The 52,344-nt window shown below is 37.6% G+C and carries 35 protein-coding genes and 1 riboswitch (1 of these 36 running past the window's edge); of the genes, 23 read left to right on the top strand and 12 right to left on the bottom strand.

The annotated features are described in order from the left end of the window. Window positions 1-1,028: 1,028 nt before the first annotated feature. From IEV57_RS09985 to IEV57_RS09940, 10 genes are all read right to left on the bottom strand, one after another. Window positions 1,029-1,265, bottom strand: a complete 237-nt coding sequence (locus tag IEV57_RS09985) for a hypothetical protein (protein WP_188442260.1) — start codon at window positions 1,263-1,265, stop codon at window positions 1,029-1,031. An 808-nt stretch (window positions 1,266-2,073) separates the two neighbouring features. After that, window positions 2,074-3,120 carry a HesA/MoeB/ThiF family protein gene (moeB, locus tag IEV57_RS09980; RefSeq protein WP_188442258.1) on the bottom strand — a complete coding sequence of 349 codons (1,047 nt, stop codon included), beginning with the start codon at window positions 3,118-3,120 and terminating at the stop codon, window positions 2,074-2,076. Continuing rightward, a complete protein-coding gene (gene thiH / locus IEV57_RS09975; RefSeq protein ID WP_188442256.1) occupies window positions 3,120-4,247 on the bottom strand; it encodes a 2-iminoacetate synthase ThiH in 1,128 nt (375 codons plus the stop codon). The genes moeB and thiH overlap by 1 nt, the downstream gene beginning before the upstream one ends. Then, window positions 4,240-5,007 carry a thiazole synthase gene (locus IEV57_RS09970; protein ID WP_188442254.1) on the bottom strand — a complete coding sequence of 256 codons (768 nt, stop codon included), beginning with the start codon at window positions 5,005-5,007 and terminating at the stop codon, window positions 4,240-4,242. Before IEV57_RS09970 ends, thiH begins: the two co-directional genes overlap by 8 nt. Window positions 5,008-5,281: 274 nt before the next feature. Continuing rightward, entirely contained in the window at window positions 5,282-5,932 is a 651-nt protein-coding gene (locus tag IEV57_RS09965; RefSeq protein WP_229744342.1) for a thiamine phosphate synthase, read from the bottom strand. A 2-nt stretch (window positions 5,933-5,934) separates the two neighbouring features. Continuing rightward, on the bottom strand, window positions 5,935-6,540 hold the full coding sequence (locus tag IEV57_RS09960) for a thiamine phosphate synthase (protein ID WP_188442252.1): 606 nt from the start codon (window positions 6,538-6,540) through the stop codon (window positions 5,935-5,937). Window position 6,541: 1 nt separating this feature from the next. Next, window positions 6,542-8,422 carry a phosphomethylpyrimidine synthase ThiC gene (gene thiC, locus IEV57_RS09955; RefSeq protein ID WP_188442250.1) on the bottom strand — a complete coding sequence of 627 codons (1,881 nt, stop codon included), beginning with the start codon at window positions 8,420-8,422 and terminating at the stop codon, window positions 6,542-6,544. Between the two features lie 12 nt (window positions 8,423-8,434). After that, window positions 8,435-8,638 (bottom strand): sulfur carrier protein ThiS, encoded by a 204-nt coding sequence (gene thiS, locus IEV57_RS09950; protein WP_188442247.1) that lies wholly within the window; start codon window positions 8,636-8,638, stop codon window positions 8,435-8,437. Window positions 8,639-8,730: 92 nt separating this feature from the next. Next, window positions 8,731-8,823, bottom strand: a riboswitch (TPP riboswitch). Window positions 8,824-8,938: 115 nt separating this feature from the next. Further along, entirely contained in the window at window positions 8,939-9,574 is a 636-nt protein-coding gene (locus IEV57_RS09945; RefSeq protein ID WP_188442246.1) for a hypothetical protein, read from the bottom strand. A 231-nt stretch (window positions 9,575-9,805) separates the two neighbouring features. After that, window positions 9,806-10,114 (bottom strand): hypothetical protein, encoded by a 309-nt coding sequence (locus tag IEV57_RS09940; protein WP_188442244.1) that lies wholly within the window; start codon window positions 10,112-10,114, stop codon window positions 9,806-9,808. 578 nt (window positions 10,115-10,692) lie between these two features. On the opposite strand from IEV57_RS09940, the gene IEV57_RS09935 reads away from it, so the two are divergent. From IEV57_RS09935 to IEV57_RS09895, 9 genes are all read left to right on the top strand, one after another. Beyond that, entirely contained in the window at window positions 10,693-12,348 is a 1,656-nt protein-coding gene (locus tag IEV57_RS09935) for a tetratricopeptide repeat protein (protein WP_188442241.1), read from the top strand. Window positions 12,349-12,543: 195 nt separating this feature from the next. Continuing rightward, entirely contained in the window at window positions 12,544-13,626 is a 1,083-nt protein-coding gene (locus tag IEV57_RS09930; protein ID WP_188442239.1) for a phytase, read from the top strand. A gap of 11 nt (window positions 13,627-13,637) precedes the next feature. Further along, window positions 13,638-16,406, top strand: a complete 2,769-nt coding sequence (locus tag IEV57_RS09925; RefSeq protein WP_188442237.1) for a TonB-dependent receptor — start codon at window positions 13,638-13,640, stop codon at window positions 16,404-16,406. 73 nt (window positions 16,407-16,479) lie between these two features. Beyond that, window positions 16,480-17,793, top strand: coding sequence for a purple acid phosphatase family protein (locus IEV57_RS09920; protein ID WP_188442235.1), 1,314 nt, complete (start codon window positions 16,480-16,482; stop codon window positions 17,791-17,793). An 8-nt stretch (window positions 17,794-17,801) separates the two neighbouring features. Beyond that, window positions 17,802-18,560: a hypothetical protein gene (locus IEV57_RS09915; RefSeq protein ID WP_188442234.1), complete on the top strand. Its 759-nt coding sequence runs from the start codon at window positions 17,802-17,804 to the stop codon at window positions 18,558-18,560. 286 nt (window positions 18,561-18,846) lie between these two features. Further along, a complete protein-coding gene (locus IEV57_RS09910; RefSeq protein WP_188442232.1) occupies window positions 18,847-20,637 on the top strand; it encodes an alpha-amylase family glycosyl hydrolase in 1,791 nt (596 codons plus the stop codon). Window positions 20,638-20,831: 194 nt separating this feature from the next. Beyond that, a complete protein-coding gene (locus tag IEV57_RS09905; protein WP_188442225.1) occupies window positions 20,832-21,311 on the top strand; it encodes a hypothetical protein in 480 nt (159 codons plus the stop codon). A 20-nt stretch (window positions 21,312-21,331) separates the two neighbouring features. Then, window positions 21,332-22,468, top strand: coding sequence for a sensor histidine kinase (locus IEV57_RS09900; RefSeq protein WP_188442223.1), 1,137 nt, complete (start codon window positions 21,332-21,334; stop codon window positions 22,466-22,468). After that, window positions 22,465-22,890, top strand: coding sequence for a response regulator (locus IEV57_RS09895; protein ID WP_229744340.1), 426 nt, complete (start codon window positions 22,465-22,467; stop codon window positions 22,888-22,890). Before IEV57_RS09900 ends, IEV57_RS09895 begins: the two co-directional genes overlap by 4 nt. Before the next feature lie 26 nt (window positions 22,891-22,916). On the opposite strand, the gene IEV57_RS09890 is transcribed toward IEV57_RS09895, so the two are convergent. After that, the gene (locus IEV57_RS09890) at window positions 22,917-23,906 is read right to left on the bottom strand and encodes an endonuclease/exonuclease/phosphatase family protein (RefSeq protein WP_188442220.1); all 990 of its coding nucleotides are present in this window, start codon (window positions 23,904-23,906) and stop codon (window positions 22,917-22,919) included. A 278-nt stretch (window positions 23,907-24,184) separates the two neighbouring features. Then, entirely contained in the window at window positions 24,185-25,192 is a 1,008-nt protein-coding gene (locus IEV57_RS09885) for a glycoside hydrolase family 43 protein (RefSeq protein WP_188442218.1), read from the bottom strand. A 424-nt stretch (window positions 25,193-25,616) separates the two neighbouring features. Between IEV57_RS09885 and IEV57_RS09880 the strand changes: the two genes are divergently transcribed. From IEV57_RS09880 to IEV57_RS09815, 14 genes are all read left to right on the top strand, one after another. After that, a complete protein-coding gene (locus tag IEV57_RS09880; RefSeq protein ID WP_188442216.1) occupies window positions 25,617-27,569 on the top strand; it encodes a sialate O-acetylesterase in 1,953 nt (650 codons plus the stop codon). A 1,161-nt stretch (window positions 27,570-28,730) separates the two neighbouring features. Further along, window positions 28,731-32,075, top strand: a complete 3,345-nt coding sequence (locus IEV57_RS09875) for a SusC/RagA family TonB-linked outer membrane protein (RefSeq protein ID WP_229744325.1) — start codon at window positions 28,731-28,733, stop codon at window positions 32,073-32,075. 11 nt (window positions 32,076-32,086) lie between these two features. Further along, window positions 32,087-34,000, top strand: coding sequence for a RagB/SusD family nutrient uptake outer membrane protein (locus IEV57_RS09870; RefSeq protein ID WP_188442212.1), 1,914 nt, complete (start codon window positions 32,087-32,089; stop codon window positions 33,998-34,000). 35 nt (window positions 34,001-34,035) lie between these two features. Further along, window positions 34,036-37,065 carry a SusC/RagA family TonB-linked outer membrane protein gene (locus IEV57_RS09865; protein ID WP_188442210.1) on the top strand — a complete coding sequence of 1,010 codons (3,030 nt, stop codon included), beginning with the start codon at window positions 34,036-34,038 and terminating at the stop codon, window positions 37,063-37,065. 11 nt (window positions 37,066-37,076) lie between these two features. Beyond that, window positions 37,077-38,852, top strand: coding sequence for a RagB/SusD family nutrient uptake outer membrane protein (locus IEV57_RS09860; RefSeq protein WP_188442208.1), 1,776 nt, complete (start codon window positions 37,077-37,079; stop codon window positions 38,850-38,852). A 49-nt stretch (window positions 38,853-38,901) separates the two neighbouring features. Continuing rightward, window positions 38,902-39,933, top strand: a complete 1,032-nt coding sequence (locus IEV57_RS09855) for a DUF5627 domain-containing protein (RefSeq protein ID WP_188442206.1) — start codon at window positions 38,902-38,904, stop codon at window positions 39,931-39,933. Between the two features lie 28 nt (window positions 39,934-39,961). Beyond that, window positions 39,962-42,082 (top strand): endo-1,4-beta-xylanase, encoded by a 2,121-nt coding sequence (locus IEV57_RS09850; RefSeq protein ID WP_188442204.1) that lies wholly within the window; start codon window positions 39,962-39,964, stop codon window positions 42,080-42,082. 299 nt (window positions 42,083-42,381) lie between these two features. Beyond that, window positions 42,382-43,533 (top strand): endo-1,4-beta-xylanase, encoded by a 1,152-nt coding sequence (locus IEV57_RS09845; protein ID WP_188442202.1) that lies wholly within the window; start codon window positions 42,382-42,384, stop codon window positions 43,531-43,533. 97 nt (window positions 43,534-43,630) lie between these two features. Beyond that, window positions 43,631-45,193: a glycoside hydrolase family 43 protein gene (locus IEV57_RS09840; RefSeq protein ID WP_188442199.1), complete on the top strand. Its 1,563-nt coding sequence runs from the start codon at window positions 43,631-43,633 to the stop codon at window positions 45,191-45,193. A 3-nt stretch (window positions 45,194-45,196) separates the two neighbouring features. Beyond that, window positions 45,197-46,603 carry a family 43 glycosylhydrolase gene (locus tag IEV57_RS09835; RefSeq protein WP_229744324.1) on the top strand — a complete coding sequence of 469 codons (1,407 nt, stop codon included), beginning with the start codon at window positions 45,197-45,199 and terminating at the stop codon, window positions 46,601-46,603. Window positions 46,604-46,666: 63 nt separating this feature from the next. Continuing rightward, window positions 46,667-49,138 (top strand): glycoside hydrolase family 95 protein, encoded by a 2,472-nt coding sequence (locus tag IEV57_RS09830; RefSeq protein WP_188442197.1) that lies wholly within the window; start codon window positions 46,667-46,669, stop codon window positions 49,136-49,138. 15 nt (window positions 49,139-49,153) lie between these two features. Continuing rightward, the gene (locus IEV57_RS09825) at window positions 49,154-49,993 is read left to right on the top strand and encodes a sialate O-acetylesterase (protein ID WP_188442195.1); all 840 of its coding nucleotides are present in this window, start codon (window positions 49,154-49,156) and stop codon (window positions 49,991-49,993) included. A gap of 43 nt (window positions 49,994-50,036) precedes the next feature. Beyond that, a complete protein-coding gene (locus IEV57_RS09820) occupies window positions 50,037-51,656 on the top strand; it encodes a glycoside hydrolase (RefSeq protein ID WP_188442193.1) in 1,620 nt (539 codons plus the stop codon). Between the two features lie 40 nt (window positions 51,657-51,696). After that, window positions 51,697-52,344: the beginning of a glycoside hydrolase family 43 protein gene (locus IEV57_RS09815; RefSeq protein ID WP_229744319.1), read on the top strand. Its footprint extends 1,131 nt past the window's final position; only the first 648 of its 1,779 coding nucleotides appear in the window; it begins with the start codon at window positions 51,697-51,699; its stop codon lies off the right edge, out of view.

Here is a 52,344-nt window from a genome sequence, read left to right as displayed (position 1 = left end):
GCCTTCCCGCAATGCTGCGGGACAAGTCGTACATGCCTGCCTCACTTTAGGGAGGGCTACGAGGTATAGAGCCCCCCTGAGCCTGCCCCGAAGTATTTCGGGGGGCTACTTTCCTTGACTAGATTTTCGAGAGTAGTTTTGATTGAATTTAAAATGTCTTTATTACTGATATAATTACTGACTCCAGGCTTCTCAAAGGACGGCTTTTGCTAAGGCTAGATTAAATATATTAACCGTCAATTCCCCTCAAACCGTCTGATGCGGGCTGGACGACGGAGATCCGGGCCGGCGATGGCCTTGAGCGCGGATAGGATATCTCCGTCTTGACTTTTTTGTTACTTTTTGTGTCAAGACAAAAAGTAAGAGGTTTAAATATAAAATACTCTGACATTTTCTCTCGCAACTAAAAATCAACCCTTCACCCTGATTGCTTCAAGTCTCCTGACTTGGACCCGAGTGTCATAAACTAATAAACGCTTCCTTTCCCTCTCTAAATTCACTAATCCTCCTATCGTCCCGAGAGAAACCTCTTCTTTCTAAGATATCCACCGCCGGGACTCTGGGTCACGTGTGCACTTTTCCACCCTGCACTGCGGCGCATTAGGGTAGGAGTGACTATAAGTATTTTCTAGCGCCTTGTACAGGGCTATTCAAAGTTCAGCCCTTTCAGGGCTAATTCCCTTGACTACAATTTCTTACATCTCATCTTGTTGCCTCTAGCGATCTCTGTACCTCCGTTGAACTTTGCAAGTTTACATCAATGTAGAGATGCCTGCCTACCCAAAGGGATTAATTTCCTGCTACAAGGGATAGTTTACTTAATTTTAGGAATGCCTGCCTTCCTTTGGGTAGAATCTCTAAATACCAATTCCATTTGTGTCAATCCATAGCGCTTCAGCGCCAGAAATTAATAATCCCCATAAATCAAATTTCAATTCATCAGTTCCTAACCCTCTTCCAAATCCCTTAAATCTCAATTCGTTCAATTTTTACCTGCAGTAGGCAGGCGCGATCATCCTTTTTCCAATTCAACATTCAGCGTTCGACATTTTTTCCCTTTCCCCTTTTTCCATTTCCCTTTTTTCCTCCTTCATCCTTTCCCACCTTTCTCCTTTAACCTTTTCCCTTTCTCCTCTCTTTAAATATCCTCTGTGCCTCCTCTGTGCCACTCGGTGTAATAAAAAAACTTTGCTCTTTCCTCCTTTCTCCTCTTTTAACCCAATTAACCAATTCACCTTTTTTCTAATTCCTCCTTCCTCCTTCACCCTTCACCCTTCATCCTTTCTTTAACCTTTTCCCTTTTCCCTTTCCCCTTTCCCCTTTTCCCTTTTTTCTTTCTCTTTTCTTCAATCTCTCTAATGCTGCAACAAAAAAGAGTTTGAAATAACAAAAAAAGTTCCTTATTCTCCCCACGGCTAGTCAAGTAAACTAAGTTCAATTGTGGTTAAAATCCGAGTTTTTACCTCACTTTTTGAGGGATTTCTTCAATTTCACTATATTAAAATAATACAATTCAATATAAAATAATCATATTTATTTCCAAAAATACCCCATTTTCTCCCGTCTTCCTCCCGTCCGTGTTCCGACCGTGTCCCGTATCCCTCCCGACCATTCGCCGACTTTTGGCGAAAAACCAAGAAAACATATAATTATTCCAAGATTGTACTTTTCTAAGTCATAAAAATTGGAATCAGTGCAATTTGAGGAAAAGGGGAGGGGTGAAGAGCTTGTATTTATTACACAAATATGAGAAGATACATTTCAGCAAAAAGTCTTTTTTGCAAAGGCTTTTCTCTAGTGGGCTAAATCTTTATGGCTTTTATTGTTGGCTTTTTAGTTCGTTTATTAATAGTTTCAATTCTTATTTACTCTGTAAAACAGTTTGATATTTACTCGCAAAAATCCGTTAACTATTTTCAGGTAAAGTGTATTCCACTACCGTTTCACTCTTCTCTTTACAAACTACTATTCCAATTGCTATTGAAAGCCTCAATTTCAAAACAGGTGAGTACCATGGTTTGGTTAACAGAACGAACCACTTTACTTCTTGCTGATTCTAGCAAAATCACTAGCTTAATTAAAAGCTAACCCTCCTGATAGATTGAATATCTCACCAGTGTAATGTTCCCTCAAATAGTTAACAGCTGATTTACTTCGTATTCCACTTTGGCAGCAAACCACAAGTTTCTTATCTTTTGGAAGTTCCTTGATTCGTGTTGCTAATTGAGCCAATGGAATATTGATTCCTCCTATATTTTTGGAACTGAATTCCTTTTCTTCTCTAACATCTAAGATTATAATTCCATCTGAATCAGCTTCAATCGCTGACTGTAGTGTAGCGTAATCCATTTCAGGATAATCAATGACTTTGTTAGCAGGACGAGTGATGATATTCTCTCGATTTCTTTTTTGGATTTTGAAAACTGAGCTTTGATTTGTCAATGTATTGATGACCATGAGCTTTCCAGAGAGCGTTTCTCCAAGTCCACAAATCACTTTTATTGCCTCATTGGCCATATACATTCCGATAAGTCCTGGCAAAATTCCAATAACCCCGATTTCTGAGCAGTTTGGAACTTCATCAGAAGGTGGAGGCTCAGGAAATAAATCTCGGTATTGAGGACCGTCTTGGTAGTTGAAAACAGAAATCTGTCCCTCAAATTTCAAGATGGATCCAAAAATCAATGGGATTCCTATTTCAGCACATGTGTCATTGACCAGATATCTCGTAAAGAAATTGTCCGAGCCATCGATGACCAAATCATAACCTTCAAAGATTCCTTTGGCATTTTCATTATTCAGCCTGACATCATAGACTTTGGTTTTGACATAAGGGTTGAGTTCTGTTAGTCTTTTTGCAGCTGTATCTGCTTTAGCTTTGCCAATGTCGGTAGAATTATAAAGGATTTGTCTGTGCAAGTTGCTTAAGGCAACCCTGTCATTATCGACGATCCCCAATTGGCCAACTCCGCCTGCAGTCAGGTATTGGAGAATGGGACAACCCAATCCACCTGCACCAATCACCAAAATTTTGGCATTTCTCAATTTTTCTTGACTAGCCAAGCCAAATTCAGGCAACATGATTTGCCTGCTGTAGCGATTCATTTCCAATTCTTCCATCAGTAATTTGCTTTTGGATTTAAGGCACTGTCCCAATCTTTCCAAACAGGTTCATAACCTTGAGACTTGATCAATTGCGCGATCTCTTCGGGGCTTCTTTCGTCTGAAATCTCAAATTGCTCCAAAGCTTCAGGTTCTACTGCATAGCCGCCTGGGTTGGTTTTCGATCCTGCGCTCATGGAGGTGATTCCAAGCTTGAGAACATTGTTTCTGAATGTTTCGGATTCTCTAGTCGAAAGAGAAAGTTCAATTTCTTCGTTGAAAATACGATAGGCACAGATCAATTGTACCAGTTCTCTATCATTCATGGCAACTTTAGGTTCCAATCCGCCAGAGAATGGTCTGAGTCTAGGAAAGGAAATGCTGTATTTGCTTTGCCAGTAGGTTTTTTCCAAATAAGACAAATGTAATGCTGTAAAAAAGGAATCAGTTCTCCAATCTTCCAAACCTATAAGCACACCAAGTCCCATTTTATGGATACCAGCTTTGCCAAGTCTATCAGGCGTTTCTAGTCGGTAATCGAAATTTGATTTTTTCCCTTTTGGATGATGTTTTTTATAATCTTCCCGATGGTAAGTCTCTTGATAGACCAATACCGCATGTAGCCCATAAGGAATCAACGCTTCATATTCATCTTGTTCTAAGGGTTGTACTTCCAAGGAAACATTGGAAAAATGCGGACTGACCAACTCCATGGCTTTTTTAAAATAGTCCACATGAACGGTTTGATTTGCCTCACCAGTTACCAATAGGACATGATCATACCCCATTTTCTTGATCGTTTCCACTTCTTGGAGTATTTCCTTATCGCTCAGTGTTTTTCTACGGACCTTATTGTCAAAGCTAAAACCACAATAAGTGCAGATGTTGTTGCACTCATTGGAGAGGTAAAGTGGGACATAAAGTTGCATAGTCTTCCCAAACCTTTTTTGGCTGATCTGCTGACTCAGTTGGGCCATTTCCTCCAAAAATGGTTCGGCTGCAGGGGAGATCAGTGCTTTGAAATCTTCCAGATTTCTTTTGGGTGATCGCAAGGCATGGAGTACATCAGCTGCTGTTTTGCTGTAGATACCCTGCTTTACATCGTCCCAAGAGTAGGTGTTGAATAAATCTTTGAAACTAGACATCGAGGAAGGAAGTTAGTGGGCTACTTGCTACTGCGCCTGTATGTTTTGGTGCCAACCTGGCCTCAAATGCCATACGGCCAGCTTCTACAGCCATTTTAAATGCCAATCCCATGGCAACAGGATCGGGAGATACGGCAATGGCAGTGTTGACCAAAACGGCATCTGCACCAATCTCCATAGCTTTGGCTGCATCTGATGGAGCGCCAATTCCCGCATCTACTATGACAGGAACATGGCTTTGCTCAATGATGATTTCAAGAAAATCAATTGTTTTCAGACCCTTGTTGCTGCCAATAGGAGAGCCCAGTGGCATCACCGCAGCAGTACCGGCTTCTTCCAATCTTTTGCATAAGACTGGGTCAGCGTGGATGTATGGAAGTACGATGAATCCCAACTTTGCCAATGCTTCTGTAGCGATCAATGTCTCTATCGGATCAGGCATCAAATACTTCGGATCGGGATGGATTTCAAGTTTGATCAAATTGGTTTCCAATGCTTCCCTTGCCAATTGTGCTGCGAAAATCGCTTCTTTGGCATTTCTGACTCCGGAAGTATTGGGAAGGAGCTTGATGTGGGGGTGATTAAGTTTGGTCAATAGATCATCTTGAACTTGGTTTTTGAAATCCACCCTTTTCAAAGCGACTGTAACCAGCTCGGAGCCTGATGCTAGGAGGGATTTTTCCATGACTTCGGACGAACTATATTTTCCAGTCCCTGTGAAAAGATGGGAATTGAATGTTGTGTTGCCTATTTTTAACATGTTTTTTTATTTTTTGTATCCAAATCAGTTCTTCAAATCAAATTTGAGTCTGAATATGAAGGATATTAATGTGTCGATTATGGGAAAAATCCCTCGCCTTTAGTTTTTTACTTTGTGAACTTGGTGCTTTTACTTGGTGAGGTTTGTGGTAAAAATATAACCATAAAGATCACCAAGTTCTTCACTATGAACACGAAGTCTCGGATGCACTTTTGTAGGCTTTAGACGAAACCAAGCAGATCTAAATGCTCCATCTGTCAGTACTGCAATAGCTTTAAATTGGGATAGTAGAGTTCGAAAACTGATGGTTTATTTCCTCTATCTTTTGCCTTGGATCTATGGCATGATTGATCTCTCCAGATATGGCGACTCCATGGATTCCTGTTTTTAAAAGCTCTGGCAAATCCTCAGCGGTAATCCCACCGACTGCGATAACAGGAATATTTAATCTCAACTGTTTCATTTCATCCAAGATCTTTTGGTAACCATCAATACCCAGTATAGGACTTAGCTTTTCCTTGGTTTGGGTAAATCTATATGGACCTACACCAATGTAATCAGGGTCTGATTTCAGGTGCATTTTTATGTCTTCGATGGTGTTTGCAGTCGCTCCAATGATTTTGTTTTCTCCTAAAATCAACCTTGCTTCGGCAACAGACATGTCATTCAAACCTATATGAACACCGTCGGCATTTATTTCCTTTGCGATTTTCACATAATCATTGATGATCAGGATGGCTTGATGTTTATCACAGAGTCGCTTGGCTTCTCTTGCGATGGAAATAACTTCCTGTTCAGACTTATTTTTTAATCTCAACTGAATCCATTTGCATCCTGCTTCAAGCACATTTTCTATGGCTTCCAAGTGGGAGTTGAAAGGTTTTTCTTGGGAGATGTATTGAAGTTTGTGTATGTTTTTGATCATGGTTATGAGGCTTTACTTGTTTTTAATAACTTTTTAAGAATATCAACTCTTTGATTTTCTTCGATATTCCAAATGGCACCCAATACCGCAGCCCCATCAAAATTCATGGATTTTATCAAGTCTATATTTCCCAGGTGAATCCCTCCCAAAGCAATCACTTCGGGTGAGTTTTTTGGTTTTTCCAAAACGAAATCTGCCGAAACCGAACTTTTATACCCCTCTTTGGAAATACTGTCAAACACAGGACTGAAGAAAGTATAATCGAAATGGCTCAATTCATTTAGTGCAGAAATGTCATGAATGGAAGTGCTGATTTTCATTTCTCTTTCCTTGATTTTTATCAATTCCGAAATTGGGGTTTTGTTCCTTTCAGTTTCTGTGAAGTGCAATCTCTTCAATCCAAATTCAGCAGCTAAATCATGATGCTGGTGAATTGCGATCCGGTCATGATATTTTGGATCAATATGGGAGATCAGCTGATGCATCGATTCCAAATCGCTATTGGGTTTGCGGAGATGGAATATCCCCAAACCTGCTTCAAAGAGTCGATTGATATTTTCGGCTTCATTTGAAACAGGCCTGGGAGATGAAATGACAATCAGTTCCAAGTTACAGGTAGATTTCGTTTCCTTTTTCCGCAAATTCTTTGGCTTTTTCTTCCATTCCTTTTTCCAAAGCTTCGGTTTCTTCTAGGTCGTTTTCAGCCGCATATTTTCTGACATCTTGGGTGATCTTCATGGAGCAGAAATTTGGACCACACATGGAGCAGAAATGGGCGATCTTAGCACCTTCAGCAGGAAGTGTTTCATCATGGAATGATTTGGCTGTATCTGGATCGAGTGAAAGGTTGAACTGATCTTCCCATCGGAATTCAAACCTTGCCTTGCTCAATGCATTGTCTCTATATTGAGCTCCAGGATGTCCTTTTGCCAAATCTGCTGCATGGGCTGCTATTTTGTAGGTGATAACACCATCTTTGACGTCTTTTTTGTTTGGTAATCCCAAGTGTTCTTTTGGAGTCACATAGCAAAGCATAGCCGTACCGTACCAACCAATCATGGCTGCCCCAATGGCTGAAGTGATGTGGTCATAGCCTGGGGCGATGTCTGTCGTCAATGGACCCAAAGTATAGAATGGTGCTTCTCCACAATGGGCAAGTTGCTTGTCCATATTTTCTTTGATCAGGTGCATCGGCACATGTCCGGGCCCTTCGATGATCGTTTGGATATCATGTTTCCAAGCTATTTTGGTGAGTTCTCCCAAGGTTTCGAGTTCCCCAAACTGGGCTGCGTCATTAGCATCAGCAATACTTCCAGGCCTCAAGCCATCTCCCAAAGAGAAAGTGACATTGTAGGCTTTCATGATTTCACAGATCTCTTCGAAATGTGTATAGAGGAAGTTTTCTTTGTGGTGGGAAAGACACCATTTGGCCATGATAGAACCTCCTCGGGATACGATGCCCGTCATTCTTTTTGCTGTAAGCGGAACATACCTGAGCAAAACTCCCGCATGGATAGTGAAATAATCGACACCTTGTTCTGCTTGCTCAATCAAAGTATCTCTGAACAATTCCCAAGTAAGGTCTTCGGCTTTGCCATTTACTTTTTCTAAAGCCTGATAGATAGGGACAGTGCCGATTGGTACAGGGGAATTTCTGATTACCCATTCACGGGTTTCGTGGATATTTTTTCCTGTGGAAAGATCCATGATTGTATCAGCACCCCATCTGCATGCCCAAACAGCCTTTTCAACCTCTTCCTCAATGTTGGAGCTCACTGCGGAGTTTCCAATGTTGGCATTGATCTTTACTAAGAAATTTCGTCCGATGATCATCGGTTCTACTTCCGGGTGATTGATATTTGCAGGGATTACTGCACGACCCAAAGCGATTTCCTGTCTGACAAATTCAGGGGTGATAAAGCTTTTCGGTGTGTTTGCCCCAAAGCTGTTGCCATCATGCTGGTGGAGTAGGCAATTGTTTCCAATGTCATTTTTTCCCAATTCCGCAATCCTCTGGTTTTCCCGGATCGCAACATATTCCATTTCCGGAGTGATGATTCCCTGTTTGGCATAGTGCATCTGTGAGACGTTTTTACCCGGCAATGCTTTCAAAGGCTTGTTCAGATTAGGGAATCGAATCGGATTTAGAGTGTCGTCATTTTTTCTTTTTTTACCATATTCAGAACTGATATCCGAAAGGTACTCGACATCGTTTCTTTGGAGTATCCATTTTTCGAAATTCCTAGGCAAGCCTTTTTCGAGGTTTACTTGATAGGAAGGATCGGTGTATGGTCCGCTGGTGTCATAGACTGTTACTGCGGGGTTTTTGGTAGCAGGTAGGCCTTTGATGTGTGGTTGTGTGTCGTGCAACGAAATCTCACGCATGGGAACTTTGATCGCATGCAGTTCACCATCCAAATAGACTTTTGTGGAAGCTGGAAATGGGCTGGTGGAAATAGTTTGGTTGTTTGGTGTTTGTTCTGTTTTCATTTGCTTATGGTTTTAACCTCCTTGTGTAGCTTTGATAAGGATGATCGTATCACCAGAAGCAATGAAAGTATTCTCCCACTCTAATTTTGGTATCACAGATTGATTGACAGCAACGGCAATGCCTTCAGGTTTTTGCTGAACATGGTCTTGAAGTAACTGTGTGATAGAGCAAGTGTCCGAAATTTGGAGCGGTTCATTGTTTACGGTAATATCCATCCTTGCAATTGTTTGATTGAACATATAACTTCAGGAGTGGCCCGTAACAACGGATCAAAAAAAACGAAAATGCCATTCATCGACGGATAAATGGGCAGTTCTTCACTTTTCCCTTCGGCAGTACTAACTGCATCAGGTTCGTAGGGTATGATCTCAGTCCGTGTAGGACACCCCTAAAGTTGTCCCAAACCTATTGAAAACAAATTGGAATAGCAAGTGAGGAAAGGGAAAAGTGATTGTTAAGATTCCCAGGTTTAGCTTGATAAAATTACTTTTCTTTCAGGCTTTTTAATTTGTTGTTCATTGAAAACATCTTGTATTGTATTGCTCGATGATTTCTTGAATTGTGTTGAAATATCTTTGTTCAATTCCACTACTTAGTTCTACACATTCTGAAAAGTATCTGCTAAGTGTTTTTCTTTTCAATCCAAAAACTCCCTGTGTTGCTCTAATTAAAAATTGATCTTGTTCTTTTTTTAAGAGATCCATAGACATGGGGGTAGATTCTCCTTGTTCCCACCATTCTAACAGATAATGACTCAAATTCCCACCTTTTACTAACCTTAAGAAATGTTGTTTTCCTGATTTTTGATTGATTGTATAGATGGGATTGTCGAGAGTGAATTTATTTGAAGATTGGCTAAGCCAAAAGCTTTCATAAATCAAACCATCAACCCTAAAAGCCAAGATGTCTTTTCTATTAATTTTACGACTTTTTTGATTGGTATCTGTATATCGAATCTTTTTGAGATACCGAGGACTGAATCTCTTTTCATCAACATGAGTGACTTTGCCTCGTAAGGTATCACCCGAAATCAAAACGATGTAATCAATATCTTTTGTAGTTTGAGCTAAAGATAGGGATTGAATAAAAGTGAACAAAAAAGCAATTAAGGCAAATTTTCTTCGAGTATTTGTGTAATGATTCTTTTTCACAATTTGTAAATAATTACTTTAATCGTTTTACGAGTAAGAATTGAAAAGAGTTAAGAATCAAAGTTTAGACTTTTAATTTTTTATGCAATCAAAGACATTGTCACTCTTCTAGTATGTATTTAGAATCTATTATCTTCTACGTAGAAATTTTTTTATAATCATCTCTAGTATCCGATTTTCTTAATCGTTTTAAATTGGAATACTCAATAATTTACTTTTTTCTCAGGAGTTTTATTCATTTCTGTTCTTTCTAAGCTTCTTTTTGGTCTTTTTGTCGAAATACATGCCATCGGTATGCATATCAGAAATGGTACGTTTTATTGTACTTTTATACCTCTCTTTGACATCTTCTGAAATATCATCGTCATCAAAAAATGAACTCAATACATTGAATAATGCTGCTCGAGTAGGCCCTGTGGATTTCTCAAATTCATATTCATCCTCTTCCATTTTGATAAATTCTTTGATAGAAGTTGTAATGAATATTACGAACGCTATGACTACGAGCGATGTGAGAATAATTATATCTAAATTTTCCATATCACCTTTTCATGTTAAATATGATCAAAAACCCTAAAATTGTAGGGCACCACAAGCCTATAAAAATCGCTTTAAGGGGTTCTTTTTGAATAAGAAAATAATATTCTGATACGCCAATCAGAATTACAACCAATAGCATTAGAACTATCTCGGATTTTTTAAACTTCTTCATGAATTTTATTAATTAGATATGAGTATTAAGATGGTAAAAGCAGAAATTTCTCTGCATTTATGCGAAGCCAGCTGATGACTAAAATGATTCTGTTCCTTCAGGAATTGTAAGGATCAGTTAACATAACTCAATTCTTATCAGATAGTTTGAAGGTGTGCTTTGCCAAGCTTGGAGATAGTGGATTAAAATGTTCCACTATTTAAAATAGTTTTTGATTTCAAGGTGCCTTTCTGCACAATCCAATACCCATTCTTTTAACCTAAGAATCTCATTTTAGAAAAACCTTTGGTAAGCAAATCATTGAAATAGGTGTATTGCCTTTTATACCAGTAGTAAATTAACTAAACTTAATACAAAATACATTTTTTGGTAACACCTAGAAAGTATATAATTACCAATTTTGAAAATGAATTCTAGGGTCTTTTTATTCTTTTTTTGTTTTTTAAAGTCCATTTATGGATTTGGTTATCAGCAAACTGATAATGCTACATCATCAATATTACAAATTGATTCATTGATCAATCGAGCAGAAAAATTTCAATATACCCATCCAGATTCTAGTTATTATTTTGCAACGCAAGCATTAGAAATCGCTAAAGCTAATTCATTCAATTTACAAGAGGCTGCATGTTTGCAATTTTTAGGCGAAATTCTATTTCAGCAAGGAATATATTCTGAGGCTGCGGAAAAGTGGAGAAAGTCATCGTTCATTTTCCAAAAAGAAGATAATTATGAAGGGTTGATTGATAATTATAATTTCTTAGGAAAGCTATATTCTAAAACCAAATCGCCTAATCTTTCACTTGAGGCCCATAAAAAGGCATATGAATTGGCAAGAGATAGCGATAATAGGAGAGGACAAGCAATCTCTCTGGGTTGGATAGGCGGATATCACGAAAAAAACGGTGATTATGCTTTGGCACTTGATTGTCAATGGAGCGCGCTTAAAATTCTTCAAGCTGATGGATTGGACGAGCTATCTGCCGATATTAAGGAGAATCTAGGGAGTATTTATGAAGATACTGAGGACTTTGATTCTGCTTTCTATTATTTCAAAAAGGCTTACTCCCTGAATCTTCAATCTGGAGATAGTCTAAAGTTGATCAATAATATCAACAATCTGGGTGACATTTATCGAAAAAAAGGGCTGTTAGATACAGCACTATTTCTTTCCAATCAAGCTCTAGAATTGAGTCGACGGTTGCAAGATAATTATCAGTTGAGCAGCGCTTACAGGGATATGTCAAAAGTATATCAAGAAAAGAGAGATTTCTATATGGCCTTTACTTACTTAGACAGCAGCAGATTGACATATGAAGATATTTTTAGTAGCGAAGCTGCAAGGCAGATGGCATTAATGGAAGCACTTTATGAAGTTGAATCAAAAGATCAAGAAATTATAAAACTTCAACATATTCACTTAGTTGACACGAGAGTTAAAATATTATTAGTCATTTTAGTTCTAGTCATCGTTGGGCTAAGTTTGCTGTTTTACAGTAGGCATAAGCTTAAGACGGAAGCCGAAAATGCACATATAAAGTATGAAAAAGAAGCTGCAGATACTAAACAAAGGTTGATAGAAATTGAATTAAGGAATATTCAGCTGAAGGAAGAAAAGATGATCCAAGATATGCAGTCTAATTCTAAAGCACTAGCGGCAGAAACGCTTCATGTCATAGATAAGAATAGACTCATGGAGGAGATTAGAGAAAAATTAAAAACCACCTTAGTAGATGATTCTAAAGAGCAGAAAAAAAAGATTAGGAATCTTATTAAAATGATTGATAACAATTTTGTACGAGATACCGATTGGGATGATTTCAGAAATAATTTTGAAAAAGTGCATGAAACCTTCTATAAAAATATTCAATCTCTCTCTGATGATTTATCACCTGCGGATCTAAGACTGGCAACATTGATGAAGCTTAATCTTAGCTCAAAAGACATCGCCTCCACCTTGAATATTTCTGCGGAAAGTCTAAGAATATCAAGGTATAGGCTTAAGAAAAAACTTAATCTAAAAAAGCAGGAAAGTTTACAGAATTTTATCCTCAGTTTATAAGAAACAATTTATTAATCTATTTTTAACATAATTTAAATAATTGAATATCAATTTTTTAAGTACATTTTTTTAAAATCTTGTTGTCGTTTTGTTAACGTTTTTTTTACCCTATGTTGCTCTTTTGATAACATGTTTTTCTCGGTTTTCAGCTTGTCCTGCTACTACCTTTGACCAAACAAAAAGCACTTAAAGACAATGTTAAAAAATTCAATTTTCTGCTTTACAGCCTTAGCGATTTTATCGGGTTGTCAACAAAGCCAAACATCTGAAGAGGTAATTCAAGATACCGAAGTCGTCAAGCCTATCTTTATTACTGATACGCTCAAACACGATTCAGATGATCCTGCTATCTGGATCAATCCCACAGATCCATCAAAAAGTTTGATTATAGGAACAGACAAAGACATCGACGGAGCTCTTTATGTATTCAATCTGGAAGGTAAAACTATTGACTCTTTGGTAGTCAGAAATCTAAAGAGGCCAAATAATGTCGACGTAGGATATGGATTTCAAGTAGGGGATCAAAAAGTAGATTTTGCTGTAACAGGAGAAAGATTTACTTCTAAATTAAGATTTTACAGCTTGCCAGATATGAAGGAAATCGTTGAAGGAGGTATTGAAATTTACCTGGGAGAAACGGGAGAGGAGTATAGAGATCTGATGGGAGTGGCGGTGTATCACAATCCTACAAGTGGAAAGCATTATGTAATTGCTGGAAGAAAAAATGGCCCAACTGATGGTACATACTTATGGCAATATGAAATGATTTCCTCTCCGGAGGGATTGAAATTAGAGCTAGTTAGAAAATTCGGTCAATACAGCGGTAAGAAAGAAATTGAAGCTATTGCTGTAGACCATCAATTAGGATATATCTATTATTCTGATGAAGGTGTAGGAGTAAGAAAATACTACGCAGATCCAGAAAAAGGGAATGAAGAATTGGCACTTTTTGCCCAAGAGGGTTTCACACAAGATCACGAAGGAATCTCTATTTATCAACTTGATGAAAAGACTGGATACATTTTAGTTTCAGACCAAGAAGTAAATCAGTTTCACGTATTTCCAAGGGAAGGGAATTCTTCTAATCCCCATCAACATGAGTTGATTACCATCATTAAAACTTCATCCTTATCAAGTGATGGCTCGGAAGTGACAAGTGTGCCTTTGAATGAAACATTCAAAAAGGGTCTCTTCGTCGCCATGTCAGATGATAAAACATTTCAATTATATCGCTGGGAAGATTTGGCCGGTGATATTCTCAAGTCAAAAAATAACTAACACTAACCAATATGAAAAAACAATTACTAATTCTAGTAGCCCTATTTTCAATGGGTTTATTAAGCTTTCAAGCTGCTGCACAAGGAGTCTTGAGAGGCAAAGTGGTAGATTCACAGAATCTTTCTTTACCAGGAGCCAACGTGGTACTAAAAGGGACCTCTATTGGATCCGTGACAAATCAAAATGGCGAATTTTCAATTTTAAATCTTGACGCAGGTTCTTACGAAGTCCTTGTGACTTATTTAGGCTATTCGTCTGTTACCCAAAATGTCATCGTTAAGGATGAACAGACGGTTTCAGTGAATTTTAAACTAAGTGAAGCATCTATTGATGGCGTCGAATTTGTAGTTTTTGGAGATAGATTGAAGGGTCAAGCTAAAGCCCTAAATCAACAAAAGAATAATGCTAACATTACGAATATCGTCTCTTCTGATCAAATAGGCCGATTTCCAGATGCAAATATCGGAGATGCGCTAAAGCGTATTCCTGGGATTACCATGCAAAATGATCAGGGTGAAGCAAGAAATATCATCATCCGTGGTATGGCTCCACAATTGAATTCTGTGACTTTGAATGGGGAGCGACTTCCATCGGCAGAGGGGGATAATCGTACTGTTCAGATGGATTTGATTCCTTCAGATATGATTCAGACCATTGAGGTAAATAAAGCAGTCCTCCCAAATATGGACGCTGATGCAATTGGTGGGTCAGTTAACTTAGTGACAAGACAAGCTCCAAATGGACTAAGAATCTCTGGAACAGCAGGGTCTGGAGTTAATTTGCTTTCTAATAAACCAATTTGGACAGGTGGTGTCGTAGTTGGTGACCGCTTTGCTAATGGGAAATTAGGCGTGATCTTCTCGGGTTCTTACAATGATCATAATTTCGGATCGGACAATGTGGAGGCAGTTTGGTATAACTCGGATAATGGAGTGACTTTAGAAGAGTTTGATATTAGAAAATATGTTGTTCAACGAATCAGGAGATCAACTTCATTGGCTTTAGACTACGAAATCAATAGTAACCATACGCTATTCTTGTCAGGGATGTATAATCACAGAGATGACTGGGAAAACAGGTTTAGAATGAGAGTAAGTCAATTAGATAGAGCTTTTGACGACGGTAACTTTACAGAGACTTCTCCAAATATCTTTGCTACTAGAGGGAGAGTTGAAGTTCAAACTAAAGGGGGACTAGACAGTGACCGGGTGAAAGGTACGCGTTTAGAAGATCAGCGAGTATACAATTCTACACTTGGTGGTAGCCACCTTTTCAATAAATTGAAAATGGATTGGAGCGTCACTTATGCAAAAGCTTCTGAAGAAAGACCGAATGAACGCTATATTTCTTATAGGTCATCAAATAGAAACGTGACTGTAGATCTTGCTAATCCCGAAAAACCTTTAGCGATTTTGAGTAATCCAGCTGATTATTTAGGTTTAGAGTTTAGATCGATTCAAGAGCAATACAGCTATACTTTTGATCAAGATTTGAATGCGAAATTAGATTTCAAATTACCTTACAATGAAAAAGGTATTCTCCAGTTTGGCCTAAGATATAGAGGAAAAGACAAAGAAAGATCAAACAATTTCTTTGAATACGAACCATTAGATGAAGATGCCTTTGGAGCTACAGTTGGAGCTGTTCCAAATAGAGATTATTCAGATCCTAATTATCTTGCTGGTTCACAATATGCAGCAGGAACTTTTGCTACTCCTGAATTTATTGGTAATTTAAACCTAAAAAACAGTGCCCAATTTGAGGAAACAGATGTCTTAGAAGAGTATGTGCCTGGAAACTATGTTGCTAATGAATCAATCGTTGGTGCTTATGTGATGGCTGATCATCAGTTTTCTAGTAAGTTCTCCGCAATTGCAGGTCTGAGATTAGAAACTACCTCCATTGATTACACAGGAAATATTTTTGATGTGGATAATGAGCAATTCTCTTCAACTATGGGAAACCAAAGTTATTCCAATTTTATGCCTGGTTTGCACCTCAAGTATGATTTAGACCCGAATAGCATTGTTCGTTTCGCTTGGACTAATACAATAGCAAGACCAAACTACTATGATTTGGTACCCTATGCATTCTTCAGTCCTGAGGATGAAGAGTTGGAAAGAGGAAATCCAAATCTAAGACCAACGACTGCAATGAACTTTGATTTGATGGCAGAGCGCTATTATGATAATGTAGGCTTAATTTCTTTTGGAGGATTTTACAAGGATATAGACAACTTTGTCTACACCATTACAACTCAAGGGTTTTCAGATCCTCAGTTTGGTTCTGGTTTACAGTTTTCAAGACCTGAAAATGGAGGAACTGCCTCTGTCTACGGATTCGAAACTTCCTTTCAAAGACAGATTTGGAAGAACTTTGGTATCTATTTGAATTATACATTCACCAAATCCACTACAACTGGAATTGAAGGACGTGAAAACGATGAACTACAACTGCCTGGAACGGCTCAAAATATGTTCAACGCATCTCTATCATATGAGAATAAAAAGTTTGTCGCTCGAGTTTCACTTAACTTCGCATCGGATTATTTAGACGAATTAGGAGGAGAGAGTTTTGAAGATAGATATTATGATAAGCAAACTTTCCTAGATGTTAATGCTTCTTATGCATTCTCTCCAAAATTGAGGGTTTTCTTTGAAGGAAATAACCTAACCAATCAGCCATTGAGATACTATCAAGGAATTCGATCTCGTACGATGCAAATGGAATATTACAATGCACGACTAAACTTCGGTTTGAAGTTTGACCTTTTTAATTAATGTAATTATTATCTTTATACCAGCTTCCAAAGTATTTGGAAGCTGTTTTTTTATTCAATGACCTCCTCTTAAAATGAAAATACTTAGATCAATTGCCATAGCTTTATTCCTTTCTTTTTCTTTGTTTTTCACCTCCTGTAATTCAAAAAAAGAAAAGCAACAAGTAGAAATTAATCAAGAAGAACTTTCACCTCGACATTTGAGAGTTATCTGGACTGAAAATCCTTCTGAATATGCTGTTGTATCTTGGACTACTTTGTTTGAGCATGGCAAAAATCATACGGTATATTATGATACTGTAAGTAGAGGAGGAGACAAAATGAATTATGCATTTCAAGTTTTAGCTTCAAAAAACGGTGCTATTTCTATGGTCGATGAAGACTTTACAGAAGGAGTATACCCAGGATATTACCATCATGCAGATTTGAGAGGTCTCCAAGCAGCCACTGATTATTATTTTATTGTAGAATCTGATGGGCTTGTTTCAGAAGAGTTTTATTTCAAATCTGCTCCAAATGACGATAGAGAATTTTCTTTGCTATGGGGCGGTGACTCTAGACTGGGTGGCGAAAGCCCAAGATATGCAGGAAGAACTCCCCATGTAGATAGGCAGGGGATGAATAGAAGAATCAAAGCATTGCTAGATGAAGATCCAAATATCATGGGTTTTATCCATGGTGCAGATTATGGAACTACAGCTGATTGGAGACATTTGTATTGGTGGTTTGAGGATCATGAAATTGTGATTGGTGAAGGCAATAGACTTTTACCTTTAATTATTTCAAGAGGAAATCATGATATGCAAATTGGATTTGAAGAAAATTTTTGGCTTGGAGATATTCAAAGAGAGCGTGGGTTTGATTATTATTTTTCCACGCAAATGGGTACACAGACTGCAATTCTTACATTAAATACTGAAATAAGCGTTGCTGGAGACCAACGAGATTGGCTAGAAGAGAATCTGGCTAAATTACGGAAAGAAAATAGATGGTTGCTAGTGAACTATCACAGACCCGCTTATCCGGTAGTCAAAGATTTTGAAAATGCAACTTTCAAAAGAGTAAGAGAAACTTGGGTACCTTATTTCGAAAAATACAATGTAGATCTTGCCCTGGAATCTGATGGACATATTTTAAAAAGAACTGTTCCAATCAGAAATAACAAGTATGACGAGACGGGAATTATCTATATCGGTGAAGGTGGATTGGGAGTTCCTCAGCGAGTAGCAGATAGTACAAGGTGGTTTATCCAACCCCCAGGTTTTGCCATGAGTGCAAATAACGTCCACAAACTCACATTTTCCCCAGAAAAAATAGCTATTCAAGCATTTGGTATGGATGGAGATACTTTAGATCAATTTGAAGTGAAACCACGGATATTGAATTGAAGTACCGAATGAAAATCAACTCAGTTCATACAATCCTTTGGTTTTTAAAAATAGCCTTGCTACTTCAATCTGTAGGGATATTCTTATATTTATTGGGTGGAAGTGCTATAGAGACCATGTTGTTTATGGAAATGAGCTTTGAACAAGCAAATTCAAAGCTTGTAGAAAAGATTATAGCATGGATATTTTTAACTCTTGGAGTAGTTACCTTTTTTAAACCATACAAGATTTTATTGATCATTATTTCGCTTGGCACCTTAGGATTAGCCTTTATCATCAAAACTCAAGCTGGGAGTCCATATACAGAATGGAGTATCCCAGCTCATTTCATCAGGATAATTTTACCCCTAGGAATCCTTTTTCTAAATAGTAAGAGAAATCACCTTAAAGCAACATACTGGCTACTTTTAATAGGTCTCGCTGTTACTTTCATTACACATGGCTTGGAAGCTTGGACTTTACATCCAAGATTTATTGACTATCTCTTAATTTCATCTGAAAATACATTAGGGATAAGAATGAAACAATCCACAGCAGAATTGATTCTAAAAATCATAGGTTCTATAGATATCTTGGCTGTACTGATTGCATTCTTGTTTCCAAGAAATGCTATTTTTTACTGGATGGCGGCTTGGGGATTTATTACAGCTTTTGCTAGAGTGACAGAACTCGGTTGGTTATTATATCCAGAAGTATTGATAAGAGCAGCACATTTTTTGGTTCCGATTAGTTTGATCTTGATTAAAAATAGAAAAAATTTGAATTGAGTTTGATCTAATGTTTTAAGGGATTTTAAATTCTATGATCATCCGCTTTCAATCCAGTAACCAATGAAAATAATGTCTATATCATATTTCTAGCTGCCGAGGACTGTTGACTATGGAATTTCAATTTTTTATTTAGAACAATAATATAGTCCGAATTTTTAATCCATCTTCTTTGGCTTAGTAGTTGCACAAGTACTTTTATTCTATTGTTTTTTAAAGTTGGTTTTTTAGTATTTGCCTGACCAGCAATCAGCATATTTTATTTTATATTTTAGAAATACAGAAAATGGATAACGCGAAAAATTCAGGAATGGGTGCCATTCTTGCGTCAAATGGGGTGACTTTTAGAGTTTGGGCTCCCAATGCAGAAAAAGTTTTTGTTTATGGCAATTTCAATCAATGGAGTGACTCTAAAAATCCATTAGAACATGAAGAAAATGGGTTTTGGTCCTGTCACGTAAATGAAGCTGCTGAGGGAGATGAGTACAAATTCATCATTCAAAACAATGGCAATCTGATCAATCGAAATGATCCATATGCGCTCAAAATGACCCATAGTGATGGCAATAGTGTGGTCTATAATCTTTGGAAGGATTGGGAGGATCATCAATTCCGACCTTCACCTATCAATGAAACGGTTATCTATGAATTGCATGTAGGTACTTTTAACCGCGAAGGTAAATCCGAGGGAGAAATTGGAGATTTTTACTCCGCTGCTGAAAAGCTAGACTACCTCAAAGAGCTAGGGATAAATACAATAGAACTTATGCCTATTGCCGAGTTTTCTGGAGATTTATCTTGGGGTTATAATCCATGTAATCCCTTTTCAGTAGAAACTTCCTATGGAGGGCCAGATGGCCTAAAGCATTTTATATTTGAAGCTCATATTCGTGGCATTGGTGTCATCATTGATGTTGTGTACAATCATTTCGGGCCTTCTGACTTGAATCTTTGGCAGTTTGACGGCTGGGAGGAGAATGGAATGGGAGGGATTTATTTTTATAATGACCATCGTGCCAGTACACCTTGGGGAGATACTAGGCCAGATTATGGTCGATCTGAAGTGCGCAATTATTTAAGAGACAATGCCATGATGTGGCTCGAGGCCTATCAATTTGATGGGCTAAGATTTGATGCTACAGCAATTATTCGCCTTCTTGATGATCAAATTGATGGGACAATTTTGGAGGCAGGGGTAGATTTTTTAAAGAATCTCAATCAAGAAATCAAAGAGAAATTTCCTTACAAATTATTGATAGCCGAGGACCTTAAATATGATTCATCAGTAACGGCTGAATTATCAAATCATGGTTTTGGATTTGATTGTCAGTGGGGGGTTGGTTTTTCAAAGGTTTTGAGAGATGTATTGACCATTAGCGATGATTCAAACAGAAACGTATTCTCAGTAGAAGAGCTACTTTTGAGTAAGTTTAATAATGATGTTTTTGAAAAAGTCATTTATACTGAATCCCATGATGAAGTTGCGGACATTGAATCCAAAAGACTGCCTGAAGAGATTCAGCCTGGGAATGCTGATGGTGAATATGCCAAGAAGAAATCTACTCTTGGAGCGATTATAGTTTTTACTGCCCCTGGAATACCTATGATTTTTCAAGGTCAAGAATTCCTTACTTATGAGCGTTTTCATGATGCCAAACCCTTGGATTGGCAAAGGGCAGGTCAGTTTGCTGGTATTGTAAAATTGTATCGCGACTTGATTCATTTAAGGAAATCATCGGAAGGTTTTGCTCGTGGGCTGAATGGTCAAGGAATAGAAATTATACATAGAGATGATGAAAATCTGGTTTTAGTTTATACTAGATTTCATCAAGATGATCCCGCTAATCCAGCTTTGATTATTTTAAATTTTTCTGTAGAAACAAAACTGAGCTATCACTTTGGGATCAATCATGGTGGAAGTTGGAACGTGATTTTTAACAGTGGTTGGTCAGGGTACGATGAGGTTTTTTCTGAAGTAGAAATTGATGAAGTAAACGCTGAAGGAGGTTTCAATGGCAAGCAGCATAGTTTGAAAATTGATATTCCTTCTTATGGTGGCTTGATTTTAAGTCGTTGAAATTAAAATAAGATGCTACATTTATTTTTGTACCCCTAGTTCTAACATGTTGTTTTTCTATAATAAGAAGTCTTTTTTACTTTAAACCATGTGTTTTTCAAAATATTATAATTCTTTATTTGATAGTGGTTAGGATTTCTTTCAGTTTAGCGGTAGATGACCTATATTTAACTAAATCAAATATCGATTTTCATATGGAGCAACTGAAAGACTTTATAAGTAATCTGTTTTCAGCGGATGATTGGCCACCAAGATGGGTATGCGGAGATTGGTCTGCATTTCACGGATGGTTGTATATTACAAGTGATATCGTTATTTGGCTTGCCTATTTTGTGATTCCTGCGATTATCATTTTTTTTATTCAAAAGCGACATAATCTGCCTTTTTTACCCGTTTTCTGGCTTTTTGGGGCATTTATAATTCTTTGTGGAAGTACACATCTTATCGATGCTTTGATGTTTTGGTGGCCGGGATATCGGCTAAGTGCCTTGATTAGATTATTGACAGCTTTGGTGAGTATGGCTACTGCTTTCGTATTGATAAGGGATTTGCCAAAGTTGATAGAGATGAAACCTCAAGACGAGCTAAAAACCTATCAAATGGAAAAGCAATTGAAAATGTATGAAGCTGAAATTAGTGAATTGAAAGAGCGATTGAATAGCAATACGAAATAATGGTTACAAATCGCAAGTCAATGATGTTGATTCAAAATATCGCTTTATTTTTTATTGCGACTCTTATTACGTTTGTCATTTTTATAATTGACTTGAATACTAACAACACATTGGCAGTAGCAAGTTTGTATACTGTTGTGATTTTATACAGCTGGCTTTTGCCAGGGAAATATGCGAGTATTTATGCTGCCTTAACCTGTACCGGATTAACATTTTTCGCAGTCATAAAGACCGCAGAAATGAATATCGATCCAACCAATTTATCACAAATGAATATGGTTATATCGATAGTTGCAATATGGACGAGTGTGACACTTGTTTTTATAGCCAAAAGTAGTTTTGCGAGTCTTGAAAGTATCAATAATCAGCTTTCTGAAAGTTCAGCAGCTTTATTGGAAAAGGTAAAAGAGTTAGATGTACACCAAGAACAATTATCAAAAAACAAAATTCTTCTTGAAAATCTAAACAAAGAATTATTGATCAAAAATCAAGAACTAGAACGCTTTACAAGTATAGCAAGTCATGATCTACAAGAACCACTTCGTACAATTGGGAATATGGTCCAGCTTATTTCCAAAAAGTATCATGATAACTTTGATGCTCAAGGAAAGAAAATTTTAGATTACGTCACAACTGCAACTGAAAGAATGACAATTATGATCAAGGGACTTCTCAGTTTTAGCAGAATTGGAAATAAGCGCAAAATAGAAACAGTAGCTTGTCAAACATTAGTAGAAGATATCGTTCTAGATTTTGATGCCACGTTGAAAGCAGTAAATGGTAAAGTTATTTTTGATTCACTACCAACAGTGAATGGAAATCCAGTAGAATTACGCTTGTTATTTCAGAATCTGATAAGTAATGGTTTGAAATTCAGAAAAATAGATGTTTTACCAGTGATAGAAGTGTCGGCAAAAGAAAGTAACACACACGTAACTTTTAGCGTTAAGGATAATGGTATTGGAATTGATAGTAACGACTTCGCGAAAATATTCTTTATTTTCCAACGACTGCACCCTACTGAGGAATATGATGGAACTGGTCTAGGTTTGGCTTATTGTCGCAAAATAGTAGAGCTACATGGGGGTAAAATTTGGATTGAATCAAAAATTGGGGAAGGCAGCTCGTTTAACTTTACTTTGGCAAAAAACATATGAATAATATCAACCATAAATTGAAATGTATATTACTCATCGATGACGATGAGGCGACAAATTTTTACCACACCATAATTTTGGAAGAAGAAAATATAGGGGTGCACATTCAATCCGTAAAATCAGCCAAAGAAGGACTCGACTTTTTATTGGGCAAAGGGATTTATGAAAACTCTCCTCAGCCAGGACTTATATTTCTAGATATTAATATGCCAGGTAAAAATGGATGGGACTTTTTAGTTGAGTATGATGAACTTTCAAAAGATATCCAAGATCGTGCAGTGGTGACAATTTTGACCACAAGTATCAATCCAGATGACAGAGAAAAAGCAGCTGCTATACCTGCAGTTAAAGAGTTCGTAAACAAACCTTTGACAGCGGAAGTCTTTTGGAAAGTTGCGAAGGAAAACTTTTTCTTAAGTTGATTTTTCCGCAAAAGCATCATCAAAACCTATCGATCAATCTTCAGAAATTCTCCAGTAATCGGTAGATGATCACTAATTGTTCTCATGGTGTCCGCAGGGAAAAAACTGTCAACTTTCACTGTGTTTTTAATGATTTCAGGTTGCATATTTTTATTCACCAACATATAGTCCAATCTCCACCTTAATGCATCTGCAGGATGTGAAAAGATCGATGGGTCTATTGGGTCGATAAAATTGTTTTTCAAATTTTTGTTATCTATCAAAACCGCTATTTCTTCACTTGTAGGAATAGCATTGAAATCCCCCACAACAACCATGTTTTTATCAGGATTTTCATTTAGCATTCTATTGAATTGACCTACTAGGAAATTCAGCTGCCCTTTTCTCATGGCAACATCCCGATCACTTCTACCAGCCTTGAGGTGAACACCTGTAAGCAATATTTCATAATCTGGAGATGGAAATATTTCCATGGACCACATTCTTGTATTGATCTGATTTTGACTTTCTTGTTCTCCATTTTCTGTTAGGTAGCCTGGTAAAGGGGTATTGACATTACCATAGCCATATATGATTCCCATTGGGAATTTACTCATAATCACCACATTCATATACCAATTGTGACTTGGGATGTCCGCAAAAAACAAATACCCCATATCGGGTAAAGAATCAGCAGCTAGCTGCCTCAAATATTTGGCACTTTCAAATTCCTGAAGAACAACGATATCTGCATCAGCTTCTTTGAGTGCTTTCAAGAAAAGATTCAGTCTTAAGCCCATATTTTCTGGCGGTGAATTTTCTCTCGTATTTTCAATATATGGATCATCATATTGGTCCACAAAATGCTCAACATTCCATGAAAGAATTTTAAATGTAGAATCACTAGGGTAGTTGTAATCGTAGGGGATAACTGTTGTTTTTACATTAGATTCGTTCTGTCTTTGGTTACTATTGAAATTAGTTCCTGCACAAGACGCTAATAAAAAAAGGAATACAATTAGAAGTAATTTATTCATAGAGATTTTCTTTGTGATGCTTTAGGTTTACGCTTTCACAACAGTGTCAAAAGTAAAAGCGATTTTTCACAATGATTTGATTTTCAAATTTTCAAATTGTTACCGTTAGACACAAAATCTCCCAATAGATTAACATAGAGTTAATCTATTGGGAGCTCAAGTTGATGCTTGTTTCTAAAAAAAATTAAAGTAGTTATCTGGACGAGGATGTTTATGTTATAATTTAAGCTGATTCAGTTTTTTGATCAATCGGTTGTCAACTGTTATTGAAAATTAAATCAATCCTGTTCTTTTTGACGGAAATCAGGAAATCCACTGCTTGTCCATTTGATTGATCTTGCTCTTGTAGCCCTGTTAGGGTCTGATAGCTCGTGACCTTGGATTTCCTTGTAATCTCTAGCGTGGTAGATCATGATAACGGTTTCGTCGTCCTCAGCAAGTGTAAAGGAATTATGACCCGGACCATATCTTTTCAAGTCTTCATTTGTGTAAAATACTGGTCCTGGGGATTTACTCCAATTTGCTAAATCCATGACATCCTTATCTTCATCGATCCACAATAAGCCAAGGCAATAATTTTCGTTGGTAGCACTTGCAGAGTAAGTCACAAAAATTTTCCCATTTCTTTTGATTACCGCAGGTCCTTCATTGACATTATATTTCACTCTTTCCCAGTTAAATTCCGGTTCTGTGAGGATGATTTCAGGACCAGTTAAGGTAGTAGCATTTTGCATTTCAGACATGACAAGAGCGGTTCCATGATCTCCACCTCTGACATTTTGTGCCCAGATCATGTATCTTTTACCATTATGTTCAAATACTGTTGCATCTAGAGAAAATGAATCTATTTTGGATTTCACTTGCCCTTCTTCAACCCAATTGTTCTCTGTAGGATCGGCAGAAGAGCTTGATAAAGCCCACATTCTGATATTCCATATATCTTCAGCTTCTCCAGCTGCAAAATAAACATACCATTTTCCATCGATTTTATGTAACTCTGGTGCCCAGATATGATGTCCCATCACACCTTTGTCGTGCTTCACCCATATTACCTTTTCTTGAGCTTCCTTTAAACCATTGATGGTTTTGGCTTTTCTAATTACAATTCTGTCATATTCTGGAACCGTAGCGATGAGGTAATATGTGCCATCCGTATCTTTATATACCCAAGGGTCTGCACGCTTTTCTGCTATAGGATTATCAAAAGAGTATTCTTGAGAAAAGATTGGAGTGGAACATGCAATAGTTAGTATTAATGCAAAACTGATGATTTGAAAGTACTTCATTTGGCTAATTTTGGTTTACTGTCTGTACATGAAATATTACTTCATAAAATTAGTGTATTTTTGACATTTATAAAATGGTGGTGATGATAAATAATTAAATGAAATCGATTTCAAAAAAATAAAACTTTTAATTAGCCTTCAAGAAATTTTAAATTCGAATTAATTTTTCAACGAATCAGAACTAGCTTTTTTTCATGAATAGTCAGGAATTTGTTTGATGTATCGATTGAATTTTTCACATTTAAGAGAAAGGAAAATATTAATTCTTATCATCTAATAATACGATTACTGCCAATTTATCTCAATAAATAATGAAATCGGTTGCATTCTTGATTTATTTTTATCAAGTTTATCGTAATGTTAAGCAATTGATTGATCTTTAGAGTTAATCTTTTAATTGATTTATATTTACAATTGACCCAAAATGATCCTGTTACGACAATTTTTCTTGATGATTTTTATCCTAATCTTAGGGTTGGGAAAGGAGTGTTTAGCCGAAATTAGACTTCCTGTATTGATCAGTGATGGTATGGTTTTACAGCGAAATGTTCCTATTTCTATTTGGGGATGGGGCGATGCGAATAAAATTATCAAAATCGACTTTAATGGAATTAACCTTGCCAAAAAAATCAATGAAGATGGTACCTGGGAATTGATCTTACCTTCAATGGAAGCAGGCGGGCCTTTTTTAATGAAAATATCTACTAGTGATGAAACAGTAGAAGTTAAAGATATTTGGATAGGAGACGTTTGGCTTTGCTCCGGTCAATCTAATATGGAAACGACAATGGAAAGAGTAGAACCTATGTTTCCAGAAGAATTTATTAGCGTAAATAAACCCCAAATCAGATATTTTGATGTTCCCGACGATTATACTTTTACTGAAGTCAAGTCTGATTTGAAAGGAGGAAAATGGAAAGAGCTGAATGAGGAAAATATTAGATCTTATGCGGCAGTTGCCTATTTTTTTGCTAAAAACATCAATGGAAAATATTCTGTTCCTGTAGGAATGATTAACGCTAGTGTTGGTGGTTCACCTATTCAGTCATGGCTGAGAGAAGAAGACTTAAAGCAATTTCCTAAAGACTATGAAGAGGTCTTATATTTTCAAAAGCCAGGTGTAATCGAGAAAATTGAAAAAACTGATCGTGATAAGATCAATCAGTGGAGACAAGAACTATTATCAAAGGATCTTGGTCTTACTAATCTTGATTCACCTTGGTTTTCACCGGAATTTCAGCCTAATGATTGGGAGGAAATGAATAGCTTGGATCTTTTACCTTTGGAAAATTCTCGACCTGTAAATGGTGTTTATTGGTTTCGGAAAGAAATACATTTGGACTTTGATCCTGCTGATTATACAAACGTAAAGTTACTTTTGGGAACGCTTGTAGATAGTGATGAAGCATACCTCAATGGAGTGTCGGTAGGTAATACTGGCTACAGATACCCACCTAGAAGGTATAATGTCCCAGCTGGTGTTTTGAAAATGGGAAAGAATATTCTTACCCTAAGAATTGTAAGTGAAAGAGGACCAGGTGGTTTTATTACAGAAAAACCTTACCAACTAGAAATTGGGGATCAGATTATTGACCTGAATAATAGATGGGAATACAAAATAGGAGCAAAAATGCCTGAAGCGCCTAGTCAGACTTCCATTCGATTTAAACCTATGGGTTTGTATAATGCTATGATTGCACCTCTTCATAATTTTCAAATCAAAGGCATACTTTGGTATCAAGGTGAATCTAATGTTGTTGAAGCAAAGGTTTATGCAAAGCAATTTGCAGCTCTGATAGAAGGTTGGAGGGACGAATGGAAGAGACCAAAACTACCATTTTTGTATGTTCAGTTGCCAAACTTCATGGAAGTCTCTTCAGAACCCCAGGAGAGTGGATGGGCAGAGATGAGAGAAACGCAACGGAAGTCACTTGAGATTTCAAACACAGGAATGGCAATAACCATTGATGTGGGAGAAGCAAATGATATTCATCCCTTAGATAAGAAAAGTGTTGGGGACAGATTAGCATTACAAGCACAAAAATTGGTATATGGAGAAAAGATAGGACCTTTTTCAGGTCCACTTTTTGAAAAAGCAAAAGTCCAGAAAGGAAAGCTTTTCCTAACTTTTAAAGAAACAGGAAAAGGTTTGTCTACTTCTGATAGCGAATCGCTGAGTGGTTTTGCGATAGCGAAAGAAGGTGGGGAATTTCAATGGATACCTGCAATAATTAAAGAGCACAAAGTAATCATAGATTTGCAGGGTTTTGATACTCCGGGTAAACTTCGATACGCCTGGGCAAATAATCCAAAATCAGCTAATCTGATCAATTCAGCAGGATTACCTGCATCTCCATTTGAAATTGAGTTAAAATAGATTTTTAGATTTCAGAGGTTTTATTCATTCCTATTTCAAGGAGAATTTTTTTTATTTCCTGAAGCCGAAAGCATGATCATACTTCATAAAGATGAATTTGTAAGCTATACATCTATGCAATTTTAACACTTAAAATGACTCTGAAAAACCTTAATTTTGAGACATTTCCTTAAATAGACCAATGACATTATTTTCATGATAGCCCGTTTTAAAACTGGTACAAGACTGTTTTAAATCAGATTTATGTAAAAGCGTTTTTGATCATTTTTTATGTCAATAATTAAATATTTTGAGCTGTCGGTTCATACAAACAGGAGGTAATTTTGGAAAATGACTAAATCTCGCAATGAATATTTTTAAGAATACTAGATCCATGGTTTAATTGAATTGTGATGGACAAAAATTTAAAAATTAAATTAAAAATTTTACATATTTTTTTATTGTTAAAATACTGAAAATCAATAAGTTCACTTAAGCGAAATGGTTATTTTTTTCATAAATATTCAAAAACATTGCTGATTTGGCCTCAGTAACCTTTTTGTTGAATTTTAGCGGTTTTTTAAAACGCAATGAATATTTTAAGTAATTGAAAATCAATAGTTTGTATATTATTTAAAGAATTCTTTTTATCATCCTCACTTTCTATATTTGATTAAGTTAATTTCAACAAAACCCAAAGTAAAATGTCATCACTTATTATTCCTTTCTTTTCTATAAAAGCTCCTCCCTTTGGAGAAATATCACTGGATTTTAAAGTGGGGATTTTAAAAAGCTTTTGTATTAGTTGTCCTCCAAATTTCTTACTCAGCTATTCCATACTATTCAGGTCGGAATAAATATTCCAATTTGAGAGTACAAGATATCGATGTTATTTCTCTCTACTTCATTGTATTTGTTGAAGAACGCACAATCCACTTATGAAGAGAAGTGAATTTTAATTAAAAACATAACCCAAAACCTAAAGCAATAATGAATAACAAAATAAATACGAGTTAGATAAATTCCTCAGGAGGGATACTTCTGATAAGGCGATACTTCATTTGTTGAATAAAACGCCAACCTTAATCTTTCAAACCTTAAAATATTATCATCAAAAATTATATGGATATACATTTACTAAGGCGATTCTTTTCAATATCAAGAAGCGTAACGTATGTTCTGATGGCACAGCTAGTATTAAGTTCTGTTTCATCGGCTCATGCCAGAGATTCCAGAGTAATGAGCGAAGATGAATTTCAAAATTCATCAAAAGCAAGTGGTGAACTTAGTCAGGAGCCTAAGTTATCAATCACTCAAATTGCGAGTGATTCAAAAACTGCAAAAGAAGAAAAGAAAAAATCAGCTACATCAGATGATTCAATTTCTAAAACTGTCATTGAACAGTTGGCTGCAGAAAATAAATTTCTATTCAATACCAATCCTTCAAATAAGTCTGCACTCCAATCTACAGCAACATCGACTTCTGATGATGCATATGCTCAGATTACAGGTGTGGTAACCGACGGAAGAGATGGTTTACCAATTCCTGGGGTCACAGTACTCGTGAAAGGAACTACAAGAGGTGTTGCCACTGATTTAGATGGTAAATTTTCTTTGAATGCAGAGCCTGGAGAAGTTTTGATTTTCAGCTTTATTGGTTTCAAATCTTCTGAGGTTTTAATTAGTCAAAGTAGAACTGTCTATAATGTTGTCTTAAATGAAGACGCTACTTCTTTGGAAGAAGTTGTAATCATCGGGTATGGTGAGCAGAGAAGAGAGACGCTGATTGGAGCTGTTTCACAGACAAATAGTCAAACATTACAAAGAACAGGTGGCGTTTCGAGTTTGGGGGCTGCTTTGACAGGTAATCTTCCAGGTTTGATAACGACCTCAAGTTCGGGCATGCCTGGAGATGAAGCACCTCAAATTTTTATTAGAGGCCAAAACAGTTGGAATGGTAATTCTCCCCTTATCCTTGTGGATGGTGTGGAAAGACCAGAGTTTTTTAATCAAATGGACATTGGTTCAGTAGAATCGATTTCGGTTTTGAAGGATGCTTCCGCAACGGCAGTTTTTGGTTCTAGAGGAGCAAATGGTGTGATCATCGTGACAACCAAAAGAGGTAAAGAAGGTAAAGCAGAAATTGTAGCAAGGGTGAATGCTACTGTGAAAGCTCCCTCTAAGTTACCAGGTAAGATGGATGCCTATGACGCTATTGGAATCAGAAATCAGGCAATCGAAAGAGAACTTTCTGTAAGTCCTCAAGCTTGGTCGCAGATAATTCCTGAAGGAATCAGAGATAAATACAGAAACCCTGCCAACCTTGCCGAATCAGAAAGGTATCCAAATATTGATTGGCAAGAATACCTTTTCAAAGATTATGCAATGGCGTATAATGCCAATGTCTCGATCAGTGGAGGTACTAAGCTAACAAAGTACTTTGCTGCCTTCGATTTTCAGAATGAAGGTGATTTGTTCAAGCAAATAGAAAATGACAGAGGATATCAGCCTGGTTACAACTACAACAGGTTGAACTTTAGAAATAACTTAGATTTCCAACTTACATCTACTACACAATTGAAAATCAATTTAGGTGGTATTTATGGTGTTAGGAAAACACCTTGGCAAGGAGGAGACGATGCGAATTTTTGGAGAGCAGCATACAGAAATCCACCTGATGCATTTGTCCCAAGATATTCCAATGGCTTGTGGGGATATTATCCATTAGATGATTATGGTGCGATCAATTCAGCAAGAGTCTTGGCAATCGGGGGTGTAGAAAACATTACGACAACTAGTTTGTCTACAAATTTAGTACTTGAGCAAGATTTGAAGATGATTACTGAAGGTCTTTCTTTTAGAGCAACGATGGCAGTTGATAATACTTTCAGAGAGGTAGGTAGAGGAGTGAATGATCTTTTCAATGATACTGAGCAAATTTGGATTGACCCAGTGACTGGAAGGCAAAACTTCAAAAACAACTTTGACAATAGCAACTTTGATTTCTTTCAGCCGATAGCATGGACTACGCAAGGAGGAAATGTTCAAGGTGCACAAAGAAGAATGTTTTATCAAGGTCAATTGAATTACATCAAAACCATCAATGATGATCACAATATTAATTTGATGGGCTTATTCAGTAGGCAAGAGGATGCAATTGGAAATATCATCCCGAGTTACAGAGAAGACTGGGTTTTCAGAACTGTATATGATTACAAGAGAAAATACCTAGTAGAGTATAATGGAGCCTACAACGGATCTGAGAAGTTTGGTGTCGATTACAGGTTTGCATTTTTCTCGTCTGGTGGCTTAGGATGGGTGGTATCGGAGGAAAACTTCATGAAGCAGATTTCAGCTATAGATTTCTTGAAAGTGACTGCATCATATGGACAAGTAGGTGATGATAATATTGGAAGTAGGTTCTTGTATATGAATCAGTGGGCCTTTGGTGGAAATTCTCGACTCAATACTATAGGATGGAGAGATGGAAATAGTCCCTATACCTGGTACAGAGAGCAAGTGATTGGAAATCCAAGTGTAAGATGGGAAACAGTTTATAAGTATAATTTGAAAACTGAATTCAGTCTTTTTGACGGAATGCTTGATGGTAGTTTTGATATATTCAAAGATGATAGGGTTGATATCCTCATGGCTGGCGACAGGTCTATTCCAAGTTATTTTGGTGCCAATGCCCCAGCAGCAAACTTGGGTAGAGTAACGACAACAGGTTATGAAGTGGAATTAGGCTTCAATAGAGTCTTAAGAAATGGAATTAGACTTTGGGCAGATGTGGCAGTCACACGAGCTGTAGATGTTGTTATCAATAGAGATGATCCTGAGTTTTTGGTTGACTATCAAAAACAAGCTGGATACCAATTAGGGCAATATAGATCTCACTTAGATCTCGGTTATTTTAATACATGGGATGAATTATATGGTAGCACTCCGCACAATACTAATAATGGGAGTAAGTTACCAGGAGGATATCACATCGCTGATTTTAATGGAGACGGAGTAATAGACGCTTTTGATAGTGCGCCTTATGGATTCTCTGGAGTTCCACAGAACACATACAATTTAAATGTTGGGATGGAGTGGAAAGGGATTTCATTTTTTGTGCAGCTCTACGGTGTAAATAATGTTACAAGAGATGTTCCATTTACTAACCTTGACGGACAAAGAAACCTAGTTTATGAAGAGGGCACATATTGGTCAAAAGACAATCCTGAAGCAGGCACTCCTCTACCAGTTTGGCTGACGCCTGTGTCATACTATTATGGTACAAGATACCTTTATGATGGGTCATATCTCAGAATCAAAAATGCTGAATTAGCATATACTTTAAGACCTGAGCAAGCTAGCAAAATTGGGCTTGGAGGAATGAGAGTCTTTCTTAATGGAAATAATCTTTTGGTATGGAGTAAGATGCCAGATGACAGAGAGTCGAATTTTGGTGTAGGGGCTTCTTTTGAAGGTGGATACCCAATGGTACGACGAATTAATTTAGGACTAACAATGACATTTTAAATTTACCTAAAATGAAAAAGTATAATCAAGAAATAATGAAACTTGCGCGGATTTTATCTATCTGTTTGGTTTTTGTAATAGGTTCTTCATGTGAAGATTATTTGGAAAGGACTCCTGATTCTGTGGTTTCAGAAGATATTGCTTTTTTGAATTTTGAAAACTTCCAAGGATTCACAGAAGAGTTATACCAATGTATTCCGAATTTCACAACAACATATTGGACTAGTTCTTGGAATTGGGGAGAAGACGAAATGGTCTCTGCCGCTGGAAATTTCCACGTTACTTTTGCATTTGACCGAGGGAACTTTTGGTTTTGGCAAGCAGAGCAAAGTGGTCACGGAGGTAGATCTAGCTGGCTAGATAAGACAATGACTTCAACTGGAACTAATCCTCATGATAAAGGAATGTGGCCTTTAGCATGGTATGGGATCAGAAAAGCCAATTTAGGATTGGCTAATCTTGATAGAATGACAGAAGCAACAAATGAAGAGAGAGCCTTGATTGAAGGTCAATTACTTTTCTTTAGAGGTTGGTTTCATTTTATGTTGATCCAGTATGTAGGTGGCTTACCATACATCGATAGAGTTCTTCCAGGTGATCAAGTATTGAGAGAGCCAAGACTTTCTTATCATGAAAGTGCCGAAAAAGTCGCTGCAGATTTACGAAAAGCAGCAGACTTACTTCCAATAAATTGGGACAATACTGTAGCTGGTAGAAGAACAGCAGGTAGAAATGATCTGAGAATTAATAAGATCATGGCACTAGGTTATCTTGGAAAGAATCTGCTTTTCGCAGGAAGTCCATTGATGAATTTAGAGTCTACAGGAAGTAGAACATACAATGCTGACTATTGCAGAAGATCGGCAGAGGCATTTGGAGAATTACTTTCATTGGTAGAAGGTGGCCAAACTCAATATGCATTGATGCCTTTTGAAAATTGGAATACCAATTTCTATACATTAGGTCAGAACTGGGCACTATCTGGCGGTACAGAGGGAATTTTTAGATCGCTGTATTGGTCTGGAGATCAATCGAATTTTGGTATTACAAAGCAGTATTTTCCATCAATCATTGTGGATGGTGATGCTACGAAGTTTGTTCCTACAGCCAATTATGTGAATCAGAATTTTGGAATGGCGAATGGCCACAGACTTCCTGAAAATATTTCTAATGCAGATGCTGAGTCTGGCTATGACCCTGAGTATCCTTTCAAAGGTAGAGACCCTAGATTTTATAGCAGTATTGTCTATGATGGTGTACAAGTAGTCCAAGGGTCAATGCCTCCTAACCAAGAAGACAACAGACATGCAAACCTATTTACAGGTGGTAGCTATAGGGGTGAGGTTTCAGGCAGTCCAACAGGGTTTCTAAACCGCAAGTTTGTACCACTTCGTGCAAATGCTTACGACAATGCTTTCGCATTTGGTGCAGCCCTGCATTTGAATGTTCCATATATGAGACTTGCAGATATTTATTTGATGTATGCTGAAGCAGCATTGATGGGAACAAATAGCGTGACAGGCAAATCAAGCAACTTTGATAAAACAGCAGTAGATGCAGTGAATACGATTAGAGCAAGGGCAGGAATGCCAAATGTTTTAAATAAGTTCTTGACATCAACAAATGATTTCTTAGAGGAGGTGAAAAGAGAAAGAGCAGTTGAACTAGCCTTCGAAAGACACAGATTCAGTGATTTGAGAAGATGGTTACAATTGATAGAAAGACCATACACACTGAAAACTTCATTGGAGTTTAATAGAGATCCTAATTCAAATCTAGGAGGAGATCCAGCTGAAATGAGAGTGCTGAATTTGAGAGAAGAGGTGCTTTTGGAAAGACCACTAGCAGAAAGACATTATTGGTTGCCATTGAAGGTTTCTGATGTGACTTTATACCCAGAATTTAAGCAGAATCCGGGTTGGTAATTTTTCTAAAATAATTCACTCTAAAGAAACTTATAATGAAATATAAAAATATAATGTGGTTTTTGATGCTAGTGGCTATGCTGTCACCTATTTGGGTGCTTGCACAGGCCGATCAAACCATACGTGTCAGAGCCACCGTGAGAGATCAAAACGGATTTCCTCTAGCTGTAGCAGAAATCATGAATGATGAAGAGGAATTGATTACGACCACTGATGAAAATGGTCTGTTTGACATCGAAATTGTTCCGAATTCTCTTTTAATTGTAAAATCTCCAGGATATGAAACTAAAGTGTTTAGGGCTTCAGGTCAGGTTGAAGAGGTAATTCTATTCAGCGAAATGCAGTCTAGACTTGTCAATACTGCTTATCAAAAGCAAGATCAAGCTAACCTGATTGGTGGAATTAGCTATGTGAATATCCCTGAATTGATGCAGAAGAATTATTTCACCTACCCATTAGACAATATGGAGGTTTTTGCTCCTGGTTTTCATGGAAATATTTGGGGAAACAACTCTTATTTGGTACTTGTAGATGGTGTTCCTAGAGATATAGGAAGTGTAAATGCCATAGAAATTGAGCAAGTTACTTTTCTTAAAGGCGTATCAGCGGTTGCACTTTACGGTAGTAGGGCGGCTAAAGGTGTGGTTGTAATCACTACAAAGCGTGGTGCAGCAGGTAAGCAAAGAATTAATTTCACGGCCAACACAGGCGTACATGTTCCGAGAGGAATTCCAAAATATTTGGGTTCAGCTGAATACATGACATTGTACAACGAGGCTAGAACAAATGATGGCTTACAACCGCTCTTTTCAAATGAAGAGATTTTCAATCATGCTTCTGGAAGCAATCCTTACAGATATCCTGACTTGGATTTTTACTCACCAGAGTATCTTCAAGAGGCTTACAGCAGACACGATGCGACGCTAGAGATTGCTGGAGGAAATGATAGAGCAAGATATTATACCAATTTAGGTTATTGGTCTGAGGGGTCACTTTTGGACTTTGGACAGGCTGCTCAAAATCGAAATGAACGGATTAATATTCGTGGTAACGTAGATATGAACATTACCAACAATATCACAGCATTTGCTGATGCGGCGGTAATATTCTATAACGGAAGAGGAGTAAATGCCAATTTTTGGCAAGGTGCGGCAAACTTAAGACCGCATAGATTCTCTCCTTTGATCCCGATCAGTATGATTGAACCTGATGATGCTACTTCAATGAACTTTGTGAACAATACGAGTCATCTAATTGATGGGCAATTCTTACTCGGAGGTACGCAGATAGAGCAGACCAATCCCATAGCCGGGATCTATGCAGGTGGTTCGAGCCAGTTTACAAGCAGACAGTATCAGTTCAATACTGGAGTGAATGCTGATTTGAAAAACATCCTCCCAGGTTTGACCTTCAATTCAAGATTTGGATTGGATTATGCTACCTCTTATAACTTGTCTTTCAATAACAATTATGCAGTTTTTCAGCCGCAATGGAATAATTATGCTGGACAAGATTTGATATCAGGACTTACTAGATTTGGTCAAGATGCGAGTACCAGAACCCAGAATATTACTGGTAACACATTCCGTCAAACAATGGCGATGTCTGCTCAACTGAATTACAATACTGTAATCAAGGATGATCACGAAATTACAGCAACTCTAGTTGCTGGAGGTTTCCAAACCTCGTTATCCCAAATGTATCACAGGATTAGTAATGCAAATATAGGTTTACATCTCGGCTACAATTACAAAGACAAGTATCTAGTTGAGATAAATAGCGCAGTTATTCATTCTGCTAGACTTCCTGAGAACAACAGAAATGCTTTGTCTCCAACAATGTCATTGGGCTGGAGGATCAGTAATGAAGAATTTATGGAAGGTTCAACCGTTGTGAATAATTTATTACTTTCTGTTTCAGGAGGTATCCTACACACAGATTTGGATATTGCTGATTACTATCTCTACGAGCAAGTTTACACGCAGCAAGGTGATGGTACCGTGTTCTACACTTGGAAAGATGGTTTGAATAATATCTCTACCATCTCTAGAAGAGGTGCCAATCCCAATATGACTTTCCCTAAACGTGAGGAAATTAATGTAGGAGTTGATGCGGCTTTTTTTAATAACAAGTTGTTCTTTAACGGTTCCTATTTCTTGAGTAGAATGTCAGGTTTGTTGGTACAAAGAAGTGATGTCTACCCAAGTTATTTCACAACTGGTTTCCCAGCTTCTTCCTTTATTCCTTTTGAGAATTACAATAGTGACCTCAGATCTGGTTTTGATTTCAACTTGAATATGAACCAAAAAGTAGGTACCGCTAATATTAATTTTGGAATTGTAGGAACATACTACAAAACAGAAGCGCTCCAAAGAGGAGAAAATTGGCAGGATCCTTATCAAGTAAGAACAGGGAATCCAATAGATGCTATTTGGGGTCTGAGAAATCAAGGTTTCTTCGCGAATAATGAACAAATCGATTCTTCCCCAACCCAGATATTTGGTGAAGTAAGACCAGGTGATTTAAGCTATATAGATCAAAATGGTGATGGAAGAGTCACTCCTCAGGATGAAGTATTCCTCGGAAGAGGTGGCTGGTTTGGTGCACCATTGACCTTGGGTTTCAATGTCACTGCTCAAATGAAAAACTGGACATTATTCGCTATGGGGGTTGCAAGAAGTGGAGCTTATGCCATGAGAAATAGTTCTTATTTCTGGGTTTCGGGTGAAGCAAAATACTCCGAAGTAGTAAGAGACAGATGGACAGAAGCTACTGCTGAATCTGCAACTTTCCCTAGATTGACCACTTTGAACGGAGCCAACAATTTCAGGAATTCAGATTTTTGGTTATACAGTACAGATAGATTTGATTTAGCGAGAGTTCAACTTACTTATACAGTGCCTACAGAACAATTCTTTGGAGGTAATTTCATCAAAGGAATGAATGTATATGTGAGTGGGTCTAACCTTTTGACCTTGGCTCCTAATCGAAAGATTCTTGAAATGAATATTGGTTCTGCACCTCAGACGCGATTCTTTAATCTAGGTTTGACAGCACAATTTTAAATCATCGAAAAATGAAAAAGTATAGACATATAATATTCGTTTTGGCTTTCTTCTCAGCTTTGTTAACTGGTTGTGTTGATTTATTTGAACCAGCCATTCAAAACAATAGAGACTTAGAAAGTAGCTATAACGAGCCAAGATTTGCCCAAGGATTGATCATCAATGGGTATGCTAGAATCCCGAGAAATGGATGGAGCTTCAATGACATGGCAACCGACGATGCCGTAAGTAATAATGAAAACAATGCCTTTTTCAATATGGCAGGAGGTCAGTGGGCAGCAGATAATAATCCGCTCAATCAATGGGCAAATTCACAAGCTGCGATTCAGTATTTGAATATCATGATCGAAACAGCAGAGGAGGTATCATTTACTGTAGATAATGATTTATTGGATAGAATGTTTGCCGATAGAATCAAAGGTGAGGCATATGGACTTCGAGCATTATTTATGTTCCATCTTTTACAAGCACATGGTGGTATGGCAGGTGGGGAATTATTAGGTGTTCAAATCCTAAATGAACCTCAGGATTTGACTTCTGAGTTTAATATGCCTCGAAGCACTTTTGAGGAGTCTATGCAGCAATTGTATGCGGATGTTCAAAGAGCCTTAGATTTATTGCCTACTGACTATAATAATATTGCAAATGAATCCATGGTTCCAGAAAAGTACAGAGCTCTGGGTGCAAGTAGGAATGATTATAATCGTGTATTTGGTGAAGATGCAAGACAATTGATGAGCGGAAGAATTGCCACAGCGATCAGAGCTCAAGCGGCATTAATGGCGGCAAGTCCAGCATTTAGTCAAGGAAATACGACTACTTGGGAGGATGCTGCCAATTTCGCTGCTCAAGTCATCAATCTGAATAACGGAGTCTCAGGATTATCACCAACTGGTCTCACTTGGTATTCCAATGTTGCTGAAATCAATAATTTAGGAGGCGGTGTAAATCCTTCAGAAATTCTTTGGAGAACAGCATTAGGCGGTACTTCAAGTAATTTGGAAGCAGCTCATTTCCCGCCAACACAGTTTGGAAACGGTTTATTAAACCCAACTCAAAATTTGGTAGATGCTTTTCCTTCTGCAAATGGTTATCCACTTACCCACCCTTTGAGCAATTACGATCCAAATAATCCTTATGCGAATAGGGACCCTAGATTAAATCAATTTATCATCAGGAATGGGAGCACTGCTGGGCCAACAAGTCAAGTGATCAATACAGCTGCTGATGGTGGGACCAATGATGGGATCAATCGAGTAGAGGTCTCTACAAGAACTGGATATTACATGAGGAAATTATTGAGACAAGATGTCAATTTAAATCCTGTTTCGGTAAATGGTCAGGTACATATCATGCCAAGAATCAGATATACTGAAATTTATTTGATTTATGCAGAAGCTGCAAATGAAGCTTGGGGTCCTACTGGAACAGGCGCACATGGATATTCTGCTTATGATGTTATCAAAGCTATCAGACAAAGAGCTGGTGTGGGTTTAGGGAATGGCGATGCTTATTTAGAGTCTGTAAGAGGTGATAAAGATGCTATGAGAGAGCTTATCAGAAATGAAAGAAGAATTGAATTATGCTTTGAAGGCTTTAGATTCTGGGATTTGAGAAGATGGGATAAAGACCTAACAGAAACAGCTCGAGGAATGAGAATTCAAAATAATAGCTTTCAAGTCATAGATGTTCAAAATAGAGTATTTGATTCTCATATGAAATATGGTCCTGTTCCTTTGAGCGAAATCTTGAAGTATAGTGCGCTTCGTCAGAATACAGGTTGGTAAAACAAATGTCGTCTTTTATGAAATTGGCTGGTTTATAAAGAATTTGAAAATGAAAAAGAATTTAAAAATAATAATAATATGCTTGGTTTTAGGAGTTTCTTCCTGTGTAAACCAAGACTGGGAATTTCCTGATTTCGACTTTCAATCAGTGTATTTCGCCCATCAGTATCCTGTGAGAACGATTACATTGGGTGAAGACATCTTTGATACCACCTTGGACAATGAAAGAAAGTTCAGAATTATGGCTACCACTGGAGGTGTCTATAATAATAGGCAGCAAGTTCGCCTTGGGATTGAAATAGATGAATCTCTTACTGAGAACCTTCTTTTCTCAGAAGGTGGGGATGAAATTTTACCCTTACCATCTGAATATTTCCAGTTGTTAGCTTCAGAAATAATAATTCCAAAAGGTGAAGTTATCGGCGGAGTAGAAATCCAATTGACTGGGGCTTTCTTTAACGATCCAGCGGCAATCAAAAATACTTACGTGGTTCCTCTCAGAATCACAAGCGTAGAAAATGCGGATTCAATATTGGTTGGAAGATCAACATTAGCTAATCCAAACCCACATGTTATCGGTGACTGGGATGTCATTCCGAAGGATTTTGTGCTCTACGCTATCAAATATATCAACGAATATCATGGTATCTACTTAAGAAGAGGAACCGACAACATAACCGGAAAATCTGGCTTTGAGGGACTCTCTAAGGAAGTAGTGAGAAGAATGGAATTTGTAGAACAGGATGAATTAAAAGACTTATTCACAGAGTCATTGACAACTGTTAAATTCCCATTGACTGTCGTAGGTTCTGGAGGTCAAAATATCACAACAGATCTTTTCTTAAATTTTGATAGTCAAGGTAATTGTACTGTCACTTCAGCTACTGAAGGAGTGACAGCATCTGGATCAGGATCATTCGTGTCAAAAGGTGAAAAGAAAAGTTGGGGAAATAAAGACAGAGATGCCATTTACTTACAATACGAAATAGATCACCCTCAATTCCGAATGTCTTCTACAGATACATTGGTCCTTAGAAATCGAGGAGTAGGTATAGAGACTTTTAACCCAGTTTTGAAATAGTCACAAAAAATTTAAAAGAAAAATTGGTATGGAAAAATTAAAAAAACTCGGACTATTGGCTCTATCTATTGGTATAGTTACAGCATGTGCTGATTTAGATCCGCTCGAATTTGATGTAGAAAAACCTGAGAGCATAGCTTTGCAGGAAGAGATTGATAGTTATGCGCCATTAAGAACATTAATTGATACAATGGCATATCCTAATTTCAAATTGGGAGTAGCTATGCCTTTAAGTGATTACGCATCTGCTGGATTGAAATATAGATTCGTAAATATGAATTTCAATGAATTCACTCCAAGTGCTGGAATGTCTCATCGAGATATTGTTCAAAATGATGGCTCAATCAATCTAGTGAATGCAGAAAGTTTTCTTGAAATAGCAGCGCAAAAGAATATTAATGTATTTGGGACTTCCCTTATTTCTTACACCAATCAAAATTCAGGATACCTGAACGGTTTACTTTCGCCTTTGATAGTAGAATCTCCAGCTTTTGAAAATGAGTTAAACTTATCAGGTTTAAAATCAGGTAGTTTGAATGATTGGACTGCCAGTTCTGGAGTAACTCTTGAAGCAACTGAGGGCATGGGTAGTGGTGTCCCTGCTGTAAAATTGCAGGTAGGGTCATCCGTATCTGCTCCAAATAGCGTCAGGTTTACCTCTCCTGACATTACAATTATTCCTGGAAAAACTTACGAGGTTCTTGCCTTTATCAAATCAGACGGTCCAGGAGAAGCTAGATTTACTTTTGAAGGTCTTACTGATAATGAACCAGTAATTGATTGGACAGGATCTGGTACTCCATCAGCTACATTTTCAACCAGTATTTCTTGGAAAGAAATTAGATTCAGAGTGAATACATTCGAAGGAAATTCGTTTAAAATCCAATTAGAAACAGGTTACAATCCTTCTGTTACTTATTTTTTAGACATCAATAATCTGTATGTGTTTGATGTAGCGGGAGAACCGGTAATTAATAATTTGATTTTAGGAGGAGATTTTGAATCTGGACAAGCTTGGGGAGGCTGGGGAAATAATTCAGAAAGAGGTGTTACACCAGATGGACAAGGAGTAGGGGGCGAAGGAAGAGCTTTCTTTGTAACAAACCCTTCCACAACAGGTGGTTTTTGGGAAGTTCAAACCCTTTATCAGCTTGCTGAACCCGTGAAAAACGGGGATACTTATAACTTGAGTTTTTGGGTAAAAGGGACAGCTGATGGAGTGATAAGACCTGAATTGCAAAGTCCTAATTTCTCCTCAAATGGATTCGGTCAAGTGTTTGTTACCCAAGACTGGAGACTTGTAAATGTGTCTACGACTGTTACGGCAGATGATCGTGGTAGATTGATTTTCAGTTATGGAGAGTTTGCAGGTACAGTTTACATTGACAAAGTCGTGCTTGCCAATGCGAATGCTTCCGGAGGCTCAACTACAGTGGTTGAAAAGACAAGTCAAGAAAAAAATTCAATCATCAATTCCCAAATGGAGCGTTGGTTGACTCAAATTGTAAGCGCTACCAAAGACCATATCAAGGTAAGAAATGTAATCGATCAACCGATGGACGATAATAATCCTTCTGAATTACGATCTGGCGCAGGTAGAACTTTACCTGCAGGTGAATTTTACTGGCAAGATTATGTGGGTAAAGAATACGGCGTCAAAGCTTTCCAACTTGCTCGTCAAAATGGTAATTCAAGTGATATGTTATTTATCAATGAAAGTGGTCTTGAAGCTAACCTAGATAAATGTCAAGGGTTGATTGACTATGTAAGTTATTTGGAAAATAACGGAGCACAAGTAGATGGTATTGGGACTAGAATGCAACTTAATTTGAATTCTAGTACATCAAACATTGCTACCATGTTCCAAATGCTAGCAGCTACAGGAAAGCAAATTAGAATTTCTGGTTTGGAAGTCCGCTTGATGACTTCTTCCCCTACACCTACGATGTTGGAAAGACAGGCTCAACTTTATGAAGATGTCGTTGGTCTCTATGAACAACATGTTCCTGCTTCTCAACGATATGGTATCACTTTAGGTAGTGCCATTGACAATGAATCAGATAATAGTCAAAGACAAGGTCTTTGGGATACAAGCTTAAAGCGCAAGCCTTCTTATGCAGGTTTTGCAAATGGCTTGATGAATAAGTAAAATTCATTTGGAAAGGTCGGTAAACTTTTAGTAATCGACCTTTCCATTCTCTTTATCTCAAATTATAGATTTACAAAAATCACTACCTTATCAATTTTTGAAGATCAATTTGAACTACTGATAATATGACTTTAAGGTCGAATTGAATCAGTTATTTAATCGATTTCTTCAAAATTCTAAAATAAATAAAGGCATAATCAAAATTGTGTTCTCTAGAATTGAATTGTCTAAAATTTCTAGAGCTATTTATTACAAACCACCGATTAGATTCTCTCAAACCTATTTAAACCCAGCACAAAATGAAGATTACTAAAAAAAATAAAATCATAAGTGGTTTTTCACTTGCCCTTGTGATACTGATTGGATTAGGCTGTGTGGTAAAATCAGAAAGAAGCCCTGTATTAACCTTGAAAGATGCTTTTGCAGGCAAGTTTCATATTGGTGCTGCCATGGGAAGTCACCATATCAACGAGCGAGATAAGTCTGCAATAGATGTACTTGGAACACATTTTAACTCAATCGTGGCTGAAAATGTCATGAAAAGTGGAATGATTCAAGTTCGAGAAGGTGAATTCAATTTTTCTGAAGCGGATAAGTTTATAGAGTTTGGAAAAAAACATGATTTCCATATCGTTGGGCATACTTTAATTTGGCACTCTCAAGCTCCAAGATGGTTTTTTACTGATAAAGATGGCAATGATGTAAGTCCAGAAGTCTTGGCTCAAAGAATGAAAGATCATATCCATACAGTAGTAGGGAGGTATAAAGGTCAAGTAAAAGGATGGGATGTAGTCAATGAAGCGATTTTGGATGATGGTTCTTGGAGAGAAAGCAAATTTTACAAAATCCTTGGTGAAGATTTCATAAAACTTGCTTTTCAATTCGCTCACGAAGCAGATCCGGAAGCAGAATTGTATTACAATGATTTCTCAATGGCAAATTCTGGAAAGCGTGATGGTGTAGTCAGAATGGTAAAAAACCTTCAAGCTCAAGGAATCAAAATTGATGGAATTGGTATGCAGGGTCACATTGGTTTGGAATATCCAACGATCCAAGAATTTGAAAAAAGTATTTTGGCTTTCTCTGAACTTGGAGTGAATGTGATGATCACAGAATTGGATCTTACTGTTTTACCTTCTCCAAGAAGAGACATGGGTGCAGATGTCGCTACCAATGTTGAATACCAACAAAGTCTGAATCCATATCCTGAAGGATTACCTGAGGATGTCCAAAAGAAATTTGATGAGCGATACATGGCTTTTTTTAAGCTTTTCTTAGATCATCATGACAAGATCTCAAGAGTCACACTTTGGGGAGTAAATGATGGAGATTCCTGGAAAAATGGTTGGCCAGTAAGAGGAAGAACCGATTATCCGCTATTGTTCAATAGAGACAATACTCCCAAAAGCGTAGTGAACGAAATCATTCAGTTAGCAGCCAAATATGAATAGGTCTGCGCAAAGTCAAAACCAACTAGTAACTATTGCTTTACGGTAAGTCACGTGATTCAATGCACGTGGCTTATCTACCACCCTAATTATTGATTGCATGCTACGATTTTCTCTTTTGATATTGATTTTTTTGAATTGCTTTTTTACCCAAAATACCTATGGGCAAAAAGCTATCAATCCGATAATTCATGCTGATGTACCAGATTTATCTATGATTAGAGTAGGGGATACCTACTACATGAGTAGCACTACGATGCATATGAATCCAGGTGTTCCCATCATGAAATCCAAAGATTTGGTGAATTGGGAAATTTTAAGTTATGCTTATGAAACTTTGGGTGATTCAGATGACTTGATCTTGGAAAATGACAAACAAATGTATGGCAAAGGCTCTTGGGCAAGTAGCCTTAGATTCCATGATGGAACATATTATGTAAGTACATTTTCTGGAAATACTGGTAAAACCTACATTTTTTCTACAAATGATATTGAAAATGGTCCTTGGAAATCCATTGAGTTCAGACCTTCTATGCATGATCATACCTTATTCTTTGAAGGTGATAAAATCTTCATGATTTGGGGAGCTGGGACGATGAAGATGGTCGAATTGGAAAGTGACTTATCTGGAATCAAACCAAACTCAGAGAAAGTTTTGATTCAAAATGCTACAGAACCAGCTGGGAGCAATGTTGGACTTCCTGCCGAAGGTGCTCAACTTTTCAAAGTAAATGACAAATATTACATCTTCAATATTGCTTGGCCGAGAGGAGGTATGCGGACAGTGATCATTCACAAAGCTGATAATATCATTGGTCCTTACGAAGGAAGAGTTGCACTTCAAGACAAGGGCGTTGCGCAAGGTGGCTTGATTGATACTCCTGATGGAAATTGGTTTGCATATCTTTTTAGAGATAATGGCGCTGTAGGAAGAATACCTTACTTGGTTCCTGTGACTTGGGAAAATGATTGGCCTGTCTTGGGCGTAGATGAAAAAGTCCCGATGGAACTTGATTTACCTGCGAGTAATGGTCTGATGCCAGGAATCGTAGTATCTGATGATTTTAAGAGAAAAAAAGGAGAACCTGACCTTCCATTAGTATGGCAGTGGAATCACAACCCAGTTGCTGAACTTTGGTCTATTGATAGAAAAAAGGGTTTTCTGCGGCTAAAAACGGATAGAATTGATCATGATATTCTTCAAGCTAGGAATATGCTTACCCAAAGGACTTTTGGTCCTGAAAGTATGGGGACGATCAAACTTGATTTATCTGGAATGAAAGATGGCGATTTTGCTGGGCTAACCTTACTTCAGAAAGATTATGGAATGATTGGAGTTCGGGTAAATGACGGAAAGAAAGAACTTGTCATGAGTCGTGCTGAAGACACAGTTGAAAAGGAAATTGAGTCTATATCATTTACTGGAAATTCAATTTTACTTAGGGCAGTTTGTGACTTCAAAGAGAGAAAAGATGAAGCTAAATTCTACTACAGTTTAGATAAAGGAAAAAACTGGGAGCAGCTTGGTGACATCTTACAAATGAAATATACACTGCCGCATTTTATGGGCTACAGATTCGGTCTTTTTTACTACGCCACTGCACAACCTGGAGGACATGTTGATTTCGACTTTTTCAAAATTGATGATCAAATAAAATTCTAATTGATGATGAAAAGACACACTTATAAAACAAAGCCTTTACTCACATCTCACCTTATATTGAGCTTATTATTCCTGTTTATTTTCCAAACCAGTTTTGGACAAAATCCTCTGATCAGAGATCAATTTACAGCAGATCCAACAGCAAGAGTAATAGGAGATAAAATTTTTATTTTCGCATCGCATGACATCAAATGTGATTCTACTCAAGGCAGACCAAATTGGTTTTGTATGGAAGATTACCATGTATTTTCTTCCTCAAATCTCACTGATTGGGAAGATCATGGGATGATATTGAGTCAATATCAAGTTCCTTGGGCGGATTCGGAATCTTTTAGCATGTGGGCTCCCGATGGAATAGAAAAGGATGGGAAATACTATTTCTATTTTCCAAGCAAGGCAAAAGGGCATCACTTGGAAGGTCACAATCCAGAAATAAATGGATCAAGTTTCAAAATAGGTGTCGCCATCGCAGATAGTCCTGATGGACCTTATGTTCCTGAGGAGCACCCTATCGCAAAAGTTGATGGTATTGATCCCAATGTCTTTATCGATCATGATGGGCAAGCTTATTTATATTGGTCTCAGCATCATTTTTACGGGGCTAAGCTAAGCTCAAACATGAAAGAGTTAGAATCTGATCCGATCGTTTTATCACAGTTTCCTGATGAAGGATTGAAAGAAGGGCCTTTTGTTTTTGAGCGAAATGGGATTTACTACATGACGTATCCCCATGTGGCCAACAATACTGAAAGAATAGAATATGCCACAGCAGACAATCCTCTAGGACCGTTTACTTTTCAAGGGGTAATTATGGACGAGTCTCCGACAGACTGCTGGACGAATCACCAATCGGTGGTCAATTTCCAAAATCAATGGTACTTCTTTTATCATCACAATGAATATTCACCCGATTTTGATAAAAATCGGTCTGTGATGGCAGATAGTCTGTTCTTTGATGAAAATGGATTGATTAAAAAAATTACTCCATCGCTGAGAGGAATCGGTCTGACGGCAGCAAATAGCAGGATTAAATTGGATCGATACAGTGCCAAAAGTGATGAAGGTTATGATTTTGAATTTATAGATGAAACTAATCCATTTATGGGCTGGAAGTCTGTATTTGATAAAAAAGGCTCCTGGGTAAAATACAATCAAGTTGATTTTGGAGACGGTAAACCCAATAAACTACAGGCTAAAATCAAGGCAAAAGATGCAAAAGGCCATCTTGAATTCCGACTGGGAAGTGGGAATGGTAGGTTAGTTACGACGATTGATGTCAGTGAAGCACAGGAATGGGCAGAGCATGAGGCTATGATCGAGTCAGAAATTTCAGGTATTCATGATTTGGTCCTTGTTTTCAATGGAACTGGCAATGTGGAGGTGGACTGGATTTCTTTCAAGAAAATGTAAATCATTCTTAAATAGCAAATCAAATTGATTACCAAAAATATACATAGACAATCAGCTAGTCGGATGAAGAAATTTCTCCGACAATGTCTATTTATGGGGTTTTTTATATTTCCTCTTTTTTCTTGTCAAGACAAGAAAGTGGAGATCGATCCCGATATGAAGTTATGGTATGACAAACCAGCAGGACAGTGGGTGGAGGCTTTGCCAATTGGGAATGGTCGCTTGGGAGCAATGGTTTTTGGAAATCCGAATGAAGAGGTTATCCAATTGAATGAAAACACTTTTTATGCCGGCCAACCTTACAGAAATGACAATCCAAATGCATTAAAAGCGCTTGATGAAGTTAGAAAGTTGATTTTTGATGGTGAATATGTGCAAGCACAAAACAAAATAGATCAGAATTTTTTTGGTGGACCACATGGGATGCCTTATCAGACGATAGGAAATCTCAAATTGAAATATGAGGATGAAAGTGAGGTCGAGGATTACTACAGAGAGCTGGATTTGGAGCATGCTGTTGTTAGCAATCGATACAAAAAATCCGGAGTAAAATTTTCAACCAAGATAATTTCTTCTTTTCCTGATCAAGTTATTGTCGCAAAAATCACAGCTGATCAATCTAAATCTATCAGTTTCTCCGCATCAATGGATCGACCCGGACCTTTTGAAGTCACAACAACAGGGGAGGATCAATTGGTTATGTCAGGAATCTCAAGTGATCATGAAGGGATCAAAGGTGCAGTCAAATTTGAGGCAAATGTGAAGTTTGTCAATAAGAATGGAAGTGTCAAATCAGAAAATAACGAGATTCATATTACTGAGGCAGACGAAGTCACAATTTATATTTCTATAGCCACGAATTTTGTCAACTATAAAGATATCACTGCTAACGAATCTCAAAGAGCATCTTCATTTTTAGAAAAAGCAATCACAAAGGATTTTGAAAGAATTTATGGAGATCATGTAGCTGATTATCGCAATTTATTCGATCGAGTTCATTTGGATTTGGGAAAAACTGAAGCGGTCAATTTGCCTACAGATAAAAGAATCGTACAATTTGCTGATGGAAATGATCCTCAACTGGCAGCTTTATATTTCCAGTTTGGGAGGTATTTATTGATTGCAGCTTCGAGACCTGGTGGTCAGCCTGCAAACCTTCAAGGAATCTGGAATCATCAATTAAACCCCGCCTGGGACAGTAAATATACCGTCAATATCAATGCGGAAATGAACTATTGGCCTGCTGAGATCACCAATCTATCCGAGTTGCACGAGCCTTTCATTCAAATGGTAAAAGACCTGTCAGAATCAGGTAAGCAAACTGCCCGAAATATGTACGGCGCTCGAGGTTGGGTTTTACACCACAATACAGATTTGTGGAGGGTGACAGGACCGATTGATTTTGCAGCAGCTGGTATGTGGCCTTTGGGAGGGGCTTGGGTTTCTCAACATTTGTTTGATAAATATGACTTTTCCGGAGATGAGACATATTTGGAATCAGTATATCCTGTTGCTAAAGAAGCAGCCACCTTCTTTTTAGATTTTTTGGTAAAAGATCCTCAAACAGGTTTTTGGGTTGTTTCTCCCTCTGTTTCACCCGAAAATATTCCCTATCAGTTCCATAATTCAGCTGTTGCAGCTGGAAATACGATGGACAATCAATTGGTTTTTGATCTTTTCACAAAGACGATCAGAGCAGCAGAAATTTTAGGAGATGAGGATGATTTGATCAATGAAATGAAAGAAAAACTATCCTTGCTTCCTCCAATGCAAATTGGAAAATGGGGACAGCTTCAAGAATGGATGGAAGATTGGGATAATCCACAAGACAATCACCGTCATGTTTCCCATTTATACGGTTTGTATCCTTCTAACCAAATTTCTCCCTACAGAACTCCGGACCTCTTTGGGGCAGCAAAAACTTCCTTGCTCGCTAGAGGAGATGAATCTACAGGATGGTCAATGGGTTGGAAAGTCAATCTTTGGGCAAGATTTTTAGATGGGAATCATGCATATAAATTAATCAAGGATCAACTGAGTCCTGCAATCCTGCCTGATGGAAAACAAAAGGGCGGAACATACCCCAATCTATTTGACTCGCATCCTCCATTTCAGATTGATGGAAATTTTGGATGTGCTGCTGGCATCGCAGAAATGTTAGTCCAAAGTCATGATGGTGCAATACATATTTTGCCAGCACTCCCGGATGCTTGGGAAAATGGATCTGTAAGTGGACTTCGCGCAAGAGGTGGATTTGAAATTTCGGTTAGCTGGGAAAATGCTAAGCCGGAAAAAGTAGCTATTCTATCAAATTTAGGAGGTGTTTGCAGAATCAGATCTTATTATCCCTTGGAAGGAAAGGGACTCTCAACTGCTGAGGACCTCAATTCAAATCCATTTTATCAAACTCCTGAAATCAAAACTGTTGTGATCAAAGATCAAAGTAAGCTTGGGACCATCAACTTGAAGCCAATCTACGAGTACGATCTCCAAACAGTCAAAGGAAAGGAATATGTCATTTCTTTAAAAAAGTAGCCAAAATAAATCACTATGAAACTATACCAAATTAAAGCTTTAGCAATCACTTTCTTCATCATGAATTTTGGGATTAATACGTTTGCACAAGATGAAAACTTCTACATTTTCCTAAGTTTCGGACAGTCCAATATGGAAGGTTTTGCAAAGTTTGAGGAGCAAGATACTGTCGAAGATGAACGATTCAAGGTCTTGCAAGCTGTGGATTGTGAAAATCTTGGCAGAGTAAAAGGGCAGTGGTATCCTGCTGTCGCTCCAATTACAAGATGTGATACAGGATTGAGTCCAGCGGACTATTTCGGAAGAACGCTTACGGAACGTTTACCAGAAAATATCAAAGTAGGGATAATCAATGTATCTGTTGGTGGGACGAAAATAGAGCTTTTTGACAAAGGGAATCACCAATCATACGTGGCTTCTTCACCGGACTGGCTTCAAAATACAGTAAAAAAATATGATGGAGACCCTTACGGCAGATTGATCGAATTAGCAAAAATTGCCCAAAAAGATGGGGTGATCAAAGGAATTCTTCTACACCAAGGAGAATCAAACACAGGTGATCAGACTTGGCCAATAAAAGTCAAAGGAGTCTATGATACGATTCTTTCTGATTTGGGTATGGAAGCGAATGCATTGCCACTCCTTGCTGGCGAAATGGTCAGTGAGGATGAAGGAGGAAAGTGTGCAAGCATGAATCCAATCATTCAAACATTACCCACAGTAATTCCTCAAGCGTATGTCATTTCTTCAGAAGATTGTGAAGCTGTAGATGATGGATTGCACTTTTCTGCTGCAGGATATAGAGAACTTGGAAAAAGATATGGAATGAAAATGCTTTCTATATTAAATCATTGATTTTGAGAATTTTGGATTGATTGGGTGTTTTAACAAGCGGATTATGAATAGAATTAAAAATATTAAATGGTCAACGTTTTTTCTTTTCGCAATCATGCTGGGATTTTTGGCTGCTTGTGTAGAAGATGAAAGTGAAGCAAAAAAAGATATTGAACTGAGTTGGAGTGAGAGCACTTTTCCGGAAAATGACTTACCAGTAACAACTGGGTCTTTTACCATCGATGTCAATTGGGCGTATACCCAGTGGATTATCAAAGTTGAGGAAGTACTAGAAGGGGATGATTTTATTGAGGATATCACGCCGCGCGTTGCGGGAAGTGAAAACTTTGGAAATACAACCACAAGAGTTGCTATTCGCTACAAAGCCAATGAAAGCTACTCAAGTAATAAAATCAGATTGACCTTACAAGCTTCTGATGGGAGCGGTCAGAAGTTTGAGAAGATTTTAACTCAATTAGGACAGGAATTCACTCCTTTAAGAATCAATTTGAACCAAGATATTACTCATCAAAAAATTTCAGGATTTGGAGGTGGTAATATGATGTGGGGTACGGACTTTTTGAGTGTAAAAGAAATTCAATTGGCGTATGGCACTGGCACTGGAGAATTGGGGCTATCGATTTATCGAATAAGAATATCTCCTATAAGGTCAGATTGGCCTGCAGTAGTCAATACTGTTAAAGAAGCGAAAAAGCATGGGGCGGTCATTCTTGCATCACCTTGGTCACCTCCTGCAAGTATGAAAAGTAACAATGATTTGGTAGGAGGCTATCTTTTGGAGGAAAATTATGATGCTTATGCCCAGTATTTAAATGATTTTGTTCAGTTCATGGCAGGCGAAGGTGCGGCAGTTGACATTGTATCGATGCAAAATGAACCGGATATCCAAGTTAGCTACGAATCATGTGATTGGACTATTCCTCAGATTCTGAACTTTGTGAAAAATCACGCTCAAAAGATCCAAGGAGCAAAGTTCACAGCATCTGAGTCTTTTAATTTTAATCAGTCCTATACCGATCAATTACTTAATGATCCAGAAGCTTTGGCAAATCTTGATTTGGTTTCAGGTCATATTTATGGAAGTGGGCTAGCACCTTATCCACTTGCCGAACAAAAAGGAGTGGAAGTTTGGATGACAGAATACCTAATGAACCAAAATAGTGGTGCGGATATCAATAACTGGAATCGTCAGGAAGCTGTAATTTGGGAGGAGACTATGGGGATGCTTCAGACAATCCATACTTCTATGATCTCAAACTGGAATGCCTATATCTGGTGGTATATCAGAAGGTTTTATTCATTTTTAGGAGAAGGCGAACAAGGAACTACTCGAGAACAGACTCTAAGAAGAGGGGATGCGATGGCTCAGTTTTCAAAACATGTTCGACCAGGTTATACTCGATTTTCATCTGGGATTTCAGAACAAAGAGCGATTGATATAACAGCTTACAAGGGAGATAATAAAATTGTAATTGTCCTTATCAATAAAGAGGAAAGTAGTATTCCTGCTCTTGAAATTGAGCTTCCAGAAAATTACACCTCTGCAAAGGCTACAGTAACTTCTTTAAATCACAGACAAAATGAAGTTTCCATTTCTACGGAAAATAGGGTTGGTACTTTGGAATTAGCCTCGAAAAGTATAACCACCATAGTCATAGAATAAACAGGCTGGTCTGCAGTAAAGCATGATCAAATCAACAGTAATGAAGAATAAAGCTTATAAATATACCAGTAACATGAAAAATCTCAAACCTACCATTTTAGCTATTTTGATGGTTTTCTTATCCTTTTCTGAAGGATTCAGCCAACGGAAGAAAAGTAATGCACCCGTTTTTTCGGAAGTTGTCTATGAAGGAAAAGACCAAGTTTACATAGACAATCCACTCAATGAAGGGGAGTTTTACAATCCTCTGCTTCAAGGATGCTACCCTGATCCTGCGATTACAAGAAAAGGGGATGATTATTTTATGGTAGTTTCTTCTTTTGTGATGTTCCCAGGTGTACCGATTTTCCACTCCAAAGACTTAGTGAATTGGACTCAGATTGGACATGTTTTGGATAGAAAATCTCAGCTCAAGGTACAGGATGCTGCAATTGCAATGGGTGTTTTTGCTCCGGATATCAAGTATAATCCATATAACGATACATTTTACATGATCACAACTCAGTTTGCTGGTGATTTTGGAAATATCGTAGTGAAAACCAAAGATCCATTTCAAGGATGGAGTGATCCTATCAAAATGAAATTTGATGGAATTGATCCAGGAATTTTCTTTGATGATAATGGGAAAGCTTATGTTGTGCACAACGACGCACCAAATAGAGGCGAAGAAAGATATGATGGACACCGC

It is taken from the genome of Belliella aquatica (genome assembly GCF_014637795.1).
Lineage (GTDB): Bacteria > Bacteroidota > Bacteroidia > Cytophagales > Cyclobacteriaceae > Belliella > Belliella aquatica.
The sequence above is the reverse complement of the archived record's forward strand: the minus strand, read 5'-3'. Positions and strand labels throughout refer to the sequence as shown.

What these genes read in the sequence shown, in the direction of transcription:
- IEV57_RS09875 (WP_229744325.1), top strand. Translation starts at nt 28,731, where the DNA reads ATGGCACAGCTAGTATTAAGTTCTGTTTCATCGGCTCATGCCAGAGAT.
- moeB (WP_188442258.1), bottom strand. Translation starts at nt 3,120, where the DNA reads ATGGAAGAATTGGAAATGAATCGCTACAGCAGGCAAATCATGTTGCCT.
- IEV57_RS09825 (WP_188442195.1), top strand. Translation starts at nt 49,154, where the DNA reads ATGAAACTATACCAAATTAAAGCTTTAGCAATCACTTTCTTCATCATG.
- IEV57_RS09965 (WP_229744342.1), bottom strand. Translation starts at nt 5,932, where the DNA reads ATGATCAAAAACATACACAAACTTCAATACATCTCCCAAGAAAAACCT.
- IEV57_RS09850 (WP_188442204.1), top strand. Translation starts at nt 39,962, where the DNA reads ATGGAAAAATTAAAAAAACTCGGACTATTGGCTCTATCTATTGGTATA.
- IEV57_RS09935 (WP_188442241.1), top strand. Translation starts at nt 10,693, where the DNA reads ATGAATTCTAGGGTCTTTTTATTCTTTTTTTGTTTTTTAAAGTCCATT.
- IEV57_RS09840 (WP_188442199.1), top strand. Translation starts at nt 43,631, where the DNA reads ATGCTACGATTTTCTCTTTTGATATTGATTTTTTTGAATTGCTTTTTT.
- IEV57_RS09970 (WP_188442254.1), bottom strand. Translation starts at nt 5,007, where the DNA reads ATGTTAAAAATAGGCAACACAACATTCAATTCCCATCTTTTCACAGGG.
- IEV57_RS09820 (WP_188442193.1), top strand. Translation starts at nt 50,037, where the DNA reads ATGAATAGAATTAAAAATATTAAATGGTCAACGTTTTTTCTTTTCGCA.
- IEV57_RS09830 (WP_188442197.1), top strand. Translation starts at nt 46,667, where the DNA reads ATGAAGAAATTTCTCCGACAATGTCTATTTATGGGGTTTTTTATATTT.
- IEV57_RS09910 (WP_188442232.1), top strand. Translation starts at nt 18,847, where the DNA reads ATGGATAACGCGAAAAATTCAGGAATGGGTGCCATTCTTGCGTCAAAT.
- thiC (WP_188442250.1), bottom strand. Translation starts at nt 8,422, where the DNA reads ATGAAAACAGAACAAACACCAAACAACCAAACTATTTCCACCAGCCCA.
- IEV57_RS09905 (WP_188442225.1), top strand. Translation starts at nt 20,832, where the DNA reads ATGGAGCAACTGAAAGACTTTATAAGTAATCTGTTTTCAGCGGATGAT.
- IEV57_RS09890 (WP_188442220.1), bottom strand. Translation starts at nt 23,906, where the DNA reads ATGAATAAATTACTTCTAATTGTATTCCTTTTTTTATTAGCGTCTTGT.
- IEV57_RS09930 (WP_188442239.1), top strand. Translation starts at nt 12,544, where the DNA reads ATGTTAAAAAATTCAATTTTCTGCTTTACAGCCTTAGCGATTTTATCG.
- IEV57_RS09855 (WP_188442206.1), top strand. Translation starts at nt 38,902, where the DNA reads ATGAAAAAGAATTTAAAAATAATAATAATATGCTTGGTTTTAGGAGTT.
- IEV57_RS09940 (WP_188442244.1), bottom strand. Translation starts at nt 10,114, where the DNA reads ATGGAAAATTTAGATATAATTATTCTCACATCGCTCGTAGTCATAGCG.
- IEV57_RS09925 (WP_188442237.1), top strand. Translation starts at nt 13,638, where the DNA reads ATGAAAAAACAATTACTAATTCTAGTAGCCCTATTTTCAATGGGTTTA.
- IEV57_RS09865 (WP_188442210.1), top strand. Translation starts at nt 34,036, where the DNA reads ATGAAATATAAAAATATAATGTGGTTTTTGATGCTAGTGGCTATGCTG.
- thiS (WP_188442247.1), bottom strand. Translation starts at nt 8,638, where the DNA reads ATGGATATTACCGTAAACAATGAACCGCTCCAAATTTCGGACACTTGC.
- IEV57_RS09915 (WP_188442234.1), top strand. Translation starts at nt 17,802, where the DNA reads ATGAAAATCAACTCAGTTCATACAATCCTTTGGTTTTTAAAAATAGCC.
- IEV57_RS09880 (WP_188442216.1), top strand. Translation starts at nt 25,617, where the DNA reads ATGATCCTGTTACGACAATTTTTCTTGATGATTTTTATCCTAATCTTA.
- thiH (WP_188442256.1), bottom strand. Translation starts at nt 4,247, where the DNA reads ATGTCTAGTTTCAAAGATTTATTCAACACCTACTCTTGGGACGATGTA.
- IEV57_RS09860 (WP_188442208.1), top strand. Translation starts at nt 37,077, where the DNA reads ATGAAAAAGTATAGACATATAATATTCGTTTTGGCTTTCTTCTCAGCT.
- IEV57_RS09845 (WP_188442202.1), top strand. Translation starts at nt 42,382, where the DNA reads ATGAAGATTACTAAAAAAAATAAAATCATAAGTGGTTTTTCACTTGCC.
- IEV57_RS09870 (WP_188442212.1), top strand. Translation starts at nt 32,087, where the DNA reads ATGAAAAAGTATAATCAAGAAATAATGAAACTTGCGCGGATTTTATCT.
- IEV57_RS09835 (WP_229744324.1), top strand. Translation starts at nt 45,197, where the DNA reads ATGATGAAAAGACACACTTATAAAACAAAGCCTTTACTCACATCTCAC.
- IEV57_RS09895 (WP_229744340.1), top strand. Translation starts at nt 22,465, where the DNA reads ATGAATAATATCAACCATAAATTGAAATGTATATTACTCATCGATGAC.
- IEV57_RS09885 (WP_188442218.1), bottom strand. Translation starts at nt 25,192, where the DNA reads ATGAAGTACTTTCAAATCATCAGTTTTGCATTAATACTAACTATTGCA.
- IEV57_RS09920 (WP_188442235.1), top strand. Translation starts at nt 16,480, where the DNA reads ATGAAAATACTTAGATCAATTGCCATAGCTTTATTCCTTTCTTTTTCT.
- IEV57_RS09900 (WP_188442223.1), top strand. Translation starts at nt 21,332, where the DNA reads ATGATGTTGATTCAAAATATCGCTTTATTTTTTATTGCGACTCTTATT.